The sequence below is a fragment of the Stenotrophomonas sp. OVS01A genome, assembly GCF_019969775.1.
Taxonomy (GTDB): Bacteria; Pseudomonadota; Gammaproteobacteria; order Xanthomonadales; family Xanthomonadaceae; genus Stenotrophomonas; species Stenotrophomonas indicatrix.
Window position 1 is genome coordinate 113988 of record NZ_JAHXYV010000007.1, and the last position, 57671, is coordinate 171658.

A 57671-nucleotide genomic window follows, 5' to 3' on the forward strand; every position below is an offset into this window, starting at 1 on the left:
CCAAGTTTTGGGTTTGCCATTTCGCATCTCACCGCGTCCGAATGGCTGAAATTTACGCTAGTAGGAGTTGGCGTGCCGAGTGCAAATCTGTGGATAAGTTGACATCCAAACAGATCTTCTCCGGCAATCGGTCCGGATAATGTGGCTCCGCCCAACTATTGCCATCCTAGTTCGCAACATCTACTCAGGCGAAATGCTCGTATCCGCTCGGGCCGTCGTGGCCTTCGGTGTGCACGCCCTGCCCTTCCATGATGCGGCCGATGCGGGTGATCGGCACGTCCAGCGATTCGGCCACGTAGTGCAGCGCGTCGCGCTGGTCGGCGGCGGCGGTGAAGCACAGTTCGTAGTCGTCGCCGCCGTGCAGCGCGCAGTCACGGGCGCCATCGCGGCCGAGCAGTTCGCGCAGTGCCGACGACATCGGCAATGCATCGGCGTCGACTTCGGCGCGTACACCGCTGCGTGCGGCGATGTGGCCCAGGTCGGCCAGCAGGCCATCGGAGATGTCCACGGCGGCATGCGCGAATGCACGCAGGCGCAGGCCCAGGGTGACGCGTGGGGTGGGACGCAGCAGGCGCAGGCGCAGGGTTTCGTAGTCGGCCAGCAAGGTGGCGGCGGTGACGTTCAATGCGCCCTGCTGCCACAGGCGCAGCGCACCGGCAGCATCGCCGAGGGTGCCGCTGACCCAGATGTCATCGCCAATCTGTGCGCGATCACGACGCAGCGCCTGGCCGCGTGACACCTGGCCCATCGCGGTAACCGACAGCGACAGCGGGCCACGCGTGGTGTCACCGCCGATCAGGGCGATGTCGTGCTGGTCGGCCAGGGCGAAGAAGCCATCGGCGAAGGCATCGATCCAGTCTTCGCTGGCTTCGGGCAGCGACAGCGCCAGCGTGCACCAGGCCGGGCGCGCGCCCATCGCGGCGAGGTCGGACAGGTTGACGGCCAGCGTCTTCCAGCCGATGTCGAACGCCGGGGTCTCGGCCGGGAAATGCACGCCGCTGTTGAGCGTGTCGGCGGTGACCACCAGTTGCTCGTTCGGGCGCGGCTGCAGCAGCGCAGCGTCGTCGCCGATGCCGAGCACGATGTCGTCGCGCTCGACGGTGCGGGCGCGGATGCGGTCGATGAGGGCGAATTCGGCCAGGGACATGGGGCGCTCCCGCGTTTGTACGTGCCGCGCCGTGCGCGGTGGGCGGTAGTGCCGGCCGCAGGCCGGCAACCTCAGAATCCCTGCAGTTGCCGGCCAGCGGCCGGCGTTACCACAGGTGGGTCAGTGACCCGATTCGACCTTGCGCCATTCCACGGCGGCACGATCCAGCACGCCGTTGACGTAGGTGTGGCCATGTTCGGAACCGAAGCGCTTGGCCGATTCGATGGCTTCGTTGATCACCACGCGGTACGGCACGTCCAGGCGGTACCGCAGTTCGTAACCGGCCAGGCGCAGCACGGCGCGTTCGATCGCGTCCACTTCGTCGATGCCACGGTCCAGGTACGGGCCGAAGGCTTCGTCGATGTCGCGACGGTTGTCGAGCACGCCATGCACCAGCGCTTCGAAGTACGCCAGGTCGGCGATTTCGCGGGCCTGTTCGTGGGCGAACTGGGCGATCAGCGACTGGCCGTTGCCGCCGGAGATCTGCCAGGCATAGATGGCCTGCACGGCACGACGGCGCGCGCGCGAGCGCAGCACCGGATCGATGCCATCGCGGCGGACGGGTTTACCGGAGGGCTTGCCCTGGGTGTTCTTGTTCATGGCAGCTGCTCCAGAAGGTTGACCATTTCCAATGCGGCGAGCGCGACTTCCTCGCCCTTGTTGCCGTGGCTGCCGCCTGCGCGGGCCTCGGCATCTTCCACGCGTTCCACGGCCAGCACGCCGTTCAGCACCGGCACGCCGAAGTCCAGCTGCACGCGCATCAGGCCTTCGGCACAGCGGTCGGCCACGTGCTCGTAGTGGCGGGTGTCGCCACGGATCACGCAGCCCAGGGTGAGGATGGCGGCGTGTTCGTGGGCGGCGGCCAGGCGCGCGGCGACCAGCGGCAGCTCCCAGGCACCCGGCACGCGGATCACGTCGATGTTGGCTTCGGCAATGCCGTTGCCGGCCAGGCTCTGGCGGGCGCCAGCAACCAGCACATCGGTGATGCGGGCGTTCCAGCGGCTGGCCAGGATGGCGAAGCGCGCCGATTCGGGAGTGCGAAGATCGCCTTCGTAGTGGCTCATATGCGGCTTGGGATTCGATTAAGGGGTAATTCTACCGTGGATGGGCCCCGGCCGTGGCTGGCGGGGGCCCGGGGCGTGCCGACCAACGGTCGGCACCCACCAGCTGCAGTGGGCCGCGCCTTTGTGGGTGCCGACCGTTGGTCGGCACACCGAGCGGGTTACGGGGTGACCGTCTCCACCACTTCAAGGCCGTACCCGGCCAGTCCGATCTGGCGGCGGGGCGTGCCCAGCACGCGCAGCTTGCCCAGGCCCAGGTCGGACAGGATCTGCGCGCCGGCACCGTTGCGGCGCCACTGGCCCACATCCTTGTCCTTGCCCGGCACCACCGGCGCCGGCTGCTGGCGCAGGCGGGCCAACAGCGCTTCGCCGTCGCGCGGGGCCGACAGCACCACCATCACGCCACTGCCTTCCGCGGCGATCGCGCGCAGGGCATCGGTGGCCGCCACGCCGAAGTCATCGCGGCGCCAGTGCAGCAGGTCGGCCAGCGGGTTTTCCACCTGCACGCGCACCAGGGTGGGCGTGTCCGCATCCGGGGTGCCGCGGACCAGGGCGAAATGCAGGTCGTGGGCGATGCGGTCGCGGTAGGTGACCAGCTTGAACGGGCCGAACTCGGTGTCGATATCACGCTCGTCCACGCGCTCGACGGTCTTTTCGGTGGCCAGGCGATAGGCGATCAGGTCGGCGATGGAGCCCATCTTCAGGCCGTGCTCGCGGGCGAACACTTCCAGCTCCGGGCGGCGCGCCATGCTGCCGTCCGGGTTGAGGATCTCCACCAGCACGCCGGCCGGTTCCAGCCCGGCCAGCATGGCCAGGTCGACACCGGCCTCGGTGTGGCCGGCGCGGGTCAGCACGCCACCGGGCTGGGCAATCAGCGGGAAGATGTGGCCCGGCTGGTGCAGGTCCGACGGCTTGGCATTGGGCTTCACCGCGGTGCGGATGGTGTGCGCGCGGTCGTGTGCCGAGATGCCGGTGGTCACGCCCTCGGCCGCTTCGATGCTGACGGTGAAGTTGGTCTGGAACTGCGCGGTATTGGCCTGCACCATCGGCGCCAGGCCGAGGTCGGCGGCGCGGGTGCGGGTGAGCGGCAGGCACACCAGGCCGCGGCCGTGGGTGACCATGAAGTTGATGTCGCTGGCCTTGACCAGCTCGGCGGCCATGATCAGGTCGCCTTCGTTCTCGCGGTCTTCGTCATCGACGATGACGACCATGCGACCGAGGCGGATGTCTTCCAGGATGTCGGGAATGGGGGCGAAGTTCATGGGGTATCTCCCTGTGGGTGCTGACCGTTGGTCGGCACTCCGATCAACCGCTCGACATAACGAGCGACCAGATCGATTTCCAGGTTGACCGCGCTGCCCACGCCGGTGGCGGAGAACGCGGTATTGGCCACGGTGTGCGGGATCAGCGCCACTTCAAAGCCTTCGTCGTCCACTTCGTTGACGGTGAGGCTGACGCCGTCCACGCAGATCGAACCCTTCTTGGCGATGTAACGGCGCAGGGCGGCCGGCGCGGCGAAACGCCAGCGCTGGGCACGCGCATCTTCATGGATGGACAGGACCTGGCCGAGGCCGTCGACGTGCCCGCTGACCAGATGGCCGCCAAGGCGGTCGGTCGGACGCATGGCACGTTCAAGGTTGATGACCGCACCCTCGGCCAGTTGGCCCAGCGTGGTCAGGCCCAGGGTCTCGGTGGACGCATCGGCCTGGAAGCTGCCGGCGTCGAACGCGATGACGGTGAGGCAGACGCCGTTGATGGCGATGCTCTCGCCCATCTGCACGTTGTCGAACGGCAGGCTGCCGACGTTGAAGGTGAAGCGGACATCGCCGCCGATGGATTCGCGTGCGGCCAGACGGCCGACGCCTTCGATGATTCCAGTAAACAAGTAACGTTCTCCGCGAAAAGTGAGCGAAAAACGCCGCAAGGCAAACAGGCGGGCGCAGGGCCGCAAAGGCCCTGTGGCACCGTCTTCTTTCATCCGGACTATGACCGTCGGCTCCGGCATTGGACCGGATCTGCTGACCCCCGACGGTAAGGCCGGGGCGCTCGCGGGCTCGTGCTTGCGCACCTACCGCCGGTGGGGAATTGCACCCCGCCCTGAAGACGTTTGTGTACCGGCGAACCGGCCCGCCAAGTGTAACAGCCCGGGCTGAACGGGGCCGGATGCCCCCGGGGGTCGGATCCCTTTCCGCAGGAAAGGGCTCTGACCCCACCCGGGCGCGTCCAGGCCTGTGACGGCCGTCGCTCGCATTTCGTAAAACTTTCATTAAAATCGGCGGTCGGACGACATGAGGTCGCCACGGACTGCCGCACAGGCGGGCCGCCAATGGACTGAAATTCACAGGAATTCCCATGCGCAAGATCCTGATCGTGGCCGCCCTGCTGGCCGCTGCCCCGTTCTCGGCCTCCGCCGACGCCCTGAGCTACACCTACGTCGAAGGCGGCTGGACCCAGGTCAAGACCGACGACGACGTGTTCAACGACCCGAAGGTCGATGGTGGCTACGTGCGCGGTTCGATCGCGCTGGCCGAGCAGGTGCACGTGTTCGGCGGCTGGAACTACGGCAGCAAGTCGTACGACTACGACTACGGCTCGATGAAGCTCAAGCTGAACCAGCCGGAGCTGGGCATCGGTTACCACATGCCCTTCAGCGACCGCGTGGACTACACCGCCGACATCGCCTGGGTCCGCCAGCAGGCTGAAATCACCGTCAAGGACGTGGACTACGGCCGCTTCAGCGTGAAGGACCACACCAACCTGGTGCGTGCCACCATGGGCCTGCGTGGCAAGCCTTCGCGCATGACCGAAGCCTGGATCAAGGCCGGTTACATGGACGGTGGCAACGAATTCAAGGGCACCTGGGTTGGCACCGTCGGCGGCCAGATCAACTTCACCCGTACCTGGGGTCTGGTCGGCGAGATCTCCGGCTACCGCGACGTCACCCAGTACTCGGCCGGCGTGCGCGCCAGCTTCTGATTGCCCGATCCTCGTCGTGCGATCGAACGGGTCCCGCAAGGGGCCCGTTTTTTGTTGGCCGTCGCGCGCAATATGCTTGGCTGCGGCACGCCATCGAATGCAATGACAATTGCGCTAGGCTTGCCGCCCTCTGGAACAGGAACACCGTCATGAAGACCCCGATCCGCGGCCTGCTGGCCACCGCACTGCTGTGCGCCCCGTTGTTCGCCGCGGCTGCCCCGGCGCAGCTGAGCCCCGAACAGACCTTCGATCTGTACGCACGCGCATTGCTGGAAGACGATGCCGCCGCCACGCGCACGCTAAACGATGCATTGAAGCCGGCCTTCGACGGCCAGGACTCGGTAACGCCGGTGCCGGGCATGATGGCCCAGGCGTTGGCCGAGCCGTGGCAGATCGTGCTGGACGTGGCCGGAGTGAAGGGCGATCCTGCAGCGGCGGAAGCGATGTACGCCAAGGTGCTGAAGGCCTCGCAGTGCCGTGCCACGCGCAGCACGGTGGAAGACAACGAATTCGTGGACGACCAGAAGATCGCCAAGGTCGATTTCAGCTGCCAGCTGGCCGACCTGGGCAGCGTGCAGCCGTTGTTCCTGGCCAGCCTGACGGGTGAGGACAAGGCTCCGCGCGCGCGCTTCACCGAGGCCTATACCCAGGCCCTGCAGAGTGGCCCGCGCAAGGCCGTGACCGGCACCCTCACCCTGTACACCGCCAAGGACAAGGGCTACTGGTACAGCAGCAACTTCGATGATCTGGTGGGCCCGGTGCTGGATGCGCTGGCGCCGTTCGATGGCTGGATGCAGGACGTTGAAGCAGCCAAGGCACCGAAGGTGACCGGCGTGCCGGCCTGCGATCTGCTGCTGCAGCAGCACCGCAGCTGCGTGGCGAAGATCGCACCGGACCAGATCAGCGGTGTGGATGCGATGACCGAAGAGTTGAAGGCCAAGACGCAGGTGATGTCGGCCGAGGAAATGACGCAGGAGTGCAAGGCACTGCGTCCGATGGCCGAGATGATGTGGACCGATGCGTGCGCGTGAGTTCACTGCGCTGAAGCGACTGGGGCTGGCTGCATTGCTGGCCCCGGTTGCGGCATTGGCGGCGCCGCCTGTGCCCACGCCCGGACACGTGTTCGAGCTGTACGCACAGGTGATCGTGCACGGCGATACCGCCGCCCAGGCCGAGCTGGGCCGCTATCTGGATACATCCAAGGGCCCGGCGATCGCGGCGGCGCTGGCGAGCGTAAGCCATCTGGACCAGGCGCCTGAAATGGCCGATTGGCCGCAGGCCGCCGCGGCCCTGCGCAGGCGCCAGACCTCGGTGCGTTGCAGTGTCGGCAGCGTGCACCATCCGCAGGCAGACATCGCCGATGTTGACTACCGTTGCCACCTGCCGGACCTGACGGCCCTGCTGCCCGTCTATCGGCAGCACCCGGTGCCATTCAACGGACCGCATCCCCCACAGATGGCGAGCGAACTGGCGAGCGCGTATACGCAGATGATCGCGACGGCACCGGACCGGGAAAGGATCATCACCGTGTCCTTCGAGCGCGATCATGACGGCGGCGCTTGGCGCGTAAAGAACCCCTCGCCGCTGATGGGCGAACTGGCCGATGCGTTCCTGCCGTTCTTCGAGTGGAACGAGCACCCGCCTGGCGAGGATCGTTGAACTGAAAAAGGGGACGGAGGGGATTACGGCGTTTTTGCCACAAACGACGTAATCCCCTCCGTCCCCTTCTTCATGGCCGCAGCAGCAACCTCAGATCATCCCCCACTTGGCGCTGGTCGATCACGCGCAGGCGGCGCTGCTGATCCATCACCTCGATGCCGAGGTCGGCCAGCAACGGGCGGCCGCTGTCGCCCAGCAGTGTTGGCGCCTGGTACATCAGCAACTCGTCCACCCAGCCACCACGCACCAGCGCGCCAGCCAGGGTTGCACCGGCTTCGGTGTGCACCTCGTTGATGCCGCGCTCGGCCAGCAGTGCCAACACCGCGCCCAGATCAAGGCGACCGTGGCGGACGGCTACGCTGGCAAAGGCCGCGTCGGCGGCGTCGGGCGGGCTGATCATTGCATCGTGCAGGTACAGCGTGGGCGCCCCACCCTCGCGCACACGGCTGCATTCCAGCGAGCGCAGGCGGGAATCGAGGACGACGCGCAGGGGCGGCATGACTTCAGTGTCAGCCAGGCGCACGGTCAGCATCGGGTCGTCGGCGATGACGGTGTCGGCGCCGGTGAGGATCGCGCCAGCGCGCGCGCGCCAGTGCTGCACATCTTCGCGAGCGGCGGGGCCGGTGATCCACTTCGAGCTGCCGTCGGCCATCGCGGTACGGCCATCGAGGCTGGCGGCCAGCTTCACCCGCAGCCACGGACGACCGCGCTCCACGCGCGACAGGAAGCCCTTGTTGAGTTCCCGCGCCTGTGCCGCCATCAAGCCCTCGGCAACCTCGATGCCGGCGTCGCGCAGCAGATCGAAACCACCGCCATCGACTTTCGGGAACGGGTCGCGCATCGCCGCGACCACGCGCGACACGCCGGCCTCGATCAGCGCCAGTGCGCACGGCGGCGTGCGGCCGTAGTGCGCGCACGGTTCCAGGGTGACGTAGGCGGTGGCACCGCGCGCGTCGCCGCCCGCTTCGCGCAGGGCGAACACTTCGGCATGCGGGCCGCCAGCGCGCTGATGCCAGCCCTGCCCGACCACGCGCTCGCCATGGGCGATCACACAGCCGACCATCGGATTGGGACGGGTGGTATAGGCACCGCGTTCGGCAAGCCGCAATGCGGCGGCCATGTGCAGGTGGTCAAGGACGGTGAACGATATGCTCATGCCGCCATGGTACCGCCGTCAGCACGATGCCAGCCAAGGCCCAGTAGATCCACGCCATGCGTGGATGGGCAGTACGGCGCCAACCAAGGTTGGCAGCTACCGATGCAAAGGCCGTCAGCCCTTCTTTTTCTTGGTCAGGGCAATCACATCGCCCAGCAGTTGCAGTTGCTCGGTGCTGGAAGGCAGGTCTCGTTCTAGCTTCTCGATTTCTTCGCGGAAATCGGCCACGTCCTCGAAGCTGCGATAGACCGAGGCGAAACGCACATAACCGACATGGTCAAGCTTGCGCAGTTCGTTCATCACGAACTCGCCCACTTTGATCGACGGCACTTCGCGTTCGCCGCTGATGCGCAGCTGATGCACCACTGCGCGTACCGCCGCTTCGATCTTCTCTTCCGGCACCGCACGCTTCTGCAGCGCGCGATCAAAGCCGGCGCGGACCTTACGGGCATCGAAGGCTTCGCGGGTGCCATCGCTCTTGACGATGGCCGGCAGCTTCAGTTCAACGGTTTCAAGCGTACTGAAGCGTTCGTTGCACGCCTCGCACTCACGCCGACGGCGAATCGTCGCGCCGTCTTCGGAGACGCGCGAGTCGATGACCCGTGTATCGGCATGCTGGCAGAAGGGGCAATGCATTGAACGCCTGGCTCAGGGAAATACCTGCTGCCACGGTCGTGGTAGCGTCGCAACGGTACCTGAGAAGGGGTTTTGCAGCAAATGCAGGCGGCAATCAGCCTTGTCCGGCAAGGCCCGGAGCGCGACGCAACCACACCAGATGCGCAGCCGGCACCAGCAGCGGCACGCCCAGCACCAGATAGCCCAGTACCTGCCAGGGGCTGCCGGCAAACAAGCTGAAAAGCACCACGCCGATCACCGCCAGCGCCGCCATGGCGCCCAGCGCCAAGCCGATCCAGGGAATACGGGCGGTGCGCCGCAGGCCATCGCGCCCTAGCCGCAGGTAGCGGATGCTGAGCCACAACCAGGCCAGCAAGCCGATCACACCCGCCAGCGCCCACAGCAACAGCACCGCGCCTTCGTCGCCGCGCATCAGGCCGTGGCGGGTCAGGAAGGTGTAGATGCCGAAGCCGGCGACGCCGCCACCGGCCACCAGTGCAGGCAACCCCAGCAGCAGGCATTGGGCGATATACAGGCGTTTGTGCAGGCGCTCATCCATGCGTTCGAATCTCCTTGCTGGCTGCTTGCTTCACGTGCGTGGTCGCAGCCACAACAGCATGGCGGCCGGGACCAGCAGCGACGGCCCCACCAGCAGCAGACCGAAGCCTTCGCTGCCGTGGGTGAGGCCCAGCCACAGCCCCATGCCCAACAGCGGCAGCGCAGCCAGCATGCCAAGCAGCAGCGCGCCCCACTGCGCCCGGCTGCGCGCATGCAGTGCGCTGCGCCCTGCAAACAAATATCCGCAACTGAGGTCCAGCCAGGCGATGCAACCGGCGAGTCCGGCCAGGCCCCACAGCAGCATCAATGCCTGCCCGGGCAGGTTGACGGTGCCGTCGGCAAGTGAAAGCACGCTTCCGGCCATGGCCAGTACCGCCATCGCCCCACCAAACAGCACGCTGGGTGCGCCCAACGGCACAGCCAAGGCTGCATAGAGATACCTGAGGCGGCGCTCATCCATGCGCGGGTACTCCGGTGCCGGGGTCAGAACCCTTCCCGCAGGGAAGGGCTCCGACCCCAGTGCCCGTTCAACCGTAGACCGGGTACTTGCGGCACTGCGCGCTGACCGCATCACGCACGCGGGCGATCACGGCCTCATCGGCCGGGGCGTCGAGCACGTCGGCGATCCAGTTGGCCAGGTCCACGCAGTCCTGTTCCAGGTAACCGCGGGTGGTCACCGCCGGGGTGCCCAGGCGCAGGCCAGAGGTCACGAACGGCGAACGCGGGTCGTTCGGCACCGAGTTCTTGTTGACGGTGATATGGGCCTTGCCCAGCGCAGCTTCCGCGTCCTTGCCGGACACGTCCTTGCCGATCATGTCGACCAGCATCAGGTGGTTCTGGGTGCCACCGGAGACGATCTTGTAGCCGCGTGCGATGAGCGTGTTGGCCATCGCCTGCGCGTTCTTCACCACCTGCTGCTGGTAGGTCTTGAAGCCCGGCTCCAGCGCTTCCTTGAAGGCCACGGCCTTGCCGGCGATGACGTGCATCAGCGGACCGCCCTGGATGCCCGGGAACACGATCGACTGCAGCTTCTTGACCAGGTCTTCGTCGGCGCCCTTGGCGACGATGATGCCGCCGCGCGGGCCGCGCAGGGTCTTGTGGGTGGTCGAGGTGACCACGTGCGCATGTTCCAGCGGGCTCGGGTAGACGCCAGCAGCAACCAGGCCGGCGACGTGCGCCATGTCGACGAACAGGTAGGCGCCGACCTTGTCGGCGATGGCGCGGAAGCGCGCCCAGTCGATCACCTGCGAGTAGGCCGAGAAGCCGGCCACGACCATCTTCGGCTTGTGCTCCAGGGCCAGGCGCTCGACTTCGTCGTAATCGATCAGGCCCTGGTCGTTGACGCCGTACTGCACGGCGTTGAACAGCTTGCCCGAGGCGTTGACCTTGGCACCGTGGGTGAGGTGGCCGCCGTGGGCCAGGCTCATGCCGAGGATGGTGTCGCCCGGCTGCAGCAGCGCGAAGTACACGGCCTGGTTGGCCTGCGAACCGCTGTGCGGCTGCACGTTGGCGTAGTCCGCGCCGAACAGTTCCTTCAGGCGGTCGATCGCCAGCTGTTCGGCGATGTCCACGTATTCGCAGCCACCGTAGTAGCGCTTGCCCGGGTAGCCTTCGGCGTACTTGTTGGTCAGCTGGCTGCCCTGGGCTTCCATCACCGCCGGGCTGGTGTAGTTCTCGCTGGCGATCAGCTCGACGTGGTCTTCCTGGCGCTGGGTTTCGGCGGCGATGGCCTTGGCCAGTTCGGGATCGTAGGTTTCGATGCGGACGTCACGCGGGAACATCGGTTACTCCAGCAGGCGGGGAAAGGGGTGCGGCTCAGCCGTTGATTGTAGCCCCGCCCCGGCCTGCTGGGGCCGAAACGACCGGGGCCGGATTCGACGAACGAATCCGGCCCCGTATGGTTTCGAATGGCGGTGTGGGGTCGGAGCCCTTTCCGTTGGAAAGGGCTCCGACCCCGGCGCTGCATCAACGGTTGTTGATGATGTAGTCGGCGATGATGCCGGTTGCCACGGCCACCAGCAGCATGTTGCCGCGGTCATCGCGGATCCAGTGGTGGCCGGACGGCGGGCGGCGCAGGTGGTAGCGCGGGTAGTCGTTCACCACGTAGATCGGGCCGCGGTAGTAATCGCGATAGCGGTGGCCGCGCTGCCAGCCATAGCCATAGCCGGGCCGGTAGCCCGGGCTGTAGACCACGCGCGGCGGCGGCGGTGCCGGGCGGTAGTAGCCATGGTCGTAGCGGCGGTCGTGGCGGTAGTCACGGCGCGCTTCGCGGCGGTCGCGTTCCCAGTCGCGACGGTCGTGGCGCCACTCGCGGCGATCTTCTCGCCATTCACGGCGGTCGTGGTCGCGACCACGGTGGTCGTTGTCGGCGAAGGCCGGGGCGATGGCGCCCAGCGCCAGTACAGAGGCCACGGCGCCGGCCATGAGTCGATGGATGTGCATGGGAGACCTCTGCTGGGTGGGTGGTGAGCCCATATTGCGCATTCGATCTGAACGGTTTCCGGCTGGAAACGCTTCCCGCTGCGGGACTGTGACGGCCCATTCAGTCCTCGGCCAGCCCCGGGCGCTGCGGACGGCGCGGGGCGTAAGCGGTTCCGGCTATAATTGGGGGTATTCCATTCAGTCTGTGCCCGCTGCCGCAACGGGAAGTTCCCCGTGACGGACCGGGCGCAGGGTCGCGCCTACGGAGACCTCATGTCCTCGCAATACATCTACACCATGAACCGCGTGTCCAAGGTGGTCCCGCCCAAGCGGCAGATCATCAAGGACATCTCGCTGTCCTTCTTCCCGGGCGCGAAGATCGGCCTGCTGGGCCTGAACGGCGCCGGCAAGTCCACCGTGCTGAAGATCATGGCCGGCGTGGACACCGATTTCGAGGGCGAAGCCCGTCCGCAGGCCGGCATCAAGGTTGGCTACCTGGCGCAGGAACCGGAGCTGGACCCGACCAAGACCGTGCGTGAAGCGGTTGAAGAAGGCGTGGGCGAAGTGCTGCAGGCACAGGCTGCGCTGGATGCAGTCTACGCCGCCTATGCCGAAGAAGGCGCCGATTTCGACGCGCTGGCCAAGGAACAGGAGCGCCTGGAGGCGATCCTCGCCGCCGGCGATGCGCACACGCTGGAAAACCAGCTGGACGTGGCCGCCGATGCGCTGCGCCTGCCGCCGTGGGATGCCATCGTCGGCAAGCTGTCCGGTGGTGAAAAGCGCCGTGTGGCGCTGTGCCGCCTGCTGCTGCAGAAGCCGGACATGCTGCTGCTCGACGAACCGACCAACCACCTCGACGCCGAGTCGGTGGAATGGCTGGAACAGTTCCTGGCGCGCTACACCGGCACCGTCGTGGCGGTCACCCATGATCGCTACTTCCTGGACAACGCCGCCGAGTGGATCCTGGAACTGGACCGTGGCCGCGGCATTCCGTGGAAGGGCAACTACACCGACTGGCTGACCCAGAAGGATGAGCGCCTGAAGCAGGAAGACAACCAGGAAAAGGCTCGCCAGAAGGCGATCCAGAAGGAACTGGAGTGGTCGCGCCAGAACGCCAAGGGCGGCCGCACCAAGGGCAAGGCCCGTCTGGCCCGCCTGGAAGAGCTGCAGTCGGTCGATTACCAGAAGCGCAACGAGACCAATGAAATCTTCATCCCGCCGGGCGAGCGCCTGGGCCAGGCGGTGATGGAATTCAAGAACGTCTCCAAGAAGTTCGGCGACCGCCTGCTGTTCGACAACCTGAACTTCCTGGTGCCCTCGGGCGCCATCGTCGGCATCATCGGCCCCAACGGTGCCGGTAAGTCGACCCTGTTCAAGATGATCACCGGCCAGGAAAAGCCGGACACCGGCGAGATCGTGGTCGGCCCGACCGTGCAGCTGTCCTACGTGGACCAGAGCCGCGACGCGCTGGAAGGCAACCACAGCGTGTTCCAGGAAATCGCGGGCGGCCTGGACATCCTCAACATCAACGGCATCGAGATCCAGTCGCGCGCCTACATCGGCCGCTTCAACTTCAAGGGCCAGGACCAGCAGAAGATGGTCGGTTCGCTGTCCGGTGGTGAGCGTGGCCGCCTGCACATGGCCAAGACCCTGCTGCAGGGTGGCAACGTGCTGCTGCTCGACGAACCGTCCAACGATCTGGACATCGAAACCCTGCGTGCGCTGGAAGATGCGCTGCTGGAGTTCCCGGGCAACACCTTCGTCATTTCGCATGACCGCTGGTTCCTGGATCGCATCGCGACCCACATCCTGGCGTTCGAAGGCGATTCGCACGTGGAGTTCTTCCAGGGCAACTACCGCGAGTACGAAGAAGACAAGCGCCGCCGCATGGGCGACGACGCTGCGCCGAAGCGCCTGCGCTTCAAGGCGCTGAAGTAAGCAAGAACGAAAGGCCGCGCTCGCGCGGCCTTTCGCCTTTCATGGGCCGCAATCGATTTTTGTTGACGCTTTTGACCTCTTCGCGACGCACTTCAACGCGACCCGGCTGAAGGCTGCCCGTGTAAAGCAGTGTTGATTCCTTGTCGCACACGGCATCCTCCGTACTTTGCAACTCGTTGTATGTTCCCGGCCCAATGCTTCGGTTTTCCTACGCACCCGATTCATCCCCCTCGTAGGAAAACACCATGAAAGCACTGATCTCCACCACGGCAGCGCTGCTGCTGTCGGGCACTGCCGCGGCCGCGCCGGCGAACTGGGAAGGCATCTACCTGGGTGCCCATGCCAGCCATGGCGAAGGCCACAGCCAGGACCGCAGCAACGCCAATGCCTCTGAAAAGAGCATCCGCGGCTTTGCTGGCGGGCTGCAGGCCGGCCGCAACTGGCAGTTCGACAACAATGTGGTTGCCGGGATCGAAGGCACCCTTTCCTTCGGCAACATCACCCAGGAGTGGAAGGACCGCGACAACCACCAGTACAGCCCTTACTACGGCAAGGATGCGGTGACCCGTTCGGGCGCAGTCAACCTGACGCTGGGTTACGCGGCAGGCCAGTGGCTGCCGTACGTCAGCGCCGGCGTGAGCGTGGCCCGCCAGGAGTTTTCGCTGGGCTGCGACAAGTCGCTGGTGGAGGCCACCAACGGCTGCCGCGTGGCCGAATTCGAGACCCGCGCATCCCATGTTTCCACCGGCGCGAACGTCGGCGCAGGCCTGCTGTACCGCTTCAGCGACCAGCTTTCGGCGGGTGCGGAGTACCGTTACACCCATCTGGGCTCCAGCCCGGTTTACCTGGAAGATCCCAACTACCCGGCTGCGGCGCGACGCAGCTTCCATACCAACTACAGCAGCGTTACGCTGAAGTTGAACTACCACTTCTAACCGCCTGGCGACGCACCCGCCGGTCCTTCGGGCGGCAGGGCGTGCAGGTACGAGAGATCTGCGATGTCCCTGTTCGAACGCCTGTTCCAGCTGCAGCAGCACGGCACCACCGTGCGCACCGAACTGCTGGCCGGTGTCACCACCTTCCTGACGATGTCCTACATCGTCTTCGTCAATCCCGAGATCCTGGGCACCACCGGCATGGACGCCGGCGCGGTGTTCGTGGCCACCTGCCTGGCCGCGGCGCTGGGCTCGGTGGTGATGGCGCTGGCGGCCAACTTCCCGGTGGGCATGGCCCCGGGCATGGGCTTGAATGCGTTCTTCGCCTTCACCGTGGTCGGCGCTGCCGGGCTGCCCTGGCAGCAGGCGCTGGCGGCGGTGTTCATTTCCGGCCTGGTGTTCCTGGTGCTGTCGCTGACCGGCGTGCGCGCGTGGCTGGTGTCGGGCATTCCGGCGTCGTTGCGGTCGGCGATCGTGGCCGGCATCGGCCTGTTCCTGGCCATCATCGCGCTGCAGAAATCCGGCGTGATCATCGGCAACGAGGACACGCTGGTCGCGCTGGGCCCGCTCAATACCGCGCCGCCGTTGCTGGCACTGGGCGGCTTCCTGCTGATCGCGATCCTGGAGGCGCGGCGTGTGCGCGGTGCGATCCTGATCGGCATCCTGGCGGTGACCGCGGCCGGCTGGGCGTTGGGCGATCTGCAGTACCACGGGCTGGTGTCGTTGCCGCCGAGCCTGGCGCCGACTTTCCTGCAGCTGGACCTGCCTGGCCTGCTGCACCACAACGGCGGCGCGCCGATCGCCGTGCTGCTGCAGGTGGTGCTGGTGTTCGTGCTGGTGGAAGTGTTCGATGCCACCGGCACGTTGTATGGCGTGGTCGGCCGTGCCGGCCTACTGAAACTGCCGGGTGCGCAGAAGCGGTTCGGCCGCGCGCTGCTGGCCGACAGCACGGCGATTGTAGCCGGCTCGCTGCTGGGCACCAGCAGTACCACCGCCTTCGCCGAAAGCGCCTCGGGCGTGCAGGTGGGTGGCCGTACCGGTTTGACCGCACTGGTGGTGGCTGCGTTGTTCCTGGCCGCGCTGTTGTTCTCGCCGCTGGCGGCGATGGTGCCCGGCTATGCCACCGCGCCGGCGCTGCTGTTCGTGGCCGGATTGATGCTGCGCGAACTGGTGGAAGTGGACTGGAGCGACCTGACCGAATCCGTACCCGCCGCGCTGTGTGCGCTGGCGATGCCGTTCACCTATTCCATCGCCAACGGCCTGGCCTTCGGCTTCATTGCCTATGCCGCGCTGAAGGCCGGCACCGGCCGCTGGCGCGAGGTGCACCCGGCGGTGTGGCTGGTGGCGGTGTTGTTCGTGCTGCGTTACGCGCTGGAGTGATCACCTGTTGATGGGCCCGCCGGGCATCGCCCGGCCGTTGCATCACCAGCGCGGCTGCAGGCGTCCGTCGGCAGCGAAACGCCAGCGGCCTTCCGCCCAGCCGCGACCGAACAGGGTGAGCATCTGCGAATAGTACGCGGGCTCGCCAGCACGCTGCTGTTCGGCGCTGGGCAGGCTTTCAAGCAGCACCGCGGCGCGGGATGTTTCACCCTGTGCCAGCAGGTAGGGCAGCAGTGCGGCACGGAAACCGTAGTTGCCCTCGCCCTGCCCTTTGCCGGTACGCGTGTCGATTTTCTCCCACATCGGCGCACCGCTGCGCAGGCGCTGCAACGGGCCGGACAGAGCGGTGAGCTGGCGACGGAACAAGGGATCGCGCGGCGCAGTCATGCCGGCCCAGGTGTAACAGCGGATGGCGTCGTAGCCACCCACAGCCCCTTTCACCGGATCGACGATGAAGCTGCCGTCCTTCCACGCGGCCCAGTCCGGCGCGAACCCATGCGGACTGGTCTGCTGCAGCAGGGCCACGGTGTTGTCGGCCAGCGCCTGCCAGGGGCCGCTTCGATCAACCGCTGTGAATCGCCGCAGCAACGGCAGCGGCAGGTAGCTCGGATTGACCCGGGTGGCGCCGTCTTCGATGAATCCCTGCGGCCCCGGCAGCAGCATCGGCCCCAGCGTGGGTATCTGCACGACTTCGCGCGCGCGCACCTGTGCCAGCATGCCTTCGGCGATGGCCTGCAGCGCGGGGCGGCGCCACAGGCGTGCAGCTTCCAGCAGTGCGTAGGCGAGCCACAGGTCCGAATCGGATGCAGGATTGTCGTCCAGCAGGCGCCAGCCTTCCTTGCCCTGCCCCCACAACCAGCCTGGCAGGCGCGCGGCCATGTCACCGCCTGCGAGATTGTCCTGCGTCCAGGCCAGGATGCGGTCGAACAGTGCAGGATCGTTGTCGACCAGCGCGAAGAACAGTGCATAGGACTGGCCCTCCGATGTGCTGCGCTGATCCTCCTGGCTGCGGTCGATCATGCGCCCATCGCGGCTCAGGCTGCTGTCCTGCAGCACCTGCCAGGCCGGCCAACGCGATGCTGTGGTGGCCGCGCGAACGCCGGCGCTGCCCAGCAGCGGCAGCAGGACTGTCGCCTGCAGCAGACGGCGGCGTTGCAGGTCAGCGGAATTCGCCATACGGCACCAGCGGAGAGACGGGCAACGGCAGGTTGCCCTGCCACGGTTTGAAGGAATAGCGCAGGTACAACTGGAACGTGTTCGGCGAAAAATCGCGGCTGCGCTGCAGGGTACCGGCCGCACCCAGCACGACGTGATCACCCAGGCGCCGCTCAACTGCCGCGTACAGGCGATAGCCCGTACCGGTACTGCTGCCATCGGTGGTGTACAGGCCATCCGGGTCCAGTTGCAGCGGACCGTACTGCGGTTCCAGCTGTGCGATCACGCGCTGGATGAGGGCCTCGTCGGGGAAGCGGCTGATCGAGCGGGTGCGTGCGTTGGAGACGCTGACCGAACCATCAACGCGCACCGACCAGTCGTCGTTGCGCCAGGCGAAGCCCACCGGAAGGCTCAGCGACGCATAGCGCTGCGGGCTGTAGTAGCCGCCCTGCCCCAGCGAATAGCCGCCCAGGTCCTTCTGGTAGCGCCAGTACATCGCGGTGGTTCCCACATCCAGGCGCATGTCCGGGCGTTGGATCAGCTTGTGGTACCAGCCAACCATCGCCCGCGCGCGGGTGTTGTCCACCACGTTGTGGCCGGTCAGCTGGTGCCAGCTCCAGTTCGACCACACGCCGTTGCGTCCACCTTCGTCATAGCCGAGGCTGACGGTCACGCCATTGGCGGTGACACCGCCCCAGGCAATGCCACTGCGTGGATCGATCGCACCAGCCTGCGACAGCAGCGAATTGGTCATCGGCCGCCGCGATACGGTCGCTCCCCAGCCCAGCCGGCCGAGGTCACCATTGAGAGTGACGCCGCCCAGCCAGTTGCCCACCACGTAGTTGGACGGCGAATGGCCGATATCAAAATTCCAGCGATCATCCAGGGTGCGCCAGCCCACGGCAAAGCCGGCACCCGAACTGCGCCGCTGGTGTACGTAGCGGGTGCAGCCCGGCGCCTGCAGCTGCGTGCCGTCGGCCTGCAGCAGGCCCAGGTCGCAGCTGCCGAAATCGTCGCTGTAGGCGCCGTCGGCGTCGGTCTGGAAACGGCCTGCATCGAAATGCACCTGTTCAATGCGCGCCCAGCCCAGGCCACCGGCGAACGGTGCATCAAGATGGGCGATGCGGGTATCGCGTGCAAGTTTCGAGATGCCAGGCGTGCCGTCGCTGCGACGGCCGGAATCCTGCATCACGGTCAGCGTCGGATTTTCCTGCTGGTACAGGGCTTCCACGTCGCTGCGCAGGCTGCGCCGCAACCAGTCGTCGCTGGCGGTTTCGCGGCTGGCCAGGGTCAACGCGCGGTTGTCACGTGGCTGCGCCTGCGACGGTGCGATCAAGCCATTGTCGGCCATCGCCCGTGCGTACATGTCCAGCGCCTGCTGCGGATCTTCGCGCCGTACAAGACGCGCCGCATCGCGCCAGGACTGGGCGTCCGGTCCGCTCTTGCGGGCAAGCAGCGCGCGCAGGATCTGCAGCGCCTTGGCGTCTTCATGCAGGTCGGTCCAGATGGTCGCCAACTGGCGTTGCTGGCCGATCGCATCATCGGCCACCACGGGGGGCGCGTCGTGCATCTGCCGACGGGCACTGGCCAGGTCGCCGGTGCCGATCCAGGCCTGCAGCTGGCCCAACTGCGCATCGAGATTGTCCGGTTGCACCGCCAGCACCTGCTGGTAGTAGTGCAGCGCCTGTGCATGATCATCACGCAGGCGCGCCCACTCGGCCAGGATCAGCTGGTTGTCCGCGCTGGGCGGCTGTTGCTGCAGCAGGGCAATGGCTTCTGCTTCCCGGCCTTGCGCGCGCAGCTCCCACAGATGATCGATCAGCTGCTGGCGCTGCAGGCGTTCTGACAAGGCGCGCATGTCATCGTCCCACTGCGCGCGCGGCACGCCTTCCAGCACGGCCAGCGCCTGTGGCAGGCGATCGGAACCGGACAGGTACAGCGCCTGCGCGTAACGCGCTTCGATGCCGGCATTGCGCGTGGCCATATCGGCAACCACCGCATCTGCTTCATCCAGCTTGCCGGCCGTCCGCAGTTCATTGCCCAGCGCATACGCCAGCCAGGCATCGCCGGGCAGTTCGCGGCGCAGCTCACGCCCCAACGTGATGGCCGCATCGGCATCACCAGCGGCCAACGCCTGCTCACGACGCTCACGCAGCCGGCTGATCTGCAGCTGGCGCAGGTCTTCGGCGTACAGGGTGCGCTGCGCTGCAGGCAAGGCGTTGATGAAGGATTCCAGACGCTGCGGGTCGGTACGGCCATACAGCTGCACCAGCTTGCGGATCACATTGGCATCGCGCGGGGCGATCCGTCGCGCGGCCTGCAGCTGCCGCTCGGCGGCCTCATCGTCGCCACGCGCCACCGCGACATCAACCAGGCCGAGGATGGCGTTTATCTCGCGCGGCTGCTGCCGGCGCGCCTGCGAATACAGTGCCTGAGCATCATCGAGCCTGGCAGCGGCCAGCGCGGTGTCGGCCTGGTCCAGCAGCAGCCAATAGCGGGTGCTGGTGATCAGGTCGCGCCATCTGTCGCTGGTATCACCCGCGGGTGTGGCCTGCACGGCACGCTGGAAATAGGCGATGGCCTGCTCGCGGCGCCCCTGCCGCATCAGGGCCATGCCCAGCCCACCGAGGAACTCCGCTTCGCGCGGATAGCCGCGCAGCGATTGCAGGAATGCGCGCTCGGCCTCTGCATTGCGACCGGCGTCGAGCAGTTGCTGGCCACGCAGGCCTGCGCGCCAGGAGGGATCGCTTACCCGCTTGTGCTGTTCGGCATAGCGTTCGCGCACCAGCGCAATGTCGCTGAAGGTGGGGTTGCGGGTGATGAACTCCTGCAGGCGGCGCACGTTGCGCTCGTCGGCAGGCTGGTCCTGCAGGTAGCCCCATTCGGCATCGGCCGCCAGCGCGCGCGCTTCCGGATTGCGCCCCATGCGCTGCAGCGCCGCCAGCGCATCGGCATCACGCCCGGCTGCGAACAACAGCTGCGACAGTGTCTGCAACAGGGTGGTGTTGCCGGGGTAACTGCGGTCCAGCGCGGTCAGTTCGCGGATTGCGGCATCGCGCCCGCTGGCCTGCGTGCCGCGCAGGCGCCAGTACTCCAGGCCCAGCTGCAGCCCCGGTGGATCGTCGTTGAACAGACGGCGGTAGATCAGCAACGCTTCATCGCTGCGACCACCGGCGGCGAACAGCCGTGCCTGCTGCAGTTCCTGCTGCAGGTCGCCGCGATAGGCGCGCCACAGGCGCTCACCGGCGGCCAGTTCGCGGCTGCCGGCGCCGAGCTGGCGCAGCCGTTGCAGGGTCGCATCGGCATCTTCCATCTTCTGCTGCGACAGCTGCACTTCCAGGATCGCCACCAGGGTGCTGCGGTCGTCCGGTGCGAGCATGCGCAGCCGGGCCAGGGCATCTTCGATCAGCCCCTGACGGCCGCTGGCCTCGCCGATGCGCACCTGCTGCAGCAGCCATTGCCGCTGCTCGGCGACAGTGCCGCCGGGCGTGGCTGGCAGCGCCTGCGCCGCGCACGGGCCCGCCAGCCCGATCAGGACCAGGCCGGAGGCGGCGACCAGCGACGGCGGCGGACGCACCATCAATCAGTGCCCCGGATCCAGCCGCTTGGCTGCCACCCAGCGCAGCACACGCCAGAACAGGAATGCCACCATCAGCACCACCACCGTGGCCAGCACCGCCAGCAGTGCCGGGTGGTCGGCCAGGTGGTACCAGAGCAGCAGCCACCACGGCAGCGCGCCAACGTAGTAATGGTCGCCGACGAACTGGCTGTGGATGCCCGAACTGCGCAGGATCGCCACCGAACCGGCGATCGCCTGGCGCTTGCCGGTATCGCTGAGGGCTTCGTCGAGCAGGCCGTAGTCGGCGGCATTGCTGGCCGCCAGCGAGACGATACTGCGCTGCGCGTGATGCGGCGACTGCAGGCCGATGATCGCCGCGAAGGGCGCTTCGGCGGTGACCGCCACCTGGGTAACTGCCGGATCACCGGCACGGCTGCCGCGACGGGCCTGCTCCATCGCCAGCTGCGGCGACGGTGACTGGCCATTGAGCAGGCGCGTACGCTGGTCATCGATCAGCAGCGACAACTGATCGCTGCCACGCAGCTCTGCCGGCATTGCACCCAGCATCAGCAGGTCGGCATCCAGTGCGCTGGCCTGCTTCCAGTCGTCGGACAGGCGCAGGCCATAGGCCGGGTACCCCGTCTGTACGCCCAGGCCGCCCACCAGATTCAACAGCAGGCTGACCTGCGACTCGCTCGCCGTTGCCGGCACCAGCACCACCGTCTCGGACAGATCGGCCATGCGGCTGAAGGGGAAACCGCTGAGCGCGAATGCGGACAGGTCCGGCAGGCCCATGTAGTGGTGGAAACCGGAGAAGTCGATGGTCGAATCTTCTTCGATCGCCGCCTGCAGGTTCGGCGGCAGCACGGTCTGGCAGTGGTCGCGCTGGGCACTGCCCATCACGCTGGCAAAGTTGAAATCAAAGCGCAGCTGGTTGCGGTCGCCCAGCTTGAGCGAGGGAATCAGCAGGCGGCCGTCGTCGGCACCGGCGTCGCCGGCCAGCACCGGCAGGCGGATTTCCTCCAGACCCTGCTTGCCGTTGCGGCGCACCAGCGGGAAGCTGGAAATGAACTGGTCGTTGATTGCTACGCCCAATCGCGATTCATCGCTGCCGAACGGCGGCGTGTAGCGGTAACGCAGGTTCAGCGGAATGCCCTGGTTGCGCCAGATGAAAAGATCCGGCGGCAGGTTGAGGTTGACCGTGATCGGCTGCGGCGACACGCCGTTTGCATGCAGCTGCTGCGGGTAGTCGAGCAGTTCGGCCAAGCGCACGGCCCGGTCGGTGCGCACCCAGTTAGGTGCATCGTACGGCTTGCGCGGGGCCAACGGCTTGACCTCGTCGATGCTGACCTGGCGGCCACGGAACAACGCGTTGCCCGCCGCCATCGCCGCCACCGCCTTCTGCAGATCGTCATCGTTGCGGCCCAACACCAGCAGCAGCTTGCGCTGCGGATCCTCCGGCAGCGCCATCAGCTCGACCACCGGGCCCTTAACCGGTGCATGGTTGGCGATCACCGGCGGGAACTTGCCATTGACTGCCAGCACCACGGCATGCCCCTGCGCCGGCAGTTGGCCGAAGCTGACCGGGAAACGCGCCTGCCGCCACCAGCCGGCCAGGCTGCCGAAGTAAGAGGCCATCACGGCACCGGCGCGTTGCTGGGCCAACGTCGGTGCGGCACCGAACACCACCGGCAGCTCCAGGCGCGCGGTGTCGCGTGGATCGAAGAACGGCAGCGGGAAGTTGGCCAGGTCATCCTGCATCGCCAGCAGCTGTCCGCCCAGGCGCAGCGTGCTGTTGCTGGACAGGTTCACCCACAGCGAACTGTGGGTGGGTTCTTCGCAGATGTCGGTGTAATGGCCGACAAATTCCAGCCGCACCTGGTTGAAGTCTGCGATCAGGCGCGCATCCAGCGGCAGCTTGGCCTGCACCGGGCGGCCAAGCTGGTCGTTGCTGATCGGCACCACGCCCATCAACGCATCGTTGAGATAGACCCGCAGATGCGACAGGGTCGGCAGCAGCGACGGCGACGGTGTGAAGCTCAGGTCCAGTTCGGCCTCGCGCGCGAGCCGGTCGCGGCGCACCTGGAATTCGAAGGTGGTCGCGTTGCGCACGCCCGACAACAGCGTGTCCTGGCGACGACCCAACTGGGCGAAGGTACTTTCGCGTTGCCAAGGCCAGGCACTGCCTGCCCAGGTCTGCGGCAGTGCAGCTTCACTGCGCTGCGCAGGAACCGCTGCAGCCGCCACCGGGGTCGGTACGGCGACCTGGGCAGCCGGTGCGTCCGGGGTGGAACCGGTGGTCGGCATGCGTGCCGGGGCCGGCGCACTGTTGCCCGAGGCCACAGGCAAGGCCAGCAGGGGCAGCAGCAGCCAGCGCAGAGAGGACGGAATGCTCATGGACGAAGCCCTGGATCAGCGGCTGGGTCAGCCGGGTGGGATGGAAGCGGACGTTGCGGGGCGAAACTGGCCAGCCAGCGCAGCAGGCGACGGTTCCAGTGCGCGGGACGGTCAAGGTCGAACGGAGTGAAGTCGCCCATCCGCCGGTAACCGCGCCAACCCAGCACCAGCACGCTCCACAGGCTGCGTGGCAGGCTCTTGGGCTGATAGCCGGCGTGCCAGTCGAGCCACGCATCGGCGCGGGCGAAGGTGCACTGGGCAAATTCCACGCGCTGGCGTTCATTCTCGAACGTCAACAGCAGGCCGAGGCGATGGCCAACGCTGCGCTGCACCCGTGCGGGGAACGCAAACTCGCGGCGGCCCCGGCCCAGCAGCACCTGCACCGGTTGCCCCTCAAGCAGCTGCGGGTCGTCGCCCAGCTCGATGCCGACACCGTCGTTGGAGTAATCCTGCATGACGCCACGCAGGCGGCGACCATCGGGAACCTGCAGAGCCATCGGCAAGCGTGTCGTCACGCGATGGGTGCGGCGCACCTGCTGCACCTCGGCGGCCACGGCCAGCGCGCCACCGATGATCAGCAGGTTGTACAGCACCCACAGCGAGCTGACGACCACGGTGCCGCGTTCATCAGCCGGGCCGTGCATGAAGCGCCAGACCGCAAAGCACAGGCCCAGCACGTTCAACAGTGCCAGCACCAGGTATGGCCGTGCCACACGCCAGTCGAAACGGTCACCGGCCTGGGTGCCGCCCTTGTCGGTGACGTTGAACTTGCCGCGCCCCGGGCTGAACAACGCAATGGTGGTCGGCCGTGCGATGTACCAGGCCAGCACGGTCTCGTAGACCTCGCCCCAGAAAGGCCGCCGATACTTGCCCTGGATGCGTGCGTTGGTAAGGCTGGCGTGGGCCATGTGCGGCACCACGAACAACAGGATGGCCAGTGCTGGCGCATAGATGATGTAGACGTGCAGCAGCAGGAACGCCAGCGGCGCGGTGAGGAACACCAGACGTGGAATGCCGGCGAGGAAGTGCAGCATCGCGTTGGCGTAGCAGAAGCGCTGGAACAGGCTCAGGCCCTTGCCGATCAGGGGATTGTCGATGCGGAAGATCTGCACCATGCCGCGCGCCCAGCGGATGCGCTGGTTGACATGCGCTCCCAGGCTGTCGGTGGCCAGGCCAGCCGCCTGCGGGATACGCAGGTACGCCGAGTTCCAACCGTTGCGATGCAGGCGCAGCGCAGTATGCGCATCCTCGGTGACGGTCTCGGTGGCAAAGCCGCCAATGGCATCGATCGCCTCGCGGCGCAGCACCGCGCAGGAGCCACAGAAGAAGGCCGCGTTCCACAGGTCGTTGCCATCCTGCACAAGACCGTAGAACAACTCGCCCTCGTTGGGGTCGCTGCGGAATACCTGCAGGTTGCGCTCGAACGGATCGGCCGAGAAGAAGTGGTGCGGCGTCTGTACCAGCGCCAGCTTCGGGTCGCGCAGGAACCAGCCGCAGGAGACCTGCAGGAACGACCGCACCGGCAGATGATCGCTGTCGAAGATGGCCACCAGTTCGCCATCAATCAAGGTCAGGGCGTGATTGAGGTTGCCCGCCTTGGCGTGTCGGTTGTCGGTGCGGGTGATGTAGTTCACTCCGGTACGTTCGGCGAAAGCGCGGAACTCTTCGCGCCTGCCGTCGTCGAGAATGTGGATGCGCAGCTTGTCGGCCGGCCAGTCCAGGCCCATCGCCGCGTACACGGTGTGCCGCACCAGGGCCAGGTCTTCGTTGTAGGTGGGAATGAGCACATCCACCGTCGGCCACTGCTGGACATCGGCGGGCAGCGGCGCCGGGCGACGGCGCAGCGGCCAGGCCACCTGCACATACCCCAGCATCAGCACCAGCCACGAGTAGGTTTCCGCAGCCAACAGCACCAGCCCGCAGATCAGGTCGAAGGTGCTGTTCCAGTTCAACGTGGCCGTATAGCGCCACCACAGGTAGCGGCAGGACACGGTGATCGACAGCACCACCAGCACCAGGGTGGCGTAGCGCCCCTGCATGCGCCGCACCAGCAGGGCGATGACCCACAGCAGCAGCACGAACACGAACTGCGCGAAGTAGGTGAACGGCTGGGTGATGCACAGCACGGCCAGGCCCAGCGTGACCAGGCCGATCAGGAACGTCAGCAGATTGCGCGTACGCGGCGACAGCCCCTGCAGGCGCTGGCTTGCCCAGGCCATGAAGCGGCTGTTCCAGACCTCGTTGGGTGCATCGCGCATTGCGCGCACGTAGCGCAGGTGACCACGCCCGGCGGCACCGCGCAGCTCGGCGATGCGTTGCCGGCGCGCGCGCGCCAAGCGTTGCCGGCGCTGCGAAGGGCGCGGCACCAAGCGCACGATCGACAACCAGAGCGCCTGGATCAGCAAGCGGATCGGATCGCCGGGGCGCCAGCGACGGTCACCCTGCAACTGCGGGAAGGCACCGCGCAGGCGCGGCGCCAATGCCTGCCATGCCGGAGCTTCCAGGCGCAGGAACGCCCAGCCGATGGCCTGCAGCAGCCACAGCACCAGGCAAGTCGCCCACGGCGCATGTACCCGATCACGCAGGCGGCTCCAATGCAGGTAGTACACCCGCGCGCTCATCCGTGCGCGCCCTCCGCCTGCCGCCGGGCAGACTCGGCCAGGCACCACAGCGCGAGGCCATCGATATCAGCGGCGGCCAGCGAATCGGCCGCGTAGCGGCCCAGCGGCTGCTTGCTGGCCAACGCCGCCGGTACCCGCGCATCCTCATGCAGCGGTTGCGGCAACAGGCGCGCAGCATGCGAGTGCAGCCACAACTGCATCAGGTCGCGCTGTACCGGCACAGCAGGATCGTAGCGATTGGCCAGCACACGGCGCGCGTCGGCACTGTGCCGTTGCAGCGCCACATGGTTGGCCGGATCGACACAGGCCAGGCGAAGCGGCAAGGTGCAAGCGGCATGCTGGTTGATCGCAGCCACGTGTGCAGGCAGCCGCTGTGGCAGGTCGAACATCACCCAGTCGAACTGCGGCGCCAACAGCGGCATGCGATCGGCCCAGGTGGCCGGCGCCGCCTGCAGCCACTGCTCTACCTGCAGTGCCTCAGCGTCATCGACGCGGCCATAGGGAAGCACGGCCAAGCCAGGCGCGCAGGCGAAGGCCGCCGCGCGCCAGTCGCCTCCGTCAAGCTGGGCACGCGCCCAGCCACCCGCTTCCTTTGCGGGCAGGCCCAGGTGCAGGCCAAGCATCTGGTCCGGGCTGCATTCGACCAGCAGCACGCGCTGGCCCTGCGCATGCAGGGCCTGGCCCAGCGCTGCCAGCACGGTGGTTACCCCGGTGCCGCCATGCACGCCCTGCAGGGACAACAGCGTGTTCATCGCTGCTGCTCCAGTTCCGCCAGCAGCGGCCAGCGCGCCAGCGCCTGCTCGCGCTCGCGCTGCGCCGAAAAGTCCACGTAGGGCATCTCCGGCATGTTCAGGCTGCGCCGCAGCAGGTCGATGTCGTCTTCCTCGACCGACAGGGTGGTGGGCACCGCAAGAATGTCGGCAGCCATCAGCGTTTGTCCTCGGGGTAAGGGCTCCAGGTCTGGCTGCCCTGCAGCTGCAGCCACGGCTTGCCGTCGTAGTCGATGACCTTGGCGCCTTCGTTCTCGGAAACCGATGGCGTTCGCGGCAACCCCTTCAGCAGGCTGTCCCAGTCACGGTCGGCCGGCGGCGACTGCGCGTTGAGCGCGTAGACCCGTGCCACCAGCTCGGAGATGGCCAGGTAGCTGCTCGGTTCGGGAATGTGGCGCGGGCCGCCGGCAGCAGGTGCCCCCATACCGACCAGCTTCACGCCTACCGGCACGTGGGTGATCGACGGGCTGGGAATTTCACGCATGCCCGGGATCTGCATGCGATCGCCGTGCAGTGCGGCACCGTGTTCGGGTACCACCACGATCATGGCGCGGCGCCCACTCTTCTCCACCGCGTCGACGAAGCCGGCCATGTCACCGAGCACCATCTGCGCACGCGCCTTGTAGTCGGCAGCGTTGGCACGACCATCGGCGCCGACGATGCGGTTGCCGTCGTGCAGCGAGATCGTGTTGTAGAACAGCGCGACCTGCTGGGTGGATTCGGCCTGGCGTTGCTTGAACCAGCTGTTCAGCACGTCGCCATCGCGACGCAACGGTGACTTGTCGAACGCCACCAGCGCGCGCGGCAGTGGATTGATGTCCATCGGTTTGGCCTGCAGGCCGCCGTACTTGGAGAGCTCGCCGATGAAATCGTCGAAATGGCCATCATGATTCATGGCCAGCTCGCTCTGGAAACCGAGGCGCTGCAGGTTGGAGAACAGCTGGCACTCGGCCGGTACCGGGTCGAACAGCGCGGTGTGCGAAGTCTGCCCGCAGCTGGCGCGCAGCAGGCGGATGGCCGCCGGCCCGCTGTAGGCGGTTGCCGAATTGAAATCGTCGAAGACCACGTCCATGCGGTCGAGCAGGTTGTTCTGGCGCAGCCCCACTTCGTCCAGGTCGCTCCAGGCCAGCGAGCAGATGTTGAGGATGATGACGTCGAAGGGCGCGCCGCTGGCCGGCGCCGGGAAGGCCGTCTTCAAACTTGACTGCTGCTGGTAGAAGCTTGCCAGCCAGGCGTTGAGGTTGTCGTTGCTGGCCGGTGCCAGCGGCGCACGACCAGAGCCCGTATTGCCGGTGGCGGCCACGGCCTGGCCCTGTCGCGCGACCAGGTCTGCCGGCAGCGGCAGCGCAACCACCGCCATGCCGAGCATGCCCAGCACGCTGAGGGTGGTGATGCGCAGCCACGGTTTCAGCAGGTAATAGGCCACCAGCAGCAGGGCCAGCACCGCCACCATCTGCCAGTTGATGAAGCGCTGGGCCAGTTCCAGCCAATAGTCGGCAGAAAAGTCGAGCACGCCCGGCTGCGCCAGCAATCGCTGGAACGGCGGCCACCAGGTGTCCTGGTAATACAGCGCCACGCCAACGGGGACAGCCACCACCGTCCGCGCGATACGCGCCCAGCGCCAGCGCAGCGGCACCAGCAGCGCGCCGAGGAACAGCAGGTTGGGCAGGATCTTCAGGTCCAGCGCACCCATCCAGGCCAGCACCACCTTGGACAGGAAGTACAGGTTCCAGCCGCGCAGGTCGGCCCAGGCGAACGGCGATGCGGGCAATGCCTGCGGACTCATGCCGGCCTCCGCGGTGCGCGCTGGCGCACGCCCGCCCGGCGCAGGTGACGTGGCGGCAACCACCCACCGACGCGTCGGCGCAGGCCTCGCCACAGCACGCCCAGCATCGCGCCGAACGGAATCATCAATACCGCGCAGGCGACGATCAACGTCCACAGCTGCTGGTCGGTGGTCATGTGTCGTCTCCCAGCCGCAACGGTGTTGGCGTTGCAAATGGCACTGCTACAACCGTCGCAACTGCGACCGGCGCGGGTTCCGCAGGCTGCGGCAGCAGCTCCGTCTCCGGATCGCTGCCGCTGGCGTTCATCGCCGCGATATCGTATTCGGCAAGCCGCTGGTAACCGTCGAACAGCTCGCGCCATGGCAGCCGGAACAGGTTGCCCAGCGCCTGTTCGATGGCATCGCGGCGACAGCCGAACAGGAACAGGCGCACCTGCCCGCGGTACACGCAGGCCAGGTCGCCCTGGCGGCGGATGCGCAGCTGCTGCAGCGTCTGCTCGGCGCGCAGGCCAGCCACCGGCTGCAATGCCAGCACTGCACTCTCCACGGCGCTGCCGTCCTGGTCGATGCGTTCACTGGCGATCTGGCGGAAGCGCGACGCACTGACCTGGCCACTGATCGACGGCGGCCGGTGCGCACGGATCAACGGTTCCGGATCGTCAGCCAACTGGCCCTGCCAACGCTGCCGCTGCAGGGTATCGAGCAGGGTCAACAGGCGCGGCAAAGGGGTGTGGGCAGGCACCACGAGGCTGCCGCCGCACTGCAGCAACAGCCGCTCATCGGCGTAGCGCAGGCAGGGTTGCAGTTCGCGTACCACCAGCTTCACAGCATCGCCGCGCTCACGCCGCAGGCGATGCAGCAATCGCGCCAGGGCGTCGACCTGTGCGTTTTCGCTGATGGCGACCACCACCGTGGCTTCGCGTGCCTGCAGCGCGGCAGGCATCAGGCCAGCCCAGCCTTCATACAGGCGCCAGGCCGACGACAACGGCGGGGCACCTTCCAGTACATCGGCCTGGGCCAGGAACAGGTCGCGGTCGCTGCCGCCCTCGCCCGCCACTGACGGCGCTTCAACCTCGGGGTCGACCAAGCGCTGCAGACGCTGCTCGACTTGTTCAACGGTGAAGGCACGTTGTGCGACGACGCCGTGGCTGTTGGTCCAGTAATGCAGCAACAGCTGCAGTGCACCACGGTGTGGATGCAACTGGGCGACACCGGCGCAGCTCCGGTTCAAGGGCAACAGACGCGGAGCGAGCGTGGCCACCTCGCCATGGCAGAGCAGCAGCAGGACCTGCGCGGCGTTCTGCGCCCACTGCTGCAGGCGCTGGCACCAGCGCGACAAACGCGCGTCGTCCCAACCGTCCAGTGCAGCCACGGGGAACTGCACGATGCACATGCGCGTTGTGGCGCCTGAAGCGCGAGGCAAGTCCTCGGCAAGGCCGCGCAGGGCCAACTGCATGCCCTGGTGCGAGCACTGGAACATGTGCACCCGTGCAGGGCCCTGTTCGGGCGTCAGCAGAGACAACATCGGCTCGACGCCGCGCCCCAGCGTTGCCAGCACTACGTCATCAAGATCGCCCGCGCCGATCAACGCACTGGCGCCGAGCAGATCGGCCGGCGCGCTGCCAGCAGCAACGACCCAGTACACGCTGCCACCGCGCATTTCGACGAATTCGGCCGGCATGCCGGCAATGGCAAGATGGGGCGCCGTCACGCGTTGTTCCTTTCAGCGGCCATCGGTGGGTCCATTGGCAGACTTGCAGGGTGGATACTGCAGCGAAGGGAACTCATTTGATGACGCACGTCACATTCGTGTGGTTGTGGGCGCATCATACCGTCGATCCTGATGCTTGCGGCATCAAGGCACGGTCAATTGCTGCCACCCGCGATGTACGGCAAGCACCACATGCAGGCAGCCACGGGCCGCGGTGCGGCCCCGGACCGACCGCGATCAGGCCTGGGCCGGATCCGGCAGTTCGAACACCTGGCGCAGGTAGGACAGGTAGCCCGGGTCGTCGCACATGCTCTTGCCCGGCGAGTCACTGAGCTTGGCCACCGGCTGGCCGTTGCAGCGGACCATCTTGATGACGATGTTCAGCGGGGTCGGCCCCAGATCGTTGGTCAGGTGGGTGCCCACGCCGAACGCCACCTGGCAGCGGCCACGGAAGTAGTCGTACAGGCGCATCACCTTGGTGATGTCGAGCCCATCGCTGAACACCAGCACCTTGCTGCGCGGGTCGACGCGGCGCAGCTGGAAGTGGGCCAGCATGCGGTCGCCCCAGTCGAACGGGTCGCCGGAATCATGGCGCACGCCGTCGAACAGCTTGCAGAAATACATGTCGAAGTCGCGCAGGAACGCATCCAGCCCGACCACGTCGGACAGGGCGATGCCAAGGTCGCCGCGGTACTCGCGCGCCCACGACTCCAGCGCCGCCACCTGCGAATCGCGCAGGCGCGGGCCCAGTGCCTGGAACGCCTGCAGGTACTCGTGGGCCATGGTGCCGTGCGGCGTCATGCCGTACAGGCGCGCGAAGTGCACGTTGCTGGTGCCGACCAGCTGCGGGCCCAGCGCATCGCGCAGCAGCGGCAGCAGGCGGGCATGCCAGTCGCGCGAGTAGCGGCGGCGGCTGCCATAGTCGGCGATGCGGCACTGCTCGAAGCCAGGGGTATCGCGCAGTAGCGCGGCCTTGGCCTGCAGGCGGCGTTCGCCTTCGGCGAAATCCGCCGTGGTGGTGTTGCGGAACCAGACTTCGTTGATGATCGCCAGCAGCGGCACTTCGAACAGGATCGTGTGCAGCCATGGACCGGTGATGTCCAGTTCGATCTCGCCGGGCACCGTCTTCGACGCGCGCAGCTGGATGTACTTGCGGTCCAGGTGGAACAGGCCGAGGAAGTCGGCGAAATCGGGCTTCACAAAGCGCAGCCCACGCATGTAATCCAGCTCTTCATTGCTGAAGCGCAGGCTGCACAGGTGGTCGATCTCCTCATCGATCTGGTCGATGTAGCGGGCCAGTTCGATACCGGGGGTGCGGCATTTGAAACGGTATTGAACCTGCGCGCCGGGGTGCTGGTGCAGCACCGCCTGCATCATGGTGAACTTGTACAGGTCGGTGTCGAGCAGGGACTGGATGATAGGCATGGGGGAATTATGCGCCCGTTCGGGTGAACAGGGGTCCGTGGTGGAGGTGGCGCCCTCACGCGCTCTGCAGTCGATCCACGCCATGCGTGGATGATCCTGTGGCAGCGCGTTACAGCGACCTGCGCAGCAACCTCGGCACCTGCACCAGTGCATGGGCCCAGATCGCCCCCCACACCGCCACCCGCACCGGCAACGACCGCTGCGGCGCTTCGAACTTGCTGAAATAGCGCCATAGCCCGCGATGCTTGTGCCATTCAACGAAGAACGGGCGCGAGCGGCTGGACACCCCGCGCACGTGGGTCACCTTCAGGTCGTTGGCGATGGCGACCACGCCACCGGCCTCGCGCACGCGGCGGCACAAGTCCAGGTCTTCGGCGTGCAGCCGGTAGCCGGCATCCCAGCCGCCGATGCGATCAAACAGGGCGCGCGGCATCAGCAGCAGCGCACCGGACAATGCCGGCACCTGCTGCAATGGCTGCGCCGGGTCGCGGGCAATGGCCAACCGCGCGCCACGACCGGGTGAGCGCAGCATGGCAAGGAAGTCCGGATCACGGCGCCGTACCGCTTCATCGGCCTGGCCCTGCTCGTCCACCTGCTCCACCCCCAGCAGACTGTCGCCCACCGCATTGGCGCAGTCACGCAGGGCTGCCAGCGTATCGACTTCGACCATCAGGTCGGGATTGATGAAGGCCAGCCACGGGCTGCGTGAATCGGCAACGCCCTGGTTGTTGGCCGCGGCAAAACCGGGGTTGTCCGGGTTGGCGATGAAACGTACACGCGGATCATGGCTGGCGTGGCGCTGCACGACTTCCAGGGTGTCATCCAGCGAACCATTGTCGACCACCCGGATCTCGGCCACGTCCTGCGCCTGGCGCAGCCGCGACAGGCACGCATCGATGGTACTGCCGCTCTGGTAGGTGACGACGATGGCGGCAATGGCGGAATTCAAACAGGCGGCTCCAACGGTGATGGCGGGACGAACAGGTCGCCCTGCCCGCGCGGCATTATCGCCTGCTGCAGGCCGTGCTGCAGGTCCTGGCGCAGCGTGTGCAGCGGGTCGTGCATCAGGAAGTCAGCCAGCCGCGGTACCCAGCCCGGCCAGCGCGCGGCCAGTGCTTCCAGATCGCCGTCGCGGCTGGGCGCTTCACTGCCACGGCTGACGAAGGCGTTTTCGCACAACACGTTGCGCCAACCGAGACCAGCCATGCGCAGGCTCAGATCGACCAGCGCCGCGTTCCAGCCCAGGTAGCTTTCTGTATCCAGGCCACCGGCGCGCCGCCGAGCATTGGCGCGCACCAGCACGGCGTGGGTGACCGCCGAAGGGAGTTCAGGATGCAGGCTCGGCAGTGCGGCGCAGACATGTGCCAACAGCGCCGGGTCGCCCGGTTCGGGGTTGAGCTCACCCAAGCGCGGCCACGCCGCGGTTTCGCCCACGTTGCACCACGGCGTGGCCGTGGCAATGGCCGCGTCGCGTGCAAACGTGGCCTGCAGCTGCTGCAGCCATCCCGGTGCGGGCACGCTGTCCGGGGCCAGCACCGCCACGTCCAGGCCATCGCAGGCACGCAGCATTTCGTCCAGGTGGGCAACCTCGCCCAGCGGCCGCGCGCGGCGGGTGTATTCGGCCTGCAACGGCGTATGTGCCAGCCAGTGTTCGACCACCGCCTGTGCACGTGGCCCGGCCTGTGCGTCATCGGCCAGCCAGATCGATGTTCCCGCTGCGGTACCGGCATCAAGCGCGGCCAGGCAGCGGTCAAGTACCGCGTCGTCCACGCCCAGCGGCAACAACACGATCGCCCCCATCCCGCCTCCGTGGTTGTCGGTGGCCACAGCGTAGCATCGGGTGGGTGTCGGCCGGGTTGCACCCGGCACCCGCAGAGGCTTCAAGCCAGGGCCGAAGCAACAGCAACAGCTGGGGTCCTGGGGGATGGCGGGGCGGTATCGGATTGCGGGGACGCCGCAAGTACGTCCTTGTAGGCTTGGCAGCCGCATCCATGCGGCTGACACCCCGCAATCCGACACCCCCCACCTTCGACAGTTTTCCGCGAACTGTCTGAACGACTCCTGGGGTCAGATCCCATTCCTGTATTTCGATATCTGAAAGATGTGTCGACCAAGGTCGACACCTACCAACAGCCCACGGAATCTGTCGGCGGCGGGGCGGTGTGGGCTGGCAGGACCGTTGGCGCCATGGATGGCGCCATCGAGCCCCCAGGGACGGGTTTACGGCGTGTCCTGCCAGCCCACACCGCCCCGCCATCCCACGGAATGCCCGCTGTTGCCGTTGCCGTTGCTTCGGCTTCGGCTTCGGCTTCGGCTTCGGCTTCGGAGGGTGCCGGGCGCAGCCCGGCCGGCTTACTTCCTGCGCGGCTGGTTCAGCGGTTCCATCGCGCGGAAGCGCTGGCTGTACTCGTCGGTCAGGGTGCGGGCTTCCTGGCCGTTGCGGACGATGGTCGGGGTCAGCAGCACGATCACTTCCGAACGACGGCTGGTGCGGCTCTTCTGGCCGAACAGCGCGCCCAGTACCGGAATCCGGCTCAGGCCGGGAATGCCGCTGCTGCCATCGGTGGCCGAATCGGTGATCAGGCCGGCCAGCATGATGGTGTCCCCGCTCTGCACCGCCGCCTCGGTGGCCAGCTTCTTGGTGGAGATGCGCGGATTGCAGTTGCGCTCCTGCGGATTGCAGTTCTCCGGCACGTCCGATGCGCTGCTGATCTCCTGCACGATATCCAGGAACACCGTACCGTCACGGGTTACGCGCGGGCGCACCTTGAGGATCACGCCGGTGTCGATGTACTGCACCGAGCTGTAGCTGCTGGTGCCGATGCCGGTGTTGACCGTGGTGGTGTTGATCGGCACCTTGTCGCCCACGTTGAGGGTGGCTTCGGCGTTGTTGCGCACGAACACCGAGGGCGTCTGCAGCAGGCGCACGTCGGTGACCTTGTCCAGCGCACTGACCACGGCTGCACCGTTGTGCCCGGTGAACGCCCAGCCGGCGCCATCGGTACCGGTCACCGCACCGGCGAAGGTGTTCCAGGAGCCGCCGGCCGCTGCTGGCAGGGTCAACCCGGACAGCGCGCCGGTCAGCGCGCGCCCCGCCACGGCATTGTCGAAGAACCAGTTGACGCCGTACTTCAGGTCGCCGGTCAGCCCGACTTCGGCCACCTGCGCTTCGATGTGCACCTGCAGCGGCATCACGTCCAGCTTTTCGATCACCTCGCGGATCGAGCGCCAGGCCTGCGGCGTCGAACGCACCAGCAGCGTGTTGGTTTCCTCCACCGCCGACACGCCGACACGATCGCCTTCCACTTCCAGGCTGATGCTGACGTTGCCCGACTGGCGCTGCGGCAGGTTCAGGCTGCCGGCGCTGCTGCCACTACCACTGCTGCTGCCGCCACCCACCTGGTTGTTGAAACTGCTGCTGTTGCCCGCGTCCATACCGCGGTCGCCCTCGCTGCCCAGCTGCGACGGAATGGCACCCGGCGCCAGCGATGCCGAGCCGGAGCCGCCGCGGTTGCCGCTGCTGGCAAAGGCTTCGCTGAGGCGTTCGGCCAGGTCGCGTGCCTTGATGTATCGCAGTTCATGCGAGAACAGGCGCGCGCTGCCGCCGGCGGTATCGATGCGGTCCAGCCACTGCTGGATCTGGTCCAGGTAGCGCACCTGCGGGGTGATCACCAGCACTGCATTGGCGTTTTCCAGCGGCAGGAAACGGAACATGCCGGCGCTGGGCGTCTTGCTCTCTTCGCCGAAGACCTTCTCCAGATCCGCCGCGACCTGCTCGGCCTTGCCGGACTGGATCGGGAATACACCCACCGACATGCCCGAAAGCCAGTCGACGTCGAAGATCTCGACGGTATGCAGGTAGTTCTCCAGTTCCGCACGCGTACCGCCGAGGGTGATCACGTTGCGGCCGCTGTCGACGTTGACGATGGCATTGGGCCGCGCATAGGGCTCCAGCACCTTCTTCATCTCGGTGGCGGAAATGAACTGCAGCGGCACCACGCGCACTTCAAAACCGCGTGCGCTGGAGGCCGGCGCGGTGCTCGGCGCCACGGTGCCGGCCAGTGCCTGGTCGGCGGCGACGATGTTGTAGCGGCCACCGCTGTAGACCATGCGGGCGTTGTTCCAGCCCAGCACCATCTCCAGCAGGTTCAGTGCCTGTGCCGGCGATACCGGCTTGGGCGTGGCCAGCGTCACCGTGCCCTGCACCCCCGGGGCGATCACGTAGTTCTGGCCGAGCATGTCCCCGAGGATGGCCTTGACCACCGCGTGCACCGACTCGCCTTCAAAGTTGAAGGTCGCCTCACCGGAGCTGGCCGCATGCAGCGCGGGCGACGGCTTGCGCGCGGCTTCGCGGTTGATCATGGTGCCGGTGCCACGGCGGATCACCGCCTGCGGCGCCCCCTGGGCTTGATCGGCCGCTTCGGTCTGCGCATCGACGGCAGACTGGCCGGCACTGGCCGAGGGCTGCAGGTTGCCGTTGCGTTGCACATGCGGGGCCGACACGGTGCTGCAGCCGACCAGCAGCGTCAGGGCGAAGGACCAGGGAAGAAAACGCAGATTCATGCATTCACTCTATCGGTTGGTGCCATCGCCCGGGGGCGGCGACGGTTGTTGCTGCTGTTGCTGCAGCTGACGGCGGCGGGCCTGGATGCGTTCGCGGATGGCCTGCATCTGCGCTTCGCTGGGACCGTTGGTGTTTGCAGTGGGTGCGGCGGCCGCGGCCGGTGCAGGCGAGGCGGGAGCCACGTTGCCATCGGCGGCACGGGGGGTGGGCAGCGTCTGGCTGGGCGTTGGCTGCGGTGGCGGCGGCGGAACCACCGCGCCAGGCACAGGCGGTGTGCCAGTGGCTCCGCGCAGCGCGGTCGGCGCTTCACCGCCCTGGCCATTGAACACGGCCAGTTCCAGCACCTGGCTGCCACTGGAGCCGATCACCGTGGCCTGGCGCGGTTCCAATGCCACCAGCTGCCAGCCATCGACTGCATCGCCGTTGAGGCGCAGGCGCAGCGACCGGCCCTGCTCGGTGGTGAAGGTGGCCATGCTGAAGTCGCCGGTCATCAGCACGCCGGTCAGGCGCAGTGCCGGACTGGCGGCGGCTTCACTGCCCCCCAGCAGGTACGGGCGCGGCTTGCGGTCTTCGGCGAACAGGGGCCGTTCGCTGATCACGCTGTAGCTGTCTGCGCCGGCCATGCGTTCGGGCGCCAACACGGGCAGCGCCGGCAGCGCGGCCTGCGCGTCGCCCTCCGCACTGACCGTGGGCAGCTGGCTGCCAAGACCGAAGCCGGTGGCCAGCCAGAGCGCTGCGGCCCATCCGGCCAGCGCCAGCAACAGCCCGGTGCGCAGGCTGATCTGCTCAAGCTTCATCAGCCACCTCCTGCGCATCGGTGGCAGGCTGCTCCGCCGGTGACGGCACAGGTGCCGGCGGCGACACCGCCGGCGCCGCTGCAGGCGGCGTGGCCGCGGGCGCTGTCGAGGGATCGGCAGCAGCCGCCGGCAACAGGTAGCCGGCCAGCTCGAAGGACACGTCCAGGCCGAGGCCGGATTCGTTGGGCGATTGCTGGAAGCGCTGTGCGATCAGGTTGAGGTTGTCCACGAACAGGCGCGGGCTGCCGGTCTCCAGGCTGTGCAGCACGGTGGCCAGTTCGGCCACGCCACAGCGCAGGCGCACCTGCATGGCCACGCGCACGAACGCAGCATCGCGACGGTTGTCGCTCAACGGCGTGCGGTTGCTGATGGTGCAGCTGCGGTTGCCCGGGCTGGCCATCGCCACTGCATCCTGCAGGCGTGCGCCGAGCGCGGCCGCGGCGGCCTCGGCGGTGGCTTCCTGCAGGAAACCCGGGCGCTGCTGCAGGGCGTCGCGGGTTGCGCGCAGCCGCTGTTCGATCTGCGGCTGCTGATGCAGCTGCGCCTGCACGCGCTGCTGGCGCTCGCGCAGGGCGGCGGCATCGGCATCGATGGCGCGCAGCGGCTGGGTGAACCACGGGTGCACCAGCAGCAGGTAGGCCAGGCCCAGCACTGCCAACAGCAGTGCCAGTGCCAGCCAGCGGTCACGGCGTACGCTTGGCATCGGCATTGGCCGCCTCCGTGGTTGCAGTCGGGGCGGGTGCCGGCGCCGCTGCCGCCGAAGGCAATGGCTGCAGCTCGGCGGTCAGGGTGAAGCGGTCGCGGCCACTGGCGGCACCGTCAGCCTGCAGCACGCCGGTAAGGTTGACCTTGCGCCACTGCGGCGCGTCCTGCAGCAGCGTGACCAGCTGCGATGCTTCGCTGCTGAGGCCGATCAACTGCAGGCTGTTGTTCTCGATCGCCAGTTTTTCCAGGTAGGTGCCATCGGGCAGGCGTCGGGTCAGCTCGTTCCAGACTTCGACGGTACTGGCGCGCTGGTTGCGCTGTGCTTCCAGGAACGCCGCTCCATCCAGCAGCGCCTGCAGCTGGCTGCGTTCGCTGGCCACGCCACGCGCACTGCGGGCGCTGCGCTCGACGTCTGCGCGCAGCGCATCGACGGCGTCACGACGGTTGTCCAGCAACTGCATCGCCGCCAGCACCAGCATCACCAGCGCAGCCATGGCAAGCAGCAGGTTCCAGCGCCGCATCGGGTCCGGTCGCTGCTGACGCTGCGCGGGCGGCAGCAGGTTGACCTGCAGCGCGCGGCCCTGGGCATCGATCGCATCGACACCGGCCAGCACGTCGGCCCACGCGCCGATCTGCGCGCGCCAGTCATCCAGCTGGCGCAGCGGCCAGGCCACCAGCTCCACCTGCAGCAGGCCTTCGCCGGCACTGCCCAGCTCACGGATGTCATAGCTGACCTGGCTGGCTTCGAACGGTGTCTGCCGGTCGATCTCGTAGCCGACCACCGCACGCAGGCGGTCAGCGGCTGCGGCAGGAAGACGCAGATTGCGCCGCAGGACCTGCCCGGCCGGCAGCAGCCACACCCGTGGCAGGCTGCGCAGGCGCGGCTCCAGCACGCGGTCCAGGTCCGCCGGTTGCAGCGGCCACGGCAGGCGGGCCACGGGCTCGAGACCGTCGCCGGTTTCACGCCAGACCTGTAGTTGCCCGTCCTCGCACTGCAGCAGCAAGCGGGTCTGCGACCAGCCCAGCGCCCATTGCCAACGCATCGGCACCCAGGCCAGCAACGACTGCCGCCACCAGCGCAGGAAACGGCCGGCACCGGGGCCGATCTGGCCCTGCACCTGCCGCAGACTGTCCTGCCACGCCGTCATCTTGCTGCCATTCCCTGCTCCCAGCGAAGCACTGTGTAGGTCCGGCCGGGCACCCCGCCCGATCCGTTGCGCACCACCGCCTGCAGCACCGACAGGCGTCCGCTGCCGTCAGTGGCGCGGGACTCGATACTATAGGTGCCACTGCCGCTGGCAAGCGCTGATGCACCCGCAGCGTTATCTCCGTCACGCTCCTGCTGGGCGCGTTGCGCCAGCAGTTGTTCCGCATCCAGGCCCAATGCCGTCAACACCGGTCCACTGGCGAAACGTGGATCCGGGCGCGCCTGCCGGCTGTAGAGCGTCAGGTGCGGCAGCATCGCGGCATACAGCGACCCGCGCATCCCCAGCACCCGCTGCAGTTCGCCCAGGGTTTCAAAGCGCTTGTTGCGCGGGCCATAGGGCAGGCCTGCGGCGGCGTACTCCGGCGCCTCGGCACCGCCACCGGGCTGCAGCAGGCTGTCTTCGTCGCGCCAGTCGATGATCGCACCGGCCAGCTGCCTGGCGCTTTCTGCCGGCTCGCCCAGTGCCTGCATGAATGCGGACAGCAGGGCCGCATCGGCCAGGTTGAGGTTGATCTTGCCGTTCTCGTCCAACACCCGGATCTCGATGCGGGCGTCGTCGAACTGCCAGCGATAGGCGCGGCCATCAGCCTGCCACGGCGGACGCTGCGGGTCCGGCTGCAGCCGCAGCAACGCGTATTCCAGGCCGGCGCGGGCGCGCTCCTGGCCGCGTGCGTCGTCACCGAGCACCCGCTGCTGCAGGTGTTCGACCCGTGCGCTGAGCGCAAAGGCGCCGACCAGCGCGGTCATCAGCGCGATCAACCACAGCACCAGGACCAGCGCGGCACCACGTGGACGCTTCATCGCGCACCTCCGCTGCCACCGGCCCGCAGTGACACCACCAGCGGCGGCCACGGCGTGCCCCTGGCCGGCACGATCTGTACTTCCACCAGCAATGGCAGGCGTCGGGTGTCCTCCCAGCGTGGCAACCATTCGGTCAGCTGCCCGTTGCTGGCGTCGACACCGCGGTAGCGCAGCCTTACGTCCTTCAACTCCTCCGCCAGCACTTCGGGCGGGCGCGGCGGGTTCTCTTCGATGCGCTCGCCTTCCTGCAGCAGCACCAGCCCCAGCAGCAAGCGGCGGTGGCCGGCTGCGCCATCCACCTGCAACGCATGCAGGTAAGGGCCGCCACGACCGAGATAGCCCGGCAGGTCGGCAACGAACTGCATGCCCTGATCGTCACCCTGGAAGAACACCGGTTCGCGGGTGGGATCGGGCACTTCCAGCGGGCTGCGCAGGGCACTGGCGAGCTGCCGCCGCAGCAGGGCCTGCACTGCGCGCATGCGTTCGCTCTGCGCGGCAATCTGCTCGCCGCGCTGGCTGATCGCCATCGCCGAGCGAACGCTGGCGAACGCCAGCGCCAGGCCGCCTGCCAGCAGCACCGTGGCCAGCATCACTTCGACCAGGGTGAAGCCCCGCGCGCGGCGCCTCATCGCGCATTCTCCAGCGCGGGCGGCAACAGACGCAGGCTGCGCCAGCGCAACTGCTCGCGTTCACTGTCGCCCCAACGCACCTGCAGCTGCAGTTCCGCCAGCCAGGGTGCGCCCGGCGACTGCGCAGCGGGCAGCGCACCACTGCGCGGCTCGGCCCAGGGCTGCACCTGCAGCTGCCAGTGATAACGCCCCTGCTCCCACTCGCCCTGCTGGCTGCCGACCTGCAGCGGTGCTTCCACCCCGGCGGCGGCCAGCAACGACTGCGCGTGCAGCACCGCGCGCGTGCGCAGCTCGGCGTCGCGCACCTGCCGCGCGCCACCGGACAGGCTGCCCAGCAACAGCGTCAGCGCCAGCCCGAGCAAGGCGAAGGCAACGATCACTTCCAGCAGGGTAAAACCACGGGCGCGCGACCTCATTGCGCCCGCCACGGTCCGGAACGGACTTCACCGGTCAACCAGCCGACATCGATGCGCCACTCGGCGCTCTCCAGCTGCAGGCGGATGCGGCCGCCACTGGAGCCGCCGTCGGGATGGAATTCGATCACGCCCTGGCCGGGCGCGGTGGCCAACTGCGCGGCACCTTCGAACTGCACCTTCAGCTTGGCCGGCACTTCACCGTGGCGCTGGCTGGCGCCCTGCCAACGATGCTGCGCCGGTTCGATCACGAAGCGCTGCGGTTCGCCGCGGGCAATGGCCTGCGCGCGCACCATGCGCAGCTGGTTGGCGATGTCCTTGCCGGCACTGCGCAGCTGCATGCCGGCAAAGCCGCGCGACATGCCAGCGGCGGTGATCAGGCCGATGGCCGCGATCAACGCGATCACCAGCAGCATTTCCAGCAGCGACAGGCCCGCCGCGCGCCTGCCGTGCAGGCGCGGGCGTGACACCCGGCGCGGCAGGAAAAGCAGCATGCGTGCTTACGGCTGGTAGCGGATATCAGCGTCGACGCTGCTGCCGCCAGCCTTGCCGTCCTTGCCCAGGCTGATCAGTTCATACGCCTGGCCCTCGCCCGGTGCGCGGTACTCCAGCGCGTGGCCCCACGGGTCGTTGAGGTCGGCAGGCTTGGCATACGGGCCCAGCCAGCCACCGACGCCGGCCGGCGCGGTCACCAGGTCGTTGAGCGAGGCGGGCAGCTTGCCGGTGTCGATCTGGTAGTTGTCGACCTTGGAGGCAACGGTCTGCACCTGCGCCTTGGCGATGTTGGCCTTGCCACGATCGGCGCCGCCGAGCACGCGGCTGGCGACCAGGGTCAGCACCGCGCCGATCAGCACGATGACGATGATGATCTCCAGCAGGCTCATGCCCGACTGGTGGCGTGCGGCGGTGAAGGAAAGGCGGATCGGTCGACGGGAAGCAATCATGGTCGGTCCTTTCAGGTACGGGATGTCGGGGTTGCGAAGGAGGCCATCGTCAGCCGATGGCGTTGGTAAGGTCGTACAACGGCACCAGCACGGCCACGATCACCGCGCCGACCACCGAGGCCAGCACCAGGGTGATCGCCGGCACCATCGCCGCCAGCAGGCGGTCGATGCGGCGGGCGCTGTCCTGTTCGAAGGTATCAGCAGCTTTCAGTAGCATGGTATCGAGCGCGCCGGACTCCTCGCCGACCTGGATCATCTGCAGCGCCAGCCGGGGAAAACGCTTGCCGCGCGACAACGCCAGCGACAGGCCGGTGCCGTTCTTGACCTCGTCGGCGGCGGTCTCCAGGTCTGCCGCAAGGGCGCGGTTGCCAAGCACGTTGCGGGCGATGCCCAGCGCCCCCAGCAGCGGCACGCCGTTGCGCAGCAGTGTGCCCAGGGTGCGCGCCAGCCGAGCGGTTTCCAGCTCGCCCAGCAGGCGACCGATGCCCCGGCGCTGCAGCAGCCAGCCATCCAGCGCCAGACGGAACGCGGGCTGCCGCACCTTGCGTTCGAACAACAGCAGCAGCACGCCCGGCACCACCAGCAGCAGCACCCACCAGTCGCGCACGAACAGGCCCAGCTGCAGCACCAGGTTGGTGAACCATGGCAGCGCCACGTCCAGGCTTTCGTACATCTGTGCGAACTGCGGCACCACGTAGCCCAGCAGGAACAGCAGCGCACCACCCACCACCACCAGCAGGATCGCCGGGTACACCAGCGCGTTGATCACCTTGCCCTGCAGCGCACGGCTGCGTTCGAGGTAGTCGGCCAGGCGTTGCAGCGTGTCGTGCAGGCTGCCACCGGCTTCGCCGGCGCGCACCATGTTCACGTATAGACGCGAGAACAGGCCGTGCTGGCGTTCCAGCGCAGTCGACAGCGGCGCGCCACCACGCACCACGTCGCGGATGTCAGTGATCGCGCGGCGCGAGCGCTCGTCTTCGGGCAGGCTGAGCAGGATCGACAGCGCGCGGTCCAGCGGCTGCCCGGCACCGAGCAGGGTGGCCAGCTGCTGGGTGAACTGCAGCAATGCCGCGCCCTGCAGCGGACGCTGGCGGAACAGGCCGCGCAGGCTGCTGCCGCCAACCGCCCCCCCGTCGGCCAGCTGCGTTTCCATCGGCAGATGGCCCTGGTCCTGCAGGCGCGCGACCAGCTCGGCCTCGCTGGCCGCTTCCATCTGTCCGTCGAACACTTCACCGTGTGGGTTCAGTGCCTTGTAACGGTAGTTCGGCATGTCAGCGTCGTCCCTGCACGCGCATCAGCCTTCCTCGGTCACGCGCAGGACTTCCTCGAGGGTCGTCTGCCCGCTCAGGGCCTTGCTCAGGCCGTCCTCGTACATGGTGCGCATGCCGGCTTCGCGGGCGATGCGCTCGATCTCGCCCATGCCATCGCGACGCATCACCGCACGGCGCAGCGCGTCGTTCATCACCAGGAATTCCATGATGGTGGTGCGCCCCAGGTAGCCGGTCGGCGCCAGCGCCGAAGGCTTCGGGCGATACAGGTAGATCGTTCCATCCGGTTGCAGGCGGCGCAGGTCGAAGCGTTCGATCTCTTCCGGCGAGGCTTCGTAGCGTTCGGCGTGGGTCGGCTCCAGCCGGCGCACCAGGCGCTGGGCCAGGATGCCGTTGATGGTGGAGGTGAGCAGATAATCTTCCACGCCCATGTCGAGCAGGCGGGTGATGCCGCCTGCGGCATTGTTGGTGTGCAGCGTGGAGAGCACCAGGTGGCCGGTCAACGCTGACTGGATCGCGATGCGCGCGGTTTCCAGGTCGCGCATTTCGCCGATCATGATGATGTCCGGATCCTGGCGCACGATGCTGCGCAGCGCATTGGCGAAATCCAGCCCGATCTGCGGCTTGGCCTGGATCTGGTTGATGCCTTCGATCTGGTACTCGACCGGATCTTCAACGGTGATGATCTTGACGTCGGCGGTGTTGAGCTGGCTCAGCGCGGTGTACAGCGTGGTGGTCTTGCCCGACCCGGTGGGGCCGGTCACCAGCAGGATGCCGTGCGGCTGTTCAAGCACCTTGCGGAACTGCGGCAGGAAGGCATCGGTGAAGCCCAGCCGATGGAAGTCGAACACCACCGTCTCGCGATCAAGCAGGCGCATCACCACGCTTTCGCCGTGCGCGGTGGGCACCGTGCTGACACGCAGGTCCAGTTCCTTGCCCTGCACGCGCAGCATGATGCGGCCATCCTGCGGCAGGCGGCGCTCGGCGATGTTGAGCCGGGCCATGATCTTGATGCGGCTGATCACCGCGGCGGTCAGGTTGGCCGGCGGGCTCTCGCCTTCGACCAGCACGCCATCGACGCGGTAACGCACCTTCAACCTGTTTTCGAACGGCTCTACGTGGATGTCCGACGCGCGCAGTTCGACCGCGCGCTGGATCACCAGGTTGACCAGGCGGATCACCGGCGCTTCGGAAGCGAGATCGCGCAGGTGCTCGATATCGTCCACTGCGCCGCCCTCGCCATCGGCCGTTTCCACGATCGCGCCCATCGCACTGCGGCCCTGGCCGAACCAGCGCTCGACCAGATCATCGATCTCCGCGCGCATGCCCAGCAGCGGCGTGACCGGTACACCCAGTGCCAATTGCACGGCCTGCTGCGGGTAAGGATCGTGGGCGTCGGCCAACCACAGCTGCACGCCGTGTTCATCCAGCGCCAGCGGGCACACGTGGAATTGCTTGAGGAAGCGCAGCGACAGCGGCAGGCCTTCGGCCAGCGCCTGCGGTGGCGATTCAGGCAGCTGCCGTCCTTCCAGCAGCGGCAGGCCCAGCACATCGGCGCTGGCCTGCGCCTGGTCACGTTCGGACACCAGCCCAAGCCGTACCAGCAGGCCAAGCAGGCTGCCACCGGACTCGGCATGCAGCGGCCGCGCACGTGCCAGATCTCCTTCCTTGAGCCGACCACGTGCCAGCAGCGCATCGAGGATGCGGCCTTCAGTGTCGTCGGTGGCAGTGGCAGCGAGCGCGTTCACATGACTCTCCTGTCGATCGTCCCGACTTTAGCAGTTAAGCCGTGGTTTCCACCCGCTCCGGTTCTTCTTTCGTAAAAAGACGAGGCCCGTCACACAGGTAACGGGCCTCGCTTGTTCATTTACGACAGCCGGTGATTACTGGGTCGCCAGAATGCTCACCCCGCTGTAAGCCGCTTCACCCACCACCTTGATGTAATAGGTACCGGCCACCGGCTTGGCCACGCGCACGGTTTCGGTATTGCCCGGGCGGGTCGACTTGGCATCGTTGTCGGTCGCGGTGGGCACGCGGCCCTGCGCCAGGTATACCGACACGTTACCGCTGCCGCCGTAGGTCAGCACGCTCAGCGTCTTGCCGGCCGCCGCTTCGAAGGTATAGACGGTTTCGCTGGCGGCCGCACCGGCCAGCCCGCCCACGGTCACCTTGTTGGTCAGCGGAATGCCTTCCGGCTCGCAGTTCTCGGTGCACGGCTCCTTCAGCGCGGCATCCAGTGCGGCCTTGGCATCGAGGATGCCGGTACCGATCGGGGTGGCCGCCGGGATGGTCACCGGGAACTTGCGCGCCGACTGCTTGAGCAGGGTTTCCAGCGCGGCCGGGGCCAGCGGCTCCTTGCCCTTGGCGATCAGCGCGCTCTGCACCATGGCAGCCACCGCGGCAACGTGCGGCGAGGACATCGAGGTACCGCCCTTGCCCATCAGCACCCACTCACCGGCGTCCGGGGTGGTTTCCGAACTGGAACCGACCTGCCAGATGTAGCCGTTCGGGTTGCCGTCGACACTGCCGCCACCGCCCGGGGCCGACAGGTCTACCGCGGTGCCGTAGTTGGAGTAATAGGTGATGCCACCGGTGACACGGGTCGCACCCACCGCCACCACGTTGTTGCAGCTGGCCGGACGGTACTTGGACGCGTTGTCGGTTTCGTTGCCGGCCGCGACCACCACCAGGGTGCCGCGCGACACGGCGCCGTTGATCGCGTCCTGGTAGGCGGCATCGCAGGCGCCACCACCGCCCAGGCTCATGTTGATGATTTCCGCCGGATTGGTGTTGGCCGGAATGCCCGGCACGGTGCCGCCCGACGCCCAGGTGATGGCGTCGCTGATGTCGGCCAGGGTGCCGCCGCACTTGCCCAGCACGCGCACCGGCAACACCTTGGCCTTGTAGGCCAGGCCTGCCAGGGCACTGCCGTTGTTGGTCACCTCGGCAATGGTGCCGGCCACGTGCGTGCCGTGCCAGGAACTGCCTTCCGGTTCGGAACCGGTGTAGCACTCGTTGGCCGTTTCCACCCAGTCGCCGTAGTCGGTGGCACCCGGTGCGCGGCCATCGTTCGGGCGGCGCGAGGATTCCTTGTCACTGATGAAATCGTAGCCTTCCAGCAGGTTGCTGCCGAAATCCGGCACGCCCGGCAGGATGCCGGTATCGAGCACGGCGACCACGATGCCCTCACCCTGCGAGAGATCCCACGCGGCCGGTGCATTCACACCACCGGTGGCGTTGAAGAAGTTCCACTGGTACTGCGCGTAGTTGGGATCGTTGGGCACCAGTGCCGGCTGCGCATTGGTGGCACGCAGGTCCGAGCGCTGCAGGCGCACGTTGGCCACCGCGTACTGCACCGACGGATCGGCATTCAGTTCAGCCAGTACCTTCTGCATGTCGGCCGAGCCCAGCCGGGACTTCAGGCGGATCAGGTCGCCACCGGTACCGAGCTTGCGCTCCACCAGCGGGGAAAGTGCCGCAGCACGGCTGGTGGTGCCGCTGCTGACGATGGCACGCGACAGTGCCGACTGCACGACCGAGAGCTTGGTCGAACGATCGCTGGCGGCCGCGGTGCCGTTGCGGTACTTCACGATGATGCCGTCCACGCTCTGCTGGGCAGTGCTGGCCACGCGCGCCGGTTCCTTGGCCACGCCCGGCTTGGCCGCATGCGCCGCACCGACGCCGACAGTCAGCGACAACACGGCGGCAGCCAGCACATTGATGCGAAGGGTCTGCTTCTTGGTCACGTTCGAAATCCTCTTCAAGGTCATGGTTGAGCTTTCCTTCTCCGTCCGTTGCACGGACGGAGCTCACTACGGCCATCACTCCCTGCGACTGCCCTGGCTGGCCCACCAGGGTTGCCATGCCACGCCCCTTTGGCGCTCACTGCTCGACGTGCCGATGGGTTGTCCACCGGCACGTTGTTGCGCACTTACCAGCCGAAGCCGGCACCCACGCCGACCGAGCTGTCATCACTGCTGAAGGCACCACCGACGGTGACCGTGGCGCGATCGCTGATCGCACGCTGGTAGCCCAGCGACATGGCCGACTCGCCTCCCTGGAAACCGATGCCGACGCCGACCCGGTTCTGGGTGCGGATGCCGGCGGCACTGGTGGCCATGTTGAGCATCGCTGCGCTCATCGCGCCCTGGCGGTCGATGCGGCGATCCATGTGGCGCAGGCGCCCATCGACTTCACCCTTGAACACATCGAAGCTGTCGGTGACTGCCTGCACGCGGCTGTCGGTGTAGCTGTTGGCGGTGGTGATGCCACGATCCAGCTGGCCCTTGTTGACCGCATCGGTTGCGGTGGTACCGGCCGCCACGTTGGTGACCTGGCGTTCGTTGCCCTCACTGCCGACCGAGACGGTGTTGGCGCGATCGGCAACCGAGCCCTGGCCCAGCGCCACCGCATTGGCCGCCGTTGCACTCGCGCCCTGGCCGACAGCGGTGGACGATGCGCCACTGGCGACAGCGCCATCGCCCATCGCGACGGCGTTGACGCCACCGCCTGCGACCAGTGCTGGCTGAGCACTGCCTGCGCTGGCGGCGGTCGGCGTGCCCTGCACACGGGCCGTTGCCGATCCGCCATCAGCCAGGCTCGCGTCGGTGGCAGCCGACGCCGTGGCCACGTTGGACGCGTCTGCGTCCAGCGGAGCGGCCATCGAACGCAGGCTGGCCGCGCCGGAACGCGTGCCGCTGGCGGTGCGACGATCGATCTCGCTGACCTTGCGGTCCAGTGCGCCCAGTGCGTCGCCGACGTTGCTGTAGGTGGACCCCTGGATCACATAGTTCGGCGCGACGAACACGCCCTGCATGCCGACGCTGGCACCGCCGCCGAGGAAGCTGGCGGCATCGCTGAGCGACTGGAACAGCTGCCCACCGTTGATCGCCTGGCGGCTGCCGGAGGCGATGCTGCCGGCGCCGACGTTGTCGATGGTGGTGCCCTGGATACCGGCCAGGGTCAGGCGGTCACGGCTGGCATCGTCATAGCCGACCGAGCTGGCCGCGCTGGTTTCAACGGTGGCGATGCGCGAGTCGAAATCACCGACCCGGGTTTCCACCGCACCCACGCGCTGGTTGGTGACGTTGAGCTGTGAACCGGTCACGGCGTCGCTGCTGCCGGCGGCGATACGGCCATCGGCAACGTTGACGATGCGGCGTGTAGCAGGACCATCCGTGCCGTTGCCGCCGCCGACCGACACCACGTTTGCATCCACCGCACGCGCGCCGGCACCGAGTGCCACAGAGTTGCTGCCGGTGACGGCGGCATTGGCGCCTACGGCCAGTGATGCGTTGCCGACGGCGCTGGCGTTGCTGCCCAGTGCATTGCTGCGGTTGCCACTGGCAGTGGCACTGGAGCCCACCGCCACTGCGTTGGTACCGCTGGCAGTGGCGGTGCCGCTGCCGTTGGCACGGAAGTGCCTGCTGGTGGCGTCGGCGGTGGAGGCCACTGCATCCAGCTGGCCCTTGTTCACCGCATCGTTGGCCTGGGTACCGGCGGCCACGTTGGTCACCTGGCGGTTGATCGCGCTGTGGCTGACCCCGGCAGCATCGACCCACTCCTGCGCCGCACCCACCGATACCGCATTGGCACGGTCGGCCAGCGAACCTGCACCGAGCGCCACGCTGTTGTCGGCGTCCTTGGTGGTCCAGGTATTGCTGCCCAGCACGGTGGCATTGGTGGCCTGCGCATAGCTGTTGTAGCCGACCACGGTGGCACCGTCCTCGGTGGCCCATGCCTCGCTGCCGATCGCGGTGGTGTGCTGGCCCGTGCCAACGCTGTTGGCGTCCTGTCCGGCCAGCGCGTTGAAGCCGACCGCCACGCCATTGAGCCCGGTGGTGGCATTGTTGCCCAGTGCGGTACCGAACTGGCCGGCGCGCGCCTGCACGCCGAAACCAGCACCGGCGATCTGCGCGACGGTGCCCTGGCCCACGGCTGTGGACACTTCGGCGGCCTGCGCGCCACTGCCCAGCGCGGTGCCGAAGAAGGCGGACGTGGCACCGGCGCCGTAGGCGGTGGACTGCCAGCCGTTGGCCGACGCGAAGTTGCCGACGGCGGTGGCTTCGCGACCATCAGCGGTTGCGCCATAACCGACCGCGGTTGCGGCCAGCCCGTTGGCCTGGGCGATGCCGCCGACGGCGACCGCACCGATGCCCTGCGCCTGGGACTGCGCACCGAGGGCCACACTGGCCGGGCCTGCGCTGCTGCTTTCCACGCCGATGGAAATCGCGCCACCGGCCGTGCTGCTGGCGCTGCTGCCGATCGCCACACCGTCTTCACCACTGGCCAGCGCATTGAAGCCGACGGCGGTGGCGTTGGCCGCGACCGCGGTGGCGCCACTGCCGAGCGCACTGGTGCCATTGCCGATCGCATTGGCCGCTTCACCGGCCGCCAGCGCATTGTCACCTTCGACGTAGGCACCGGCGTCGCTGTCGGCACTGCCGCTGGCCTGGAAGTGCTTGCTGGTCTTGTCGGCGACACTGGCCACGGCATCCAGCTGGCCCTTGTTCACTGCATCGGTGGTCTCGGTGCCGGCGGCAACATGGGTGACCTGGCGTTCACCGCCCGCGCTGCCGACGGCCACCGTGTTGTCACGGTCGGCCTTCGAACCTGCGCCGAGGGCGACACTGTTGACACCGTTGGCGGTCGCGCTGGCACCCAGGGCGGTGCTGTCAGCCGCATCGGCCCATGCATTCCAGCCGATCGCGGTGGCGTAGTCATCGGTCGCCCAGGCACCGGCACCGAAGGCCGCCGCACCGGTACCGCTGGCACGCGACGGGATCAGGCCGAAGAAGGTGCTGCCGCCGATGGCGACACTCTCTGCGCCACTGGCTTCGCTGGACTGACCGACGGCGACGGCGCCGCTGCCTGCTGCCGCCGCTCCGAAGCCGACAGCCGTGGTGTTGGCACCAGTCGCCGCCGAGCCGTAGCCCAGTGCAGTGCCGAGGCGGCCGCTGGCTTCGCTGTAGCCACCGATGGCGGTGGTGCCATCGGCCGAAGCGGCACTGCGGAAACCGCTGGCCAGCGACTGCGCACCGCTGGCGACGGCCTCCGCACCGTTGGCGGTGCTGTAGACGCCGCTGGCCTGTGCAGCGGTGCCGGTAGCGGTGGCGCTGATGCCACTGGCTACCGCGCCGTTGCCGAGTGCGGCACTGTCTTCACCGGTGGCCTGCGCGTTGCTGCCTACCGCAGCCGCATTGCTGCCCGTGGCCAGTGAGTTGATGCCCACGGCGGTCGCGTTGGCGGCCACGGCCGTGGCACCACTGCCGAGCGCGGTGGCGCCATTGCCGATCGCATTGGCCGCTTCACCGGCAGCCAGTGCGTTGTCGCCTTCCACATAGGCACCGGCATCGCTGTCGGCGCTGCCGCTGGCCTGGAAGTACTTGCTGGTCTTGTCCGCCGTTGCGGCGACAGCATCGAGCTGGTTCTTGTTGACCGCATCGGTGCCTTCGGTGCCAGCCGCCACGTGGGTCACCTGGCGTTCGCTGCCGGCGCTGCCGACGGCCACCGTGTTGTCACGGTCGGCCTTGGAGCCTGCGCCCAGGGCGACGCTGTTGGCACCGTTGGCGGTAGCGCTGGCACCCAGTGCCGTCGACTCGGCGCCATCGGCCCACGAATTCCAGCCGATTGCAGTGGCGTAGTCGTCGGTGGCCCAGGCACCGGCACCGAACGCCGCTGCGCCGTAGCCACTGGCACGTGATGGCACCAGGCCGAAGAAGGTGCTGCCACCAATGGCCACGCTCTCATCGCCGCTGGCTTCGCTGGAATCACCCATCGCCACCGAGCTGGCGCCCGACGCCGCAGCGAACACGCCGGCAGCGGTGCTGTTGGCACCACTGGCCACGGTGCCATAGCCCAGCGCCGAGCCGAGGCGACCGCTGGCTTCGCTGTAGCCGCCGACTGCGGTGGTGCCGTCTGCAGAGGCTGCCGAACGGAAGCCACTGGCCAGCGACTGCGCACCGCTGGCGACCGCCTCGGCACCGTTGGCCGTGCTGTACACCGCCGTCGCCTGCGCGCCTGCACCGGTTGCGGTGGTGCTGGTTTCGCTGGCCACCGCGCCGCTGCCGAGCGCCGCACTGTCTTCGCCCGTCGCCTGTGCGTTGTTGCCCACCGCAGCCGCACTGCCGCCGCTGGCCAGGCTGTTGAAGCCTACCGCCGTAGCGTTTGCCGCTACCGCTGTTGCACCACTGCCGAGTGCGGTGGCGCCGGTGCCGATCGCATTGGCGGCCTCACCGGCGGCCAGCGCGCTGTCACCTTCCACGTAGGCACCGGCATCGCTGTCGGCGCTGCCGCTGGCCTGGAAGTACTTGCTGGTCTTTGCGCCTTCGGCGGCCACCGCGTCCAGCTGGTCCTTGTTCACCGCATCGGTACCCTGGGTACCGGCGGCCACGTTGGTGATCTGGCGGGTGTTGCCGCCGCCACCGACCGACACGGTGTTGTCGCGGTCGGCAATCGAATCGGCACCCAGCGCCACGCTGTTGGCACCGCGCGATTCAGCCGCATTGCCCAGCGCGGTGCTGTTGATGCCCGGCGCATAGGCGCCGCCACCGACCGCGGTGGAATAGTCGCCGGATGCTTCGGTCGCCAGCAGGCCGAACAACGATCCACCGACGGCCACGGCATTGGTGCCGGTAGCCAGGCTGCCCTGGCCGGTGGCGGTGCTGTAGGCACCGGACGCTTCCGAATCGCCACCAAGCGCGACGCTGTTGGAACCGGAGGCGTTGGCGAAGTTGCCGAAGGCAGTGGCGTTGAATGCCGAGGCGTTGGCGTAACCACCGATGGCGGTGCTGTAGCCACCGGTCGCTTCGGCACCGATGCCGAATGCTGCCGACGCGGTGCCACTGGCCACGCTTTCACTGCCGACCGCAGTGGCGGCCTCACCGCTGGCGTTGCTGAAGTAGCCTACCGCCACGGCTTCTTCGCCGCTGGCTTCGGACAGCACGCCGCTGGCGGTGCTGCCAGCGCCGCTGGCCACCGAGGCCGCGCCGAAGGCCGCACTCTGCTCGCCGCTGGCTTCGCTCTCGGCACCATGAGCAGTGGCGTATTCGCCGGTCGCCTGTGCGTTGGCACCGATGGCGCTGGCATTGGCCGCGCTGGCCAGGGCATTGAAGCCGATGGCCTGTGCGTTGCCGGCCAGTGCATTGGCGCCACTGCCGAGGGCGGTTGCGCCGTTGCCGATGGCATTGGCCGATTCACCCGCGGCCAGCGCGTTGTCACCTTCCACGTAGGCACCGGCGTCGCTGTCGGCACTGCCGCTGGCCTGGAAGTACTTGCCGGTGGTCGCGGCACTGGCTGCAACCGCGTCGAGCTGCGACTTGTTCACCGCATCGGTGGCCTGGGTACCGGCCGCCACACTGGTGATCTGCCGCTCATTGCCCGCGCTGCCCACCGACACGCTGCGGTCGCGGCTGGCCACCGAACCGGCACCCAGCGCAACCGCGTTGTTTCCGCTGGCCGTGCTGCCCGCGCCCAGGGCGATCGCACTTTCACCGCCGGCCACCGTGTTGGTGCCGATGGCGATGCTGTTGATGCTGTTGCCCAGCGCCTGGAAGCCCAGCGCAACACTGTTGTCGCCGTAGCTGAAGGCGCCACGGCCGACGGCGGTGGAACTGGTGCCGTTGGCCCAGCTGTTGTAGCCGATGGAGGTGGCACCGTTGGCGCTGGCCCATGCCGCCGGACCAAACGCGGAGGCATTGCGGCCGGTGGCCCACGCGCCGGCACCGAAGGCGGTGGCGCCTTCCTCGCTGGCAGTGCTGTAGCCACCCACGGCGGTGCTGTCATCGGCCTTGGCGAAGGCGCTGTCGCCGACGGCGACGGCATAGCTGCCGGTAGCGCGCGACTTGCCGCCTGCCGCGAAACTGTTGTCGCCGGTGGCCTGTGCCGCATTGCCGAAGGCGCTGCTGCTGGCACCGGTCGCCTGCGCGGCATTGCCGACGGCGGTGGAACCGGCCGAAGCGGTGGTGCCGATCTGCACTGGGTTGCCCTGCTCATCCAGCAGCGGCTGGTTGTATTCGTCGTAGGCCTGGCCGAGGCCACCCACGGCTACCGCACCGTCACCGTCGGCGAAGGTATTGCGACCCAGCGCCACGCTGTCGGCGCCGATGGCCGCAGCGCCTGCGCCCTGTGCCAGCGCGCCGGCACCGATGGCGTTGCTGGCCGAACCCGCCGCTACCGCACCCTCGCCTTCTGCGTACGCACCGGCATCGCTGCCGCTTTCCGGCTGCGCCTGGAAGAAGCGCGCGGTGGTGTCGGCGGTGCTGGCCACGGCGTCCAGCTGGGCCTTGTTCACTGCATCGGTGGCTTCGCTGCCGGCCGCCACGCTGGTGATCTGCCGCTCGTTGCCGGCACTGCCCACGGCCACGCTGTTGGCGCGCACCGCTTCGGAATTGGCGCCCAGTGCAACGCTGTTGGCACCACGCGCAGTGGCGTAGTAGCCGACGGCGGTGCTCTGCGTGCCACTGGCCCAGGTCTGCGCGCCCAGCGCGCTGGCGTTCTCGCCCGGTGCATAGGCGAAGTAGCCCACTGCGACCGACTCGGCACCGGAGGCCTCGGTCAGGCTGCCATTGGCCACGGCCTGGTCGCCGCTGGCGATGGCACCGGCACCGACGGCCGTGGCCGCTTCGCCACTGGCCTGGGTCTGCACGAAGAAGCCCAGGCCCGGGATCAGATCGGCCGGGCCACCGATGGCCACGCTGCTGGTGCCGGTAGCGTTGCTCTGCGTACCGACGGCCGTGGAGTAGTCGCCGATGGCATTGGAGACAGCACCGAATGCCGACGACTGCGCACCTGCCGCGTAAGCTCCCACACCATACGCCGACGCTGCAAAACCACCGGCATCGGCGCTGGCGCCGACGGCGGTACCACCGACCCCGGCACTGGTGGCGCCGGTCTCTACCGGCACGCCACCACTGGTGATCAGCGGATTGCCATCGGCATCCACCGCAGCACCGCCGACGGCGACGCTGCCCGGGCCGACTGCCTGCGCGTTGTTGCCGAAGGCCGCGCTGTTCTGGCCAGATGCAAGCGCGTTGTTGCCGACCGCAGTGGCGTTCTGCGCGACGGCGGTCGCACCTGCACCGACGGCGGTCGTACCGTTGCCGATCGCATTGGCGGCTTCGCCAGCGGCGAGCGCGTCATCTCCCTCGGCCAACGCACCGGCATCGCTGTTGCTGCTGCCGGTGGCCTGGAATCGCTTGGCGGTGGTATCGGCTACCGCTGCCACGTCGTTCAATTGAGCGACGTTGACCGCATCGGTGTCTTCGGTACCGGCGGCAACACTGGTGATCTGCCGGGTCAGGCCGTAGTCGACCGCACCCACCGACACGGTATCGACGCGGTCGGCCAGCGAGCCGGCGCCCAGCGCCACGCTGCCGGTAGCCACGGCCGCCGAATTGGAACCCAGCGCGGTGCTGTATTCGCCCACCGCCGTGCTGAACGCACCGACGGCAATGGAGGCTTCGTTGGCGGCAGTCGCACCGCGGCCCAGCGAGGTGCTGCCTGGGCCCATCGCCACGGCACCCGCGCCGACCGCGGTAGCGCCATCGGCGCTGGCTTCGGACAATGCACCCAGTGCGGTGGCTGCGCCGTTCTCACTGGCGGCCACGGCACTTGCGCCTACCGCCGTATCGCCAAGGCCGAAGGCGGCCGCACTCTGCCCGACCACCACGCTGGCATCACCAAAGGCGAGCGCGTTCTGGCCGAAAGCACTGGCACCAAGTCCTGCGGCAATCGCCTGGGTGCCGACCGCGGTGGTGGCGTTGGCCAGCGACTGGCTGCCACTACCGACCGCGATGGCGCCCTGGCCTTCGATCTTTGCCGCGTCGCTGTCATCACCAGCGCCATCGGCCTTGAAATAGCGGCTGCCCTCGGCCGCCGCCTGCGCAAGCGCGGCCTGCGTGGCGCGCGCCTGTGCATCCAGCTGTGCCTTGTTCACCGCATCGGTGGCGGCGGTACCGGCGGCGACATTGGTCACCTGCCGTTCCTTGCCTGCATCACCGACAGAAACGGTGTTGGCGCGCGTTGCCTTGGAGCCGGCGCCCAGCGCCACGCTGTTGGCGCCGGTGGCGCTGGTACCCGCACCAATCGCCACCGCGTTGCTGCCCTTGGCGCTGGCGCTGCCATCGACCGCGCACTTGTCCAGCACCTTGCTGTTGAGCACCACGCAGTTCGCGCTGCCCCCAATCTCGACCGACTGCGCCGCAGCGATGCCGGTCATGCCCAGTCCCATTGCCAAGGCCAGCGCTGCAGCCAGTCGTGCCGGCGCGGCATCGGTCGCACCGCGGCGCTGGTCGACGACCCCGCCTGATGAGCTGGAAGAGGCCAGTTCCGAGGCCACCACCAACTGACCCAATGCTTTGTTCCAGACCTTGCGATAAATCCGATTCATCGGTACGGCTCCTGATTGGACTGGTTTTGGGCAAAGCAACGCCACCGCCGAGCCTTCGTGGCCCAACGTCCCCTGGGGGCGTTTATTCGCGTGATTTACTGCGGGTATTGCCGAACGGCGCGCAGGGACAGAAAACCGAGCGCATGCGCCGTGCGGTTACTGCGGGATGAACAGATTTGAAACGGGGGTCAAGTGTTAACGGCATCTTTGCGGATCGTCAAGAGTTTGACGCAGCAAAACCCATTGCCGTGAAGCAGTTCACTGTTTCACTTGTTTATGTACGCATTTTGTTAGGCGCACGTGAGGAAATCCTCACTTATGAAAACGCATGTAACTGATGGCCAGTTCAGGAGTTTCCGTATGGACAAAGAAAAACCCGCCGGTTTCCCGGCGGGTTCTCCATACGCGATGGCATCGTCAGCTGCGCAATGCGCGTGCGATCAACCGCACCACACCCGTGCGTTGCGGAACATGCGCATCCACGGTGAATCGCCCTGCCACTCGGACGGGGCCCAGCTCAGGTTGAGCGCGCGCGGGGTGCGCTCCGGGTGCGGCATCATGATGGTCACCCGGCCGTCGGTGCTGGTCAGGCCGGTGATGCCGTCGGGCGAGCCGTTCGGGTTCAGCGGGTACTGGCTGGCGACGTTGCCGTTGCCATCGATGTAGCGCAGTGCGACACGGGCTGTGGCCTGGTCGACGGCGTTGTCGAACACCGCTTGGCCTTCGCCATGTGCCACCGCCACCGGCAGGCGCGACCCGGCCATGCCACGCAGCAGGATCGACGGCGACTCCACCACTTCCAGCAGCGCGGTGCGGGCTTCGAACTGCTCGCTGGCGTTGCGGCGGAACTGCGGCCAGTGTTCGGCACCGGGGATGATGTCCTTCAGCTGGCTCATCATCTGGCAGCCGTTGCACACGCCCAGGGCGAAGCTGTCCTCGCGCGCGAAGAACGCGGCGAAGGCATCGCGCAGCGCGGTACGCTCGAGGATCGAGGTCGCCCAGCCGCGGCCGGCACCGAGCACGTCGCCGTAGCTGAAGCCGCCGCAGGCAACCAGGCCGGTGAAGTCCTGCAGCGCCACGCGGCCTTCGATGAGGTCGCTCATGTGCACGTCGAACGCGCGGAAGCCGGCACGTTCGAAGGCGTTGGCCATTTCGATCTGGCCGTTGACGCCCTGTTCGCGCAGGATCGCAACGCGCGGACGCGCCCCGGTCTGCACGAACGGTGCGGCAACATCCTCATTGGGATCGAAGCTCAACTTCGGCTTCAGGCCCGGCGCGGTAAAGGCGCGGGCGATCTCGCGCTCGGCATCGGCGTTGGCCGGATTGTCGCGGCGCTTCTGCATGGCGTGGGTGACCGACCACCAGGCATCGAACAGCGCTTCCCAGCGCCATTCGGCCAGCGAATCACCACCCAGCGACACCCGCACCACCGGCGCAGTGGTCGGCTTGGCGATGCGCTGTGCGCACTCGGTCAGCGCATGGCGCTCGACCAGGTCGGCGAACGCGGCGCGGTCTTCGCGGGCGATCTGCACAACGGCGCCCAGCTCTTCATTGAAGAGGCTGCGGAACGGGTCATCGCCCCAGGCATCGAGGGTGATGTCCAGGCCCAGGCGCGAGGTGAAGGCCATTTCGCACAGCGCGGCGAACGCACCACCGTCGCTGCGGTCGTGGTACGCGCGCAGCAGGCCGGCCTGGCGTGCATCGCGGATCAGCTCGAAGAAGCCACGCAGGCGCTGCGGGTCGTCCAGGTCCGGGGCGGCACCGGCGAAGGCCGGCAGGTCGCCGTGGTCGGCATGCACCTGGGCCAGGATCGAACCGCCCAGGCGCTGCTTGCCGGCACCGAGGCCGATCAACCACAGCTCGCTGTCGATATCGCGGTCCAGCAGCGGGGTCAGCTGCTGGCGCGCATCGGCCACCGGCGCGAACGCGGTGATGACCAGCGACACCGGCGACACGCTCTTGTGCGCCTGCCCCTGGTCGTGCCACTGCGCCTGCATCGACAGCGAGTCCTTGCCCACCGGGATGCTGATGTCCAGCTGCGGGCACAGTTCCATGCCCACCGCCTTCACCGCGTCGTACAGCAGCGCGTCTTCGCCCGGGTGGCCGGCAGCGGCCATCCAGTTCGCCGACAACTTGACTTCATCCAGCGCATCGACCGGGGCCGCGCACAGGTTGGTCAGTGCTTCGCCAACGGCCATGCGGGCCGAGGCAGCCGCGTCCAGCAGCGCCAGCGGCGTGCGTTCGCCCAGTGCCATCGCCTCGCCGGCCACGCCGTCGAAATCGGCCAGGGTGATCGCCACGTCGGCCACCGGCAGCTGCCACGGGCCGACCATCTGCTCGCGCGCGGTCAGGCCGCCCACGCTGCGGTCGCCGATGGTGACCAGGAAGTTCTTGGAGGCCACGGTCGGGTGTGCGAGCACGCGCAGCCCGGCTTCCTGCAGATCCAGGCCACCGGTCTTCAATGCCGGCCAGCGCGGTGCCGGCGGGTGCGCGGTATCGCGGTGCATCTTCGGCGGCTTGCCGAACAGCACGTCCATCGGCAAATCGATGGGCGCATCGGCCGGGATGTTGCCCGGCACGGCACCATAGGCCACCACCAGGTGTTCGGCTGCGGTGGCGACACCGACCGCAGCGAACGGGCAGCGCTCGCGCGCGCACAGCGCGGCGAATTCAGCCAGGCGCTCC

General features: G+C 67.6%; 44 protein-coding genes and 1 riboswitch (2 of these 45 cut by a window edge). Of the genes, 6 read left to right on the forward strand and 38 right to left on the reverse strand.

The features are described from left to right. From LC407_RS18815 to LC407_RS18840, 6 genes are all read right to left on the reverse strand, one after another. Nucleotides 1-20, reverse strand: the beginning of a protein-coding gene (locus LC407_RS18815; protein WP_134831997.1) for a hypothetical protein. The gene continues 877 nt to the left of window position 1, outside the view; the window shows 20 of its 897 coding nt (coding positions 1-20); the start codon lies at nucleotides 18-20; its stop codon lies beyond the left edge, outside the window. A gap of 164 nt (nucleotides 21-184) precedes the next feature. Next, nucleotides 185-1147, reverse strand: a complete 963-nt coding sequence (thiL, locus tag LC407_RS18820) for a thiamine-phosphate kinase (protein WP_051562411.1) — start codon at nucleotides 1145-1147, stop codon at nucleotides 185-187. A gap of 120 nt (nucleotides 1148-1267) precedes the next feature. Next, entirely contained in the window at nucleotides 1268-1747 is a 480-nt protein-coding gene (gene nusB / locus LC407_RS18825) for a transcription antitermination factor NusB (RefSeq protein WP_025876637.1), read from the reverse strand. After that, a complete protein-coding gene (gene ribH / locus LC407_RS18830) occupies nucleotides 1744-2211 on the reverse strand; it encodes a 6,7-dimethyl-8-ribityllumazine synthase (RefSeq protein ID WP_025876639.1) in 468 nt (155 codons plus the stop codon). Before ribH ends, nusB begins: the two co-directional genes overlap by 4 nt. Nucleotides 2212-2369: 158 nt before the next feature. Further along, the gene (gene ribB, locus LC407_RS18835; protein ID WP_032978962.1) at nucleotides 2370-3470 is read right to left on the reverse strand and encodes a 3,4-dihydroxy-2-butanone-4-phosphate synthase; all 1101 of its coding nucleotides are present in this window, start codon (nucleotides 3468-3470) and stop codon (nucleotides 2370-2372) included. Then, entirely contained in the window at nucleotides 3467-4093 is a 627-nt protein-coding gene (locus tag LC407_RS18840) for a riboflavin synthase (RefSeq protein WP_134831996.1), read from the reverse strand. Before LC407_RS18840 ends, ribB begins: the two co-directional genes overlap by 4 nt. Nucleotides 4094-4170: 77 nt before the next feature. Further along, nucleotides 4171-4317, reverse strand: a riboswitch (FMN riboswitch). Between the two features lie 243 nt (nucleotides 4318-4560). Here LC407_RS18840 and LC407_RS18845 point away from each other — a divergent pair. The 3 genes from LC407_RS18845 (at nucleotide 4561) to LC407_RS18855 (ending at nucleotide 6843) form a co-directional block, all read left to right on the forward strand. After that, nucleotides 4561-5184 (forward strand): outer membrane beta-barrel protein, encoded by a 624-nt coding sequence (locus tag LC407_RS18845; RefSeq protein ID WP_025876645.1) that lies wholly within the window; start codon nucleotides 4561-4563, stop codon nucleotides 5182-5184. A gap of 149 nt (nucleotides 5185-5333) precedes the next feature. Beyond that, complete coding sequence (locus LC407_RS18850; RefSeq protein WP_223483400.1) at nucleotides 5334-6215, forward strand: hypothetical protein; 882 nt, start codon at nucleotides 5334-5336, stop codon at nucleotides 6213-6215. After that, nucleotides 6202-6843, forward strand: a complete 642-nt coding sequence (locus LC407_RS18855; RefSeq protein ID WP_223483401.1) for a hypothetical protein — start codon at nucleotides 6202-6204, stop codon at nucleotides 6841-6843. Before LC407_RS18850 ends, LC407_RS18855 begins: the two co-directional genes overlap by 14 nt. A gap of 70 nt (nucleotides 6844-6913) precedes the next feature. On the opposite strand, the gene ribD is transcribed toward LC407_RS18855, so the two are convergent. The 6 genes from ribD to LC407_RS18885 all read right to left on the reverse strand — a co-directional run bounded on the left by ribD (nucleotide 6914) and on the right by LC407_RS18885 (nucleotide 11614). Then, nucleotides 6914-7999, reverse strand: a complete 1086-nt coding sequence (gene ribD / locus LC407_RS18860) for a bifunctional diaminohydroxyphosphoribosylaminopyrimidine deaminase/5-amino-6-(5-phosphoribosylamino)uracil reductase RibD (RefSeq protein ID WP_223483402.1) — start codon at nucleotides 7997-7999, stop codon at nucleotides 6914-6916. A 114-nt stretch (nucleotides 8000-8113) separates the two neighbouring features. After that, nucleotides 8114-8635: a transcriptional regulator NrdR gene (gene nrdR, locus LC407_RS18865; RefSeq protein WP_025876654.1), complete on the reverse strand. Its 522-nt coding sequence runs from the start codon at nucleotides 8633-8635 to the stop codon at nucleotides 8114-8116. Nucleotides 8636-8729: 94 nt separating this feature from the next. Next, nucleotides 8730-9173 (reverse strand): hypothetical protein, encoded by a 444-nt coding sequence (locus LC407_RS18870; RefSeq protein WP_025876656.1) that lies wholly within the window; start codon nucleotides 9171-9173, stop codon nucleotides 8730-8732. A 30-nt stretch (nucleotides 9174-9203) separates the two neighbouring features. Next, nucleotides 9204-9632, reverse strand: a complete 429-nt coding sequence (locus LC407_RS18875) for a hypothetical protein (protein ID WP_223483403.1) — start codon at nucleotides 9630-9632, stop codon at nucleotides 9204-9206. Nucleotides 9633-9699: 67 nt separating this feature from the next. Beyond that, on the reverse strand, nucleotides 9700-10953 hold the full coding sequence (glyA, locus tag LC407_RS18880; RefSeq protein ID WP_223483404.1) for a serine hydroxymethyltransferase: 1254 nt from the start codon (nucleotides 10951-10953) through the stop codon (nucleotides 9700-9702). A 184-nt stretch (nucleotides 10954-11137) separates the two neighbouring features. After that, the gene (locus LC407_RS18885; RefSeq protein ID WP_025876662.1) at nucleotides 11138-11614 is read right to left on the reverse strand and encodes an RcnB family protein; all 477 of its coding nucleotides are present in this window, start codon (nucleotides 11612-11614) and stop codon (nucleotides 11138-11140) included. 252 nt (nucleotides 11615-11866) lie between these two features. Between LC407_RS18885 and ettA the strand changes: the two genes are divergently transcribed. From ettA to LC407_RS18900, 3 genes are all read left to right on the forward strand, one after another. After that, on the forward strand, nucleotides 11867-13531 hold the full coding sequence (gene ettA / locus LC407_RS18890) for an energy-dependent translational throttle protein EttA (RefSeq protein WP_025876664.1): 1665 nt from the start codon (nucleotides 11867-11869) through the stop codon (nucleotides 13529-13531). A gap of 245 nt (nucleotides 13532-13776) precedes the next feature. Then, nucleotides 13777-14466 carry an outer membrane beta-barrel protein gene (locus LC407_RS18895; protein ID WP_033830329.1) on the forward strand — a complete coding sequence of 230 codons (690 nt, stop codon included), beginning with the start codon at nucleotides 13777-13779 and terminating at the stop codon, nucleotides 14464-14466. Nucleotides 14467-14529: 63 nt separating this feature from the next. After that, complete coding sequence (locus LC407_RS18900; protein WP_025876668.1) at nucleotides 14530-15846, forward strand: NCS2 family permease; 1317 nt, start codon at nucleotides 14530-14532, stop codon at nucleotides 15844-15846. Between the two features lie 42 nt (nucleotides 15847-15888). Here LC407_RS18900 and bcsZ read toward each other — a convergent pair whose 3' ends face one another. The 26 genes from bcsZ to purL all read right to left on the reverse strand — a co-directional run. Then, a complete protein-coding gene (bcsZ, locus tag LC407_RS18905) occupies nucleotides 15889-17022 on the reverse strand; it encodes a cellulose synthase complex periplasmic endoglucanase BcsZ (RefSeq protein WP_223483405.1) in 1134 nt (377 codons plus the stop codon). After that, nucleotides 17006-20581: a cellulose synthase complex outer membrane protein BcsC gene (bcsC, locus tag LC407_RS18910; RefSeq protein WP_223483406.1), complete on the reverse strand. Its 3576-nt coding sequence runs from the start codon at nucleotides 20579-20581 to the stop codon at nucleotides 17006-17008. Before bcsC ends, bcsZ begins: the two co-directional genes overlap by 17 nt. A 3-nt stretch (nucleotides 20582-20584) precedes the next feature. Next, entirely contained in the window at nucleotides 20585-22957 is a 2373-nt protein-coding gene (gene bcsB / locus LC407_RS18915; protein WP_025876672.1) for a cellulose biosynthesis cyclic di-GMP-binding regulatory protein BcsB, read from the reverse strand. Next, nucleotides 22954-25578, reverse strand: coding sequence for a UDP-forming cellulose synthase catalytic subunit (gene bcsA, locus LC407_RS18920; RefSeq protein WP_025876674.1), 2625 nt, complete (start codon nucleotides 25576-25578; stop codon nucleotides 22954-22956). The genes bcsB and bcsA overlap by 4 nt, the downstream gene beginning before the upstream one ends. Beyond that, entirely contained in the window at nucleotides 25575-26330 is a 756-nt protein-coding gene (gene bcsQ, locus LC407_RS18925; protein ID WP_033830323.1) for a cellulose biosynthesis protein BcsQ, read from the reverse strand. The genes bcsA and bcsQ overlap by 4 nt, the downstream gene beginning before the upstream one ends. After that, on the reverse strand, nucleotides 26327-26506 hold the full coding sequence (bcsR, locus tag LC407_RS18930; protein ID WP_025876678.1) for a cellulose biosynthesis protein BcsR: 180 nt from the start codon (nucleotides 26504-26506) through the stop codon (nucleotides 26327-26329). Before bcsR ends, bcsQ begins: the two co-directional genes overlap by 4 nt. Continuing rightward, nucleotides 26506-28134: a cellulose biosynthesis protein BcsG gene (gene bcsG / locus LC407_RS18935; protein ID WP_025876680.1), complete on the reverse strand. Its 1629-nt coding sequence runs from the start codon at nucleotides 28132-28134 to the stop codon at nucleotides 26506-26508. The genes bcsR and bcsG overlap by 1 nt, the downstream gene beginning before the upstream one ends. Further along, on the reverse strand, nucleotides 28131-28310 hold the full coding sequence (gene bcsF / locus LC407_RS18940; protein WP_025876682.1) for a cellulose biosynthesis protein BcsF: 180 nt from the start codon (nucleotides 28308-28310) through the stop codon (nucleotides 28131-28133). The genes bcsG and bcsF overlap by 4 nt, the downstream gene beginning before the upstream one ends. Further along, a complete protein-coding gene (locus LC407_RS18945; RefSeq protein ID WP_025876684.1) occupies nucleotides 28307-29845 on the reverse strand; it encodes a BcsE family c-di-GMP-binding protein in 1539 nt (512 codons plus the stop codon). The genes bcsF and LC407_RS18945 overlap by 4 nt, the downstream gene beginning before the upstream one ends. A 237-nt stretch (nucleotides 29846-30082) precedes the next feature. After that, nucleotides 30083-31270 (reverse strand): nicotinate phosphoribosyltransferase, encoded by a 1188-nt coding sequence (gene pncB, locus LC407_RS18950; RefSeq protein WP_033830318.1) that lies wholly within the window; start codon nucleotides 31268-31270, stop codon nucleotides 30083-30085. 109 nt (nucleotides 31271-31379) lie between these two features. After that, entirely contained in the window at nucleotides 31380-32219 is an 840-nt protein-coding gene (locus LC407_RS18955) for a glycosyltransferase family 2 protein (RefSeq protein WP_025876688.1), read from the reverse strand. Continuing rightward, complete coding sequence (locus tag LC407_RS18960; RefSeq protein ID WP_223483407.1) at nucleotides 32216-33070, reverse strand: glycosyltransferase; 855 nt, start codon at nucleotides 33068-33070, stop codon at nucleotides 32216-32218. Before LC407_RS18960 ends, LC407_RS18955 begins: the two co-directional genes overlap by 4 nt. Before the next feature lie 552 nt (nucleotides 33071-33622). Then, on the reverse strand, nucleotides 33623-35833 hold the full coding sequence (gene gspD, locus LC407_RS18965; RefSeq protein ID WP_223483408.1) for a type II secretion system secretin GspD: 2211 nt from the start codon (nucleotides 35831-35833) through the stop codon (nucleotides 33623-33625). Nucleotides 35834-35842: 9 nt separating this feature from the next. Further along, entirely contained in the window at nucleotides 35843-36631 is a 789-nt protein-coding gene (locus LC407_RS18970; protein WP_223483409.1) for a general secretion pathway protein GspN, read from the reverse strand. After that, nucleotides 36621-37334 (reverse strand): type II secretion system protein GspM, encoded by a 714-nt coding sequence (gene gspM, locus LC407_RS18975; RefSeq protein WP_263292389.1) that lies wholly within the window; start codon nucleotides 37332-37334, stop codon nucleotides 36621-36623. The genes LC407_RS18970 and gspM overlap by 11 nt, the downstream gene beginning before the upstream one ends. Further along, on the reverse strand, nucleotides 37315-38484 hold the full coding sequence (locus LC407_RS18980) for a PilN domain-containing protein (protein WP_140226166.1): 1170 nt from the start codon (nucleotides 38482-38484) through the stop codon (nucleotides 37315-37317). The genes gspM and LC407_RS18980 overlap by 20 nt, the downstream gene beginning before the upstream one ends. Beyond that, on the reverse strand, nucleotides 38481-39344 hold the full coding sequence (locus LC407_RS18985) for a type II secretion system protein GspK (RefSeq protein WP_025876700.1): 864 nt from the start codon (nucleotides 39342-39344) through the stop codon (nucleotides 38481-38483). The genes LC407_RS18980 and LC407_RS18985 overlap by 4 nt, the downstream gene beginning before the upstream one ends. Beyond that, entirely contained in the window at nucleotides 39341-39973 is a 633-nt protein-coding gene (locus tag LC407_RS18990) for a type II secretion system protein J (protein WP_032977169.1), read from the reverse strand. Before LC407_RS18990 ends, LC407_RS18985 begins: the two co-directional genes overlap by 4 nt. Next, the gene (locus tag LC407_RS18995; RefSeq protein ID WP_154879310.1) at nucleotides 39970-40389 is read right to left on the reverse strand and encodes a prepilin-type N-terminal cleavage/methylation domain-containing protein; all 420 of its coding nucleotides are present in this window, start codon (nucleotides 40387-40389) and stop codon (nucleotides 39970-39972) included. Before LC407_RS18995 ends, LC407_RS18990 begins: the two co-directional genes overlap by 4 nt. Continuing rightward, a complete protein-coding gene (locus LC407_RS19000) occupies nucleotides 40386-40880 on the reverse strand; it encodes a GspH/FimT family pseudopilin (RefSeq protein ID WP_025876706.1) in 495 nt (164 codons plus the stop codon). Before LC407_RS19000 ends, LC407_RS18995 begins: the two co-directional genes overlap by 4 nt. Nucleotides 40881-40886: 6 nt before the next feature. After that, nucleotides 40887-41330 carry a type II secretion system major pseudopilin GspG gene (gene gspG, locus LC407_RS19005; protein ID WP_032951922.1) on the reverse strand — a complete coding sequence of 148 codons (444 nt, stop codon included), beginning with the start codon at nucleotides 41328-41330 and terminating at the stop codon, nucleotides 40887-40889. Nucleotides 41331-41379: 49 nt separating this feature from the next. Continuing rightward, nucleotides 41380-42600: a type II secretion system F family protein gene (locus tag LC407_RS19010; protein WP_025876710.1), complete on the reverse strand. Its 1221-nt coding sequence runs from the start codon at nucleotides 42598-42600 to the stop codon at nucleotides 41380-41382. 24 nt (nucleotides 42601-42624) lie between these two features. Next, entirely contained in the window at nucleotides 42625-44346 is a 1722-nt protein-coding gene (gene gspE / locus LC407_RS19015; RefSeq protein WP_059065971.1) for a type II secretion system ATPase GspE, read from the reverse strand. A 135-nt stretch (nucleotides 44347-44481) separates the two neighbouring features. Further along, nucleotides 44482-46368, reverse strand: a complete 1887-nt coding sequence (locus LC407_RS19020) for a S8 family peptidase (RefSeq protein ID WP_032977158.1) — start codon at nucleotides 46366-46368, stop codon at nucleotides 44482-44484. Nucleotides 46369-46529: 161 nt separating this feature from the next. Beyond that, complete coding sequence (locus LC407_RS19025; protein WP_223483411.1) at nucleotides 46530-54986, reverse strand: ESPR-type extended signal peptide-containing protein; 8457 nt, start codon at nucleotides 54984-54986, stop codon at nucleotides 46530-46532. 440 nt (nucleotides 54987-55426) lie between these two features. Then, nucleotides 55427-57671, reverse strand: partial view of a phosphoribosylformylglycinamidine synthase gene (gene purL, locus LC407_RS19030; protein ID WP_223483412.1) — the 3' portion only. 1640 nt of this gene lie beyond the right edge of the window; 2245 of the gene's 3885 nt are visible here — the last part of the coding sequence; the start codon falls outside the window, past its right edge; it ends in the stop codon at nucleotides 55427-55429.

Bases quoted from the DNA above. Each gene is read 5' to 3' on its own strand.
- thiL (WP_051562411.1), bottom strand. From the start codon at position 1,147: ATGTCCCTGGCCGAATTCGCCCTCATCGACCGCATCCGCGCCCGCACC.
- nusB (WP_025876637.1), bottom strand. From the start codon at position 1,747: ATGAACAAGAACACCCAGGGCAAGCCCTCCGGTAAACCCGTCCGCCGC.
- ribH (WP_025876639.1), bottom strand. From the start codon at position 2,211: ATGAGCCACTACGAAGGCGATCTTCGCACTCCCGAATCGGCGCGCTTC.
- ribB (WP_032978962.1), bottom strand. From the start codon at position 3,470: ATGAACTTCGCCCCCATTCCCGACATCCTGGAAGACATCCGCCTCGGT.
- LC407_RS18845 (WP_025876645.1), top strand. From the start codon at position 4,561: ATGCGCAAGATCCTGATCGTGGCCGCCCTGCTGGCCGCTGCCCCGTTC.
- LC407_RS18850 (WP_223483400.1), top strand. From the start codon at position 5,334: ATGAAGACCCCGATCCGCGGCCTGCTGGCCACCGCACTGCTGTGCGCC.
- LC407_RS18855 (WP_223483401.1), top strand. From the start codon at position 6,202: ATGCGTGCGCGTGAGTTCACTGCGCTGAAGCGACTGGGGCTGGCTGCA.
- ribD (WP_223483402.1), bottom strand. From the start codon at position 7,999: ATGAGCATATCGTTCACCGTCCTTGACCACCTGCACATGGCCGCCGCA.
- nrdR (WP_025876654.1), bottom strand. From the start codon at position 8,635: ATGCATTGCCCCTTCTGCCAGCATGCCGATACACGGGTCATCGACTCG.
- LC407_RS18870 (WP_025876656.1), bottom strand. From the start codon at position 9,173: ATGGATGAGCGCCTGCACAAACGCCTGTATATCGCCCAATGCCTGCTG.
- LC407_RS18875 (WP_223483403.1), bottom strand. From the start codon at position 9,632: ATGGATGAGCGCCGCCTCAGGTATCTCTATGCAGCCTTGGCTGTGCCG.
- glyA (WP_223483404.1), bottom strand. From the start codon at position 10,953: ATGTTCCCGCGTGACGTCCGCATCGAAACCTACGATCCCGAACTGGCC.
- LC407_RS18885 (WP_025876662.1), bottom strand. From the start codon at position 11,614: ATGCACATCCATCGACTCATGGCCGGCGCCGTGGCCTCTGTACTGGCG.
- ettA (WP_025876664.1), top strand. From the start codon at position 11,867: ATGTCCTCGCAATACATCTACACCATGAACCGCGTGTCCAAGGTGGTC.
- LC407_RS18895 (WP_033830329.1), top strand. From the start codon at position 13,777: ATGAAAGCACTGATCTCCACCACGGCAGCGCTGCTGCTGTCGGGCACT.
- LC407_RS18900 (WP_025876668.1), top strand. From the start codon at position 14,530: ATGTCCCTGTTCGAACGCCTGTTCCAGCTGCAGCAGCACGGCACCACC.
- bcsZ (WP_223483405.1), bottom strand. From the start codon at position 17,022: ATGGCGAATTCCGCTGACCTGCAACGCCGCCGTCTGCTGCAGGCGACA.
- bcsC (WP_223483406.1), bottom strand. From the start codon at position 20,581: ATGGTGCGTCCGCCGCCGTCGCTGGTCGCCGCCTCCGGCCTGGTCCTG.
- bcsB (WP_025876672.1), bottom strand. From the start codon at position 22,957: ATGAGCATTCCGTCCTCTCTGCGCTGGCTGCTGCTGCCCCTGCTGGCC.
- bcsA (WP_025876674.1), bottom strand. From the start codon at position 25,578: ATGAGCGCGCGGGTGTACTACCTGCATTGGAGCCGCCTGCGTGATCGG.
- bcsQ (WP_033830323.1), bottom strand. From the start codon at position 26,330: ATGAACACGCTGTTGTCCCTGCAGGGCGTGCATGGCGGCACCGGGGTA.
- bcsR (WP_025876678.1), bottom strand. From the start codon at position 26,506: ATGGCTGCCGACATTCTTGCGGTGCCCACCACCCTGTCGGTCGAGGAA.
- bcsG (WP_025876680.1), bottom strand. From the start codon at position 28,134: ATGAGTCCGCAGGCATTGCCCGCATCGCCGTTCGCCTGGGCCGACCTG.
- bcsF (WP_025876682.1), bottom strand. From the start codon at position 28,310: ATGACCACCGACCAGCAGCTGTGGACGTTGATCGTCGCCTGCGCGGTA.
- pncB (WP_033830318.1), bottom strand. From the start codon at position 31,270: ATGCCTATCATCCAGTCCCTGCTCGACACCGACCTGTACAAGTTCACC.
- LC407_RS18960 (WP_223483407.1), bottom strand. From the start codon at position 33,070: ATGGGGGCGATCGTGTTGTTGCCGCTGGGCGTGGACGACGCGGTACTT.
- gspD (WP_223483408.1), bottom strand. From the start codon at position 35,833: ATGAATCTGCGTTTTCTTCCCTGGTCCTTCGCCCTGACGCTGCTGGTC.
- LC407_RS18970 (WP_223483409.1), bottom strand. From the start codon at position 36,631: ATGAAGCTTGAGCAGATCAGCCTGCGCACCGGGCTGTTGCTGGCGCTG.
- gspM (WP_263292389.1), bottom strand. From the start codon at position 37,334: ATGCCAAGCGTACGCCGTGACCGCTGGCTGGCACTGGCACTGCTGTTG.
- LC407_RS18980 (WP_140226166.1), bottom strand. From the start codon at position 38,484: ATGACGGCGTGGCAGGACAGTCTGCGGCAGGTGCAGGGCCAGATCGGC.
- LC407_RS18985 (WP_025876700.1), bottom strand. From the start codon at position 39,344: ATGAAGCGTCCACGTGGTGCCGCGCTGGTCCTGGTGCTGTGGTTGATC.
- LC407_RS18990 (WP_032977169.1), bottom strand. From the start codon at position 39,973: ATGAGGCGCCGCGCGCGGGGCTTCACCCTGGTCGAAGTGATGCTGGCC.
- LC407_RS18995 (WP_154879310.1), bottom strand. From the start codon at position 40,389: ATGAGGTCGCGCGCCCGTGGTTTTACCCTGCTGGAAGTGATCGTTGCC.
- LC407_RS19000 (WP_025876706.1), bottom strand. From the start codon at position 40,880: ATGCTGCTTTTCCTGCCGCGCCGGGTGTCACGCCCGCGCCTGCACGGC.
- gspG (WP_032951922.1), bottom strand. From the start codon at position 41,330: ATGATTGCTTCCCGTCGACCGATCCGCCTTTCCTTCACCGCCGCACGC.
- LC407_RS19010 (WP_025876710.1), bottom strand. From the start codon at position 42,600: ATGCCGAACTACCGTTACAAGGCACTGAACCCACACGGTGAAGTGTTC.
- LC407_RS19020 (WP_032977158.1), bottom strand. From the start codon at position 46,368: ATGACCTTGAAGAGGATTTCGAACGTGACCAAGAAGCAGACCCTTCGC.
- LC407_RS19025 (WP_223483411.1), bottom strand. From the start codon at position 54,986: ATGAATCGGATTTATCGCAAGGTCTGGAACAAAGCATTGGGTCAGTTG.